At 61.7% G+C, this 57,671-nt stretch carries 51 protein-coding genes and 1 pseudogene (1 of these 52 running past the window's edge); 43 read left to right on the top strand and 9 right to left on the bottom strand.

Going from position 1 to position 57,671, the window contains the following annotated elements; genetic code table 11:
* The 27 genes from ACQ4WL_RS20665 to tatC all read left to right on the top strand — a co-directional run.
* Positions 1-8 carry the 3' portion of a transposase gene (locus tag ACQ4WL_RS20665; RefSeq protein WP_436511406.1) on the top strand. The gene continues 700 nt to the left of window position 1, outside the view, so the window shows 8 of its 708 coding nt (coding positions 701-708); the start codon falls outside the window, past its left edge; its stop codon occupies positions 6-8.
* Between the two features lie 194 nt (positions 9-202).
* A complete protein-coding gene (locus ACQ4WL_RS20660; protein ID WP_436511405.1) occupies positions 203-4,903 on the top strand; it encodes a glutamate synthase-related protein in 4,701 nt (1,566 codons plus the stop codon).
* A 79-nt stretch (positions 4,904-4,982) separates the two neighbouring features.
* A complete protein-coding gene (locus ACQ4WL_RS20655; RefSeq protein ID WP_436511404.1) occupies positions 4,983-6,446 on the top strand; it encodes a glutamate synthase subunit beta in 1,464 nt (487 codons plus the stop codon).
* Between the two features lie 259 nt (positions 6,447-6,705).
* Positions 6,706-7,515 carry an ABC transporter ATP-binding protein gene (locus tag ACQ4WL_RS20650; RefSeq protein WP_436511403.1) on the top strand — a complete coding sequence of 270 codons (810 nt, stop codon included), beginning with the start codon at positions 6,706-6,708 and terminating at the stop codon, positions 7,513-7,515.
* On the top strand, positions 7,512-8,297 hold the full coding sequence (gene mlaE, locus ACQ4WL_RS20645) for a lipid asymmetry maintenance ABC transporter permease subunit MlaE (protein WP_141171113.1): 786 nt from the start codon (positions 7,512-7,514) through the stop codon (positions 8,295-8,297). Before ACQ4WL_RS20650 ends, mlaE begins: the two co-directional genes overlap by 4 nt.
* A 79-nt stretch (positions 8,298-8,376) precedes the next feature.
* Positions 8,377-8,847: an outer membrane lipid asymmetry maintenance protein MlaD gene (gene mlaD / locus ACQ4WL_RS20640; RefSeq protein ID WP_436511402.1), complete on the top strand. Its 471-nt coding sequence runs from the start codon at positions 8,377-8,379 to the stop codon at positions 8,845-8,847.
* Positions 8,844-9,728, top strand: coding sequence for an MlaA family lipoprotein (locus ACQ4WL_RS20635; protein WP_436511401.1), 885 nt, complete (start codon positions 8,844-8,846; stop codon positions 9,726-9,728). The genes mlaD and ACQ4WL_RS20635 overlap by 4 nt, the downstream gene beginning before the upstream one ends.
* Positions 9,729-9,800: 72 nt before the next feature.
* Positions 9,801-10,436, top strand: coding sequence for an MlaC/ttg2D family ABC transporter substrate-binding protein (locus tag ACQ4WL_RS20630; RefSeq protein WP_436511400.1), 636 nt, complete (start codon positions 9,801-9,803; stop codon positions 10,434-10,436).
* Positions 10,437-10,488: 52 nt separating this feature from the next.
* Positions 10,489-10,845 carry an STAS domain-containing protein gene (locus ACQ4WL_RS20625; protein WP_436511399.1) on the top strand — a complete coding sequence of 119 codons (357 nt, stop codon included), beginning with the start codon at positions 10,489-10,491 and terminating at the stop codon, positions 10,843-10,845.
* Positions 10,846-11,056: 211 nt separating this feature from the next.
* Positions 11,057-11,974 carry an ABC transporter ATP-binding protein gene (locus ACQ4WL_RS20620; protein ID WP_436511398.1) on the top strand — a complete coding sequence of 306 codons (918 nt, stop codon included), beginning with the start codon at positions 11,057-11,059 and terminating at the stop codon, positions 11,972-11,974.
* A complete protein-coding gene (locus ACQ4WL_RS20615) occupies positions 11,971-12,732 on the top strand; it encodes an ABC transporter permease (RefSeq protein ID WP_099379209.1) in 762 nt (253 codons plus the stop codon). The genes ACQ4WL_RS20620 and ACQ4WL_RS20615 overlap by 4 nt, the downstream gene beginning before the upstream one ends.
* A gap of 46 nt (positions 12,733-12,778) precedes the next feature.
* Positions 12,779-13,015, top strand: coding sequence for a BolA family protein (locus tag ACQ4WL_RS20610; RefSeq protein WP_010402134.1), 237 nt, complete (start codon positions 12,779-12,781; stop codon positions 13,013-13,015).
* A 4-nt stretch (positions 13,016-13,019) separates the two neighbouring features.
* Positions 13,020-14,270, top strand: a complete 1,251-nt coding sequence (murA, locus tag ACQ4WL_RS20605) for a UDP-N-acetylglucosamine 1-carboxyvinyltransferase (protein ID WP_436511397.1) — start codon at positions 13,020-13,022, stop codon at positions 14,268-14,270.
* Positions 14,271-14,282: 12 nt separating this feature from the next.
* Complete coding sequence (hisG, locus tag ACQ4WL_RS20600; protein ID WP_436511396.1) at positions 14,283-14,951, top strand: ATP phosphoribosyltransferase; 669 nt, start codon at positions 14,283-14,285, stop codon at positions 14,949-14,951.
* A 24-nt stretch (positions 14,952-14,975) separates the two neighbouring features.
* Complete coding sequence (gene hisD, locus ACQ4WL_RS20595) at positions 14,976-16,301, top strand: histidinol dehydrogenase (RefSeq protein ID WP_436511395.1); 1,326 nt, start codon at positions 14,976-14,978, stop codon at positions 16,299-16,301.
* Complete coding sequence (locus ACQ4WL_RS20590) at positions 16,298-17,230, top strand: DNA-methyltransferase (RefSeq protein ID WP_436511394.1); 933 nt, start codon at positions 16,298-16,300, stop codon at positions 17,228-17,230. Before hisD ends, ACQ4WL_RS20590 begins: the two co-directional genes overlap by 4 nt.
* 33 nt (positions 17,231-17,263) lie before the next feature.
* Positions 17,264-18,358, top strand: coding sequence for a histidinol-phosphate transaminase (gene hisC / locus ACQ4WL_RS20585; protein ID WP_436511393.1), 1,095 nt, complete (start codon positions 17,264-17,266; stop codon positions 18,356-18,358).
* Between the two features lie 19 nt (positions 18,359-18,377).
* Positions 18,378-18,968, top strand: coding sequence for an imidazoleglycerol-phosphate dehydratase HisB (gene hisB, locus ACQ4WL_RS20580; protein ID WP_010402123.1), 591 nt, complete (start codon positions 18,378-18,380; stop codon positions 18,966-18,968).
* Between the two features lie 35 nt (positions 18,969-19,003).
* The gene (gene hisH / locus ACQ4WL_RS20575) at positions 19,004-19,642 is read left to right on the top strand and encodes an imidazole glycerol phosphate synthase subunit HisH (RefSeq protein WP_141171105.1); all 639 of its coding nucleotides are present in this window, start codon (positions 19,004-19,006) and stop codon (positions 19,640-19,642) included.
* 82 nt (positions 19,643-19,724) lie between these two features.
* Positions 19,725-20,498 (top strand): 1-(5-phosphoribosyl)-5-[(5-phosphoribosylamino)methylideneamino]imidazole-4-carboxamide isomerase, encoded by a 774-nt coding sequence (hisA, locus tag ACQ4WL_RS20570; RefSeq protein WP_070219639.1) that lies wholly within the window; start codon positions 19,725-19,727, stop codon positions 20,496-20,498.
* 58 nt (positions 20,499-20,556) lie between these two features.
* On the top strand, positions 20,557-21,318 hold the full coding sequence (hisF, locus tag ACQ4WL_RS20565) for an imidazole glycerol phosphate synthase subunit HisF (protein WP_070219637.1): 762 nt from the start codon (positions 20,557-20,559) through the stop codon (positions 21,316-21,318).
* A gap of 26 nt (positions 21,319-21,344) precedes the next feature.
* Positions 21,345-21,782 carry a phosphoribosyl-AMP cyclohydrolase gene (hisI, locus tag ACQ4WL_RS20560; protein ID WP_070219635.1) on the top strand — a complete coding sequence of 146 codons (438 nt, stop codon included), beginning with the start codon at positions 21,345-21,347 and terminating at the stop codon, positions 21,780-21,782.
* A complete protein-coding gene (locus ACQ4WL_RS20555) occupies positions 21,779-22,150 on the top strand; it encodes a phosphoribosyl-ATP diphosphatase (RefSeq protein WP_070257793.1) in 372 nt (123 codons plus the stop codon). Before hisI ends, ACQ4WL_RS20555 begins: the two co-directional genes overlap by 4 nt.
* A gap of 16 nt (positions 22,151-22,166) precedes the next feature.
* The gene (locus ACQ4WL_RS20550) at positions 22,167-22,538 is read left to right on the top strand and encodes a histidine triad nucleotide-binding protein (protein ID WP_436511392.1); all 372 of its coding nucleotides are present in this window, start codon (positions 22,167-22,169) and stop codon (positions 22,536-22,538) included.
* 80 nt (positions 22,539-22,618) lie between these two features.
* Positions 22,619-22,855: a Sec-independent protein translocase subunit TatA gene (gene tatA, locus ACQ4WL_RS20545; protein WP_071075001.1), complete on the top strand. Its 237-nt coding sequence runs from the start codon at positions 22,619-22,621 to the stop codon at positions 22,853-22,855.
* A gap of 48 nt (positions 22,856-22,903) precedes the next feature.
* A complete protein-coding gene (tatB, locus tag ACQ4WL_RS20540; protein WP_436511391.1) occupies positions 22,904-23,437 on the top strand; it encodes a Sec-independent protein translocase protein TatB in 534 nt (177 codons plus the stop codon).
* Entirely contained in the window at positions 23,434-24,189 is a 756-nt protein-coding gene (tatC, locus tag ACQ4WL_RS20535; protein ID WP_436511390.1) for a twin-arginine translocase subunit TatC, read from the top strand. Before tatB ends, tatC begins: the two co-directional genes overlap by 4 nt.
* An 84-nt stretch (positions 24,190-24,273) precedes the next feature.
* On the opposite strand, the gene ACQ4WL_RS20530 is transcribed toward tatC, so the two are convergent.
* The 5 genes from ACQ4WL_RS20530 to ACQ4WL_RS20510 form a co-directional block, all read right to left on the bottom strand.
* The gene (locus tag ACQ4WL_RS20530) at positions 24,274-24,741 is read right to left on the bottom strand and encodes a hypothetical protein (RefSeq protein ID WP_436511389.1); all 468 of its coding nucleotides are present in this window, start codon (positions 24,739-24,741) and stop codon (positions 24,274-24,276) included.
* A 172-nt stretch (positions 24,742-24,913) separates the two neighbouring features.
* Entirely contained in the window at positions 24,914-26,773 is a 1,860-nt protein-coding gene (locus ACQ4WL_RS20525; protein ID WP_436511440.1) for a DUF885 domain-containing protein, read from the bottom strand.
* A 167-nt stretch (positions 26,774-26,940) separates the two neighbouring features.
* On the bottom strand, positions 26,941-27,429 hold the full coding sequence (locus tag ACQ4WL_RS20520) for a hypothetical protein (protein WP_436511388.1): 489 nt from the start codon (positions 27,427-27,429) through the stop codon (positions 26,941-26,943).
* A gap of 54 nt (positions 27,430-27,483) precedes the next feature.
* Positions 27,484-31,665: a DEAD/DEAH box helicase gene (locus ACQ4WL_RS20515; protein ID WP_436511387.1), complete on the bottom strand. Its 4,182-nt coding sequence runs from the start codon at positions 31,663-31,665 to the stop codon at positions 27,484-27,486.
* Complete coding sequence (locus tag ACQ4WL_RS20510; RefSeq protein WP_436511386.1) at positions 31,662-33,605, bottom strand: dipeptidyl-peptidase 5; 1,944 nt, start codon at positions 33,603-33,605, stop codon at positions 31,662-31,664. Before ACQ4WL_RS20510 ends, ACQ4WL_RS20515 begins: the two co-directional genes overlap by 4 nt.
* A 198-nt stretch (positions 33,606-33,803) precedes the next feature.
* Here ACQ4WL_RS20510 and hemE point away from each other — a divergent pair, with 198 nt between their 5' ends.
* Positions 33,804-34,889 (top strand): uroporphyrinogen decarboxylase, encoded by a 1,086-nt coding sequence (gene hemE, locus ACQ4WL_RS20505; protein WP_436511385.1) that lies wholly within the window; start codon positions 33,804-33,806, stop codon positions 34,887-34,889.
* An 843-nt stretch (positions 34,890-35,732) separates the two neighbouring features.
* The gene (locus ACQ4WL_RS20500) at positions 35,733-37,802 is read left to right on the top strand and encodes a primosomal protein N' (RefSeq protein ID WP_436511384.1); all 2,070 of its coding nucleotides are present in this window, start codon (positions 35,733-35,735) and stop codon (positions 37,800-37,802) included.
* On the opposite strand, the gene ACQ4WL_RS20495 is transcribed toward ACQ4WL_RS20500, so the two are convergent.
* Entirely contained in the window at positions 37,803-38,693 is an 891-nt protein-coding gene (locus ACQ4WL_RS20495; protein WP_436511383.1) for an ArgP/LysG family DNA-binding transcriptional regulator, read from the bottom strand.
* 128 nt (positions 38,694-38,821) lie between these two features.
* Between ACQ4WL_RS20495 and ACQ4WL_RS20490 the strand changes: the two genes are divergently transcribed.
* Together ACQ4WL_RS20490 and ACQ4WL_RS20485 are read left to right on the top strand one after the other, a co-directional pair.
* Positions 38,822-40,270, top strand: a complete 1,449-nt coding sequence (locus ACQ4WL_RS20490; RefSeq protein ID WP_436511382.1) for a dihydrolipoyl dehydrogenase — start codon at positions 38,822-38,824, stop codon at positions 40,268-40,270.
* A gap of 163 nt (positions 40,271-40,433) precedes the next feature.
* Positions 40,434-41,555, top strand: coding sequence for an HD-GYP domain-containing protein (locus tag ACQ4WL_RS20485; protein WP_436511381.1), 1,122 nt, complete (start codon positions 40,434-40,436; stop codon positions 41,553-41,555).
* 9 nt (positions 41,556-41,564) lie between these two features.
* Here ACQ4WL_RS20485 and ACQ4WL_RS20480 read toward each other — a convergent pair whose 3' ends face one another.
* Positions 41,565-42,050 (bottom strand): SRPBCC family protein, encoded by a 486-nt coding sequence (locus ACQ4WL_RS20480; protein WP_436511380.1) that lies wholly within the window; start codon positions 42,048-42,050, stop codon positions 41,565-41,567.
* A gap of 210 nt (positions 42,051-42,260) precedes the next feature.
* Here ACQ4WL_RS20480 and ACQ4WL_RS20475 point away from each other — a divergent pair, with 210 nt between their 5' ends.
* Positions 42,261-44,321 carry a UvrD-helicase domain-containing protein gene (locus tag ACQ4WL_RS20475; RefSeq protein WP_436511379.1) on the top strand — a complete coding sequence of 687 codons (2,061 nt, stop codon included), beginning with the start codon at positions 42,261-42,263 and terminating at the stop codon, positions 44,319-44,321.
* Positions 44,322-44,328: 7 nt separating this feature from the next.
* Here the strand turns inward: ACQ4WL_RS20475 and ACQ4WL_RS20470 are convergent, their stop codons facing one another.
* A complete protein-coding gene (locus ACQ4WL_RS20470) occupies positions 44,329-44,685 on the bottom strand; it encodes an addiction module antidote protein (protein ID WP_436511378.1) in 357 nt (118 codons plus the stop codon).
* Positions 44,682-45,065 carry a type II toxin-antitoxin system RelE/ParE family toxin gene (locus ACQ4WL_RS20465; protein ID WP_436511377.1) on the bottom strand — a complete coding sequence of 128 codons (384 nt, stop codon included), beginning with the start codon at positions 45,063-45,065 and terminating at the stop codon, positions 44,682-44,684. Before ACQ4WL_RS20465 ends, ACQ4WL_RS20470 begins: the two co-directional genes overlap by 4 nt.
* Positions 45,066-45,224: 159 nt before the next feature.
* Between ACQ4WL_RS20465 and ACQ4WL_RS20460 the strand changes: the two genes are divergently transcribed.
* The 11 genes and pseudogenes from ACQ4WL_RS20460 to ACQ4WL_RS20410 all read left to right on the top strand — a co-directional run bounded on the left by ACQ4WL_RS20460 (position 45,225) and on the right by ACQ4WL_RS20410 (position 57,629).
* The gene (locus ACQ4WL_RS20460; RefSeq protein ID WP_070290273.1) at positions 45,225-45,443 is read left to right on the top strand and encodes a SlyX family protein; all 219 of its coding nucleotides are present in this window, start codon (positions 45,225-45,227) and stop codon (positions 45,441-45,443) included.
* A gap of 154 nt (positions 45,444-45,597) precedes the next feature.
* Entirely contained in the window at positions 45,598-47,733 is a 2,136-nt protein-coding gene (locus ACQ4WL_RS20455; protein WP_436511376.1) for a M3 family metallopeptidase, read from the top strand.
* 226 nt (positions 47,734-47,959) lie between these two features.
* On the top strand, positions 47,960-50,113 hold the full coding sequence (locus tag ACQ4WL_RS20450) for a M3 family metallopeptidase (RefSeq protein ID WP_436511375.1): 2,154 nt from the start codon (positions 47,960-47,962) through the stop codon (positions 50,111-50,113).
* A 109-nt stretch (positions 50,114-50,222) separates the two neighbouring features.
* Positions 50,223-50,435 carry a VF530 family protein gene (locus ACQ4WL_RS20445; RefSeq protein WP_436511374.1) on the top strand — a complete coding sequence of 71 codons (213 nt, stop codon included), beginning with the start codon at positions 50,223-50,225 and terminating at the stop codon, positions 50,433-50,435.
* A gap of 11 nt (positions 50,436-50,446) precedes the next feature.
* Positions 50,447-50,725, top strand: a complete 279-nt coding sequence (locus ACQ4WL_RS20440) for a DUF4404 family protein (protein ID WP_436511373.1) — start codon at positions 50,447-50,449, stop codon at positions 50,723-50,725.
* Between the two features lie 237 nt (positions 50,726-50,962).
* A complete protein-coding gene (locus ACQ4WL_RS20435) occupies positions 50,963-53,224 on the top strand; it encodes a YgiQ family radical SAM protein (RefSeq protein WP_436511439.1) in 2,262 nt (753 codons plus the stop codon).
* Between the two features lie 280 nt (positions 53,225-53,504).
* A pseudogene (locus ACQ4WL_RS20430) lies at positions 53,505-53,612 on the top strand (zinc-ribbon domain-containing protein); the annotation flags it as partial.
* Positions 53,613-53,738: 126 nt separating this feature from the next.
* Positions 53,739-54,557, top strand: a complete 819-nt coding sequence (locus ACQ4WL_RS20425) for a hypothetical protein (protein ID WP_436511443.1) — start codon at positions 53,739-53,741, stop codon at positions 54,555-54,557.
* Positions 54,558-54,604: 47 nt separating this feature from the next.
* A complete protein-coding gene (locus ACQ4WL_RS20420) occupies positions 54,605-55,327 on the top strand; it encodes a hypothetical protein (RefSeq protein ID WP_436511372.1) in 723 nt (240 codons plus the stop codon).
* A gap of 65 nt (positions 55,328-55,392) precedes the next feature.
* A complete protein-coding gene (locus ACQ4WL_RS20415; RefSeq protein WP_436511371.1) occupies positions 55,393-56,523 on the top strand; it encodes a hypothetical protein in 1,131 nt (376 codons plus the stop codon).
* A gap of 8 nt (positions 56,524-56,531) precedes the next feature.
* Entirely contained in the window at positions 56,532-57,629 is a 1,098-nt protein-coding gene (locus ACQ4WL_RS20410) for a zinc-ribbon domain-containing protein (protein ID WP_436511370.1), read from the top strand.
* Positions 57,630-57,671: the final 42 nt, after the last annotated feature.

The following is a 57,671-nucleotide window of genomic DNA, read 5'->3' as shown; positions in this document are numbered from 1 at the left end:
CCAGTTGAAACACATTCCCATTTAAAACAAAAAATGGTTCCTTTCTGACGTTTTATTGAAATTGCCATGACTATGTCCCTATTAAATTTTTGGGGCGACGGAATGGAATTTAATTCGACTCCGACCCTAATTGTTGTGGTTGAGTTTTTTGTTGCGTTGCACTACTCTAGTTTTTCGATAGTCATATGCAGCGGAGAAGCCCATGAAAGCGCAAGGCCTGTACGACCCAGCCAATGAACACGATGCCTGCGGCGTCGGTTTCGTCGCCCATATCAAGGGCAACAAGACCCATTCGATCGTCGAACAGGGTTTGCTGATTCTGAAAAACCTCGATCACCGGGGCGCCGTGGGCGCCGATGCGCTGATGGGCGATGGCGCCGGCATCCTGATCCAGATTCCCGACCAGTACTACCGCGAAGAAATGGCCAAGCAGGGCGTGGAATTGCCGCCGCCTGGCGAATACGGCGTGGGCATGGTCTTCCTGCCGAAGGAACACGCGTCGCGCATCGCCTGCGAGCAGGAAATCGAACGCGCCGTGCGCATCGAAGGCCAGGTCGTGCTGGGCTGGCGCAACGTGCCCATCGATACGGACATGCCGATGTCGCCCACCGTGCGTGCCAAGGAACCGGTCATCCGCCAGATTTTCATCGGCCGCGGCCCGGACATCATGGTCACCGATGCGCTCGAGCGCAAACTGTATGTGATCCGCAAATCGTCGGGCCACGCCATCCAGGCCTTGAAACTGCTGCATGGCAAGGAATTCTTCGTGCCATCGATGTCGGCCCGTACCATTGTGTACAAAGGCTTGCTGCTGGCCGACCAGGTGGGCGTGTACTACAAGGACTTGCAGGACGCGCGCTGCATCTCGGCCCTGGCCCTGGTGCACCAGCGTTTCTCGACGAATACTTTCCCCGAATGGCCGCTGGCCCACCCCTACCGCTTGATCGCGCACAATGGCGAGATCAATACCGTCAAAGGCAACTTCAACTGGATGCGCGCGCGCGAAGGCGTGATGAAATCGGCCGTGCTGGGCGACGACCTGCAAAAGCTGTTCCCCCTGATCTATGAAGGCCAGTCCGACACGGCGTGCTTCGACAATGCGCTCGAGCTGCTGTTGATGGCCGGCTACCCGATCGCCCAGGCGATGATGATGATGATTCCGGAAGCGTGGGAAAATCACACGACGATGGATGACAACCGCCGCGCCTTCTATGAATACCACGCGGCCATGATGGAACCGTGGGACGGCCCCGCCGCCATGGCGTTTACGGATGGTCGCCATATCGGCGGCACGCTGGACCGTAACGGCTTGCGTCCGGCCCGTTACATCGTCACGGACGATGATCTGGTGGTGATGGCGTCGGAATCGGGCGTGCTGCCGATTCCCGAGTCGAAAATCATCCAGAAATGGCGCTTGCAGCCTGGCAAAATGTTCCTGATCGACCTGGAAGCGGGCCGCATCATCGACGACCAGGAACTGAAAAACACTTACGCCAACGCCAAGCCGTATAAAGCGTGGATCAACTCCGTGCGCATCAAGCTCGACGAGATCAAGCTGGCCGACGGTCAAGCGAAACAGGACCGCGCGCAGGGCGAAAAAGCCCAGCCATCGTTGCTGGACCGCCAGCAGGCGTTCGGTTACACGCAGGAAGATTTGAAATTCCTCATGGCGCCGATGGCCGTGGCCGGCGAAGAGGCAACGGGTTCGATGGGCAATGACTCGCCGCTGGCCGTCATGTCGAACAAACTGAAGCCTTTGTATAACTACTTCAAACAGCTGTTCGCGCAAGTGACCAACCCGCCGATCGACCCGATCCGCGAAGCCATGGTGATGTCGCTGGTGTCGTTCATCGGCCCGAAACCGAACTTGCTCGATACCAACAACGTGAACCCGCCGATGCGCCTGGAAGTGGCGCAGCCCGTGCTGGGCTTTGACGACATGGCGCGTCTGCGCAACATCAGCGCCCACACGGGCGGCAAGTTCAAGTCGTATGAACTCGATATCTGCTACCCGCTGGCCTGGGGCAAGGAAGGCGTGGAAGCGTGCCTGGCCTCGCTGTGCGCGGAAGCCGTCGATGCCGTCAAATCGGGCCACAACATTTTGATCGTCTCGGACCGCGCCATCTGCGCCGACCAGGTGGCGATCCCCGCGCTGCTGGCCACCTCTACCGTGCACCAGCATCTGGTGAGCAAGGGCTTGCGCGCTTCCACCGGCCTCGTCGTGGAAACAGGCTCGGCTCGCGAAACGCACCACTTCGCCTTGCTGGCGGGCTATGGCGCGGAAGCCGTCCACCCGTATCTGGCCATGGAAACCCTGGCCGAGATGGCGCATGGCTTGCCCGGCGATTTGTCGGCCGACACAGCCATCTACAATTACACCAAGGCGGTCGGTAAAGGCTTGATGAAAGTCATGTCGAAGATGGGCATTTCGACGTATATGTCATACTGCGGCGCGCAAATCTTCGAAGCCATCGGCCTGAACAAGTCGCTGGTGGACAAATACTTCAAGGGTACGGCTTCGAACGTGGAAGGCATCGGCGTGTTTGAAGTGGCGGAAGAAGCGCTGCGCCTGCACGCGCTGGCCTTCGGCAACGATCCCGTGCTGGCCGATAAGCTCGACGCGGGCGGCGAATATGCGTTCCGCGTGCGCGGCGAAGACCACATGTGGACGCCGGACGCGATTGCAAAACTGCAGCACTCCACGCGCAGCAACAATTTCTCCAGTTACAAGGAGTACGCGCAAATCATCAACGACCAGAGCCGTCGCCACCTGACCCTGCGCGGCCTGTTCGAATTCAAGCTCGACCCGACCAAGGCGATACCGCTCGACGAAGTGGAACCGGCCAAGGAAATCGTCAAGCGGTTTGCTACCGGCGCCATGTCGCTCGGCTCGATCAGCACGGAAGCGCACGCGACCCTGGCCGTGGCCATGAACCGCATCGGCGGCAAGTCGAACACGGGCGAGGGCGGCGAAGATCCGAACCGCTACACGCAGGAATTGAAGGGCATCCCGATCCGCCAGGGCGACACCATGGCGTCCATCGTGGGCGCCGAGCAGATCGTCGTCGATATCCCGCTGCAGGAAGGCGATTCCATGCGCTCGCGCATCAAGCAGGTGGCATCGGGACGTTTCGGCGTCACGGCCGCCTACCTCAATTCGGCCGACCAGATCCAGATCAAGATGGCGCAGGGCGCGAAACCGGGCGAAGGCGGCCAGTTGCCAGGCCATAAAGTGTCCGAATACATCGCCAGCCTGCGCTTCTCCGTACCGGGCGTGGGCCTGATTTCGCCGCCGCCGCACCACGATATCTATTCGATCGAAGACCTGGCGCAGCTGATCCATGATTTGAAGAACGCCAATCCGCGCGCCTCGATTTCCGTGAAACTGGTGTCGGAAGTGGGCATCGGCACGGTCGCTGCCGGCGTCACCAAGGCGAAAGCCGACCACGTGGTCGTCGCCGGCCACGACGGCGGCACGGGCGCCTCGCCTCTGTCGTCCGTGAAGCATGCGGGCACGCCGTGGGAGTTGGGTCTGGCAGAGACGCAACAAACATTAGTCTTGAATGGCTTGCGCAGCCGCATCCGCGTGCAGGCCGATGGCCAGATGAAGACGGGCCGCGACGTGGTCATCGCCGCCCTGCTGGGTGCCGACGAAATCGGCTTCGCCACGGCGCCGCTGGTGGTCGAAGGCTGCATCATGATGCGCAAATGCCATCTGAACACCTGCCCGGTGGGCGTGGCCACGCAAGACCCGGTGCTGCGCGCCAAGTTCTCCGGCAAACCGGAATACGTTGTCAATTACTTCTTCTTCGTTGCCGAGGAAGCCCGTCAGTTGATGGCGCAGCTGGGTATCCGTACGTATGACGAACTGATCGGCCGCGTCGACTTGCTGGACAAATCCAAGGCGATTTCGCACTGGAAGGCGCAAGGCCTGGACTTCTCGGCCATTTTCTACAAGCCGGAAACATTGGATGGCCAAGCTTGCCGCCACGTGGAATTCCAGGACCATGCGCTGGAGAAAGCACTGGACCACAAGCTGATCGCGCAAGCGCGCGCGGCGCTGGAAAAGGGCGAGCGCGTCTCCTTCATTTCGCCCGTGCGCAACCTGAACCGCACGGTGGGCACCATGTTGTCTGGCGAAGTGGCGAAGAAATATGGCCACGCCGGCTTGCCGGACGACACCATCCACATCCAATTGCAGGGCACGGCGGGCCAGTCGGCCTGCGCCTTCCTGGCGCACGGCATCACGATCGACCTGGTGGGCGAGGGCAACGATTACGTCGGTAAGGGCTTGTCGGGCGGGCGCATCATCGTGCGGCCCAATACCGAGTTCCGCGGCTGGGCGGTGGACAACATCATCATCGGCAACACGGTGCTGTACGGCGCGATCGCTGGCGAAGCCTTCTTCAATGGCGTGGCCGGTGAACGCTTTGCCGTGCGCAACTCGGGCGCCACCACGGTGGTCGAGGGCCTGGGCGACCATGGCTGCGAATACATGACGGGCGGCACGGTGGTGGTGTTGGGCGCCACGGGACGCAACTTCGCGGCCGGCATGTCGGGCGGTATCGCCTATGTGTATGACCCGGCCGGCGACTTTGCCAGCAAGTGCAACACGACCATGGTCAGCCTGGACAAGGTCGTGTCGGCGGCGGAACAGCATCTCGACCGCGACGCTTGGCATACCCAGCACCGCGATGGCGTGCCGGAAGCCGACGAAGTCATTCTCAAGCGCCTGATCGAGCGTCACTTCAAGCACACGGGCAGCACGCGCGCCCGCGTCTTGCTGGACGACTGGGCTGCGGCGCGCGGCAAGTTCGTGAAGGTCTTCCCGAACGAATACAAGCGCGCGCTGATTGAAATGGCAGCTGACGCCGCCATGGAAGTCCAAGCCGTCGCCGCCTGAGCCAGCCAAGCTCATTGCCAAATGAATGACCAGGGAGCGGCCCGGCCGCTCCCCGCCAGCCAAATACAAAGGAAACATCGTGGGTAAAATTACCGGCTTCATGGAATTCAAGCGCCAGGACGAACATTATCTGGAGCCTGCCGCGCGCTTGAAGAACTACAAGGAATTCGTGCTGCACCTGTCGGACGCGCAAGCGACCGTGCAAGGCGCGCGCTGCATGGATTGCGGCATTCCCTTCTGCACCACGGGTTGCCCCGTGAATAACATCATTCCCGACTGGAATGACCTGGTGTACCGCGGCGCCTACCGCGAAGCGCTCGACATCTTGCATTCGACGAATAACTTCCCGGAATTTACGGGCCGCATCTGCCCGGCGCCGTGCGAATCGGCCTGCACCCTGGGCATCCACGAAGATCCGGTCGGCATCAAGTCGATCGAACATAAAATCATCGACATGGGCTGGGAGCACGGCTGGGTCACGCCGCAGCCGGCCCCTTTCAGTACCGGCAAGAAAGTGGCCATCGTCGGTTCCGGCCCTGCCGGCCTGGCGGCGGCGCAGCAACTGGCGCGCGCCGGCCATGCCGTCACCGTGTTTGAAAAGAGCGACCGGGTCGGTGGTTTGTTGCGTTATGGCATCCCTGACTTCAAGATGGAAAAGTCGCATATCGACTTGCGCGTGAAACAGATGGAAGCCGAAGGCGTGGTCTTCCGCACCAGCGTGCTGGTCGGCAAGGATTTCCCTGCCCACGTCAACAACTGGGCCAAGGAAACCATTTTCCCGGAAGATCTGGAAAAAGAATTTGACGCCGTCATCATGGCCGGCGGCGCCGAGCAGCCGCGCGACTTGCCCGTGGCGGGCCGCGACTTGAAAGGCGTGCATTTCGCCATGGATTTCCTGCCGTTGCAAAACAAGGTCAACGCGGGCGACAAGCTCAAGGACCAGATCAAGGCCACGGGCAAGCACGTGGTGGTGATCGGCGGCGGCGACACGGGGTCCGACTGCGTGGGCACCTCGAACCGCCATGGCGCCGCCTCGGTGGCCCAGTTCGAACTGATGCCGCAGCCGCCGGAACAGGAAAACAAGCCGCTGGTCTGGCCCTACTGGCCGACCAAGCTGCGCACCTCGTCCTCGCACGAGGAAGGCTGTGAGCGCGACTGGGCCGTGGCGACCAAGCGTTTCGAAGGCAAGGGCGGCAAGGTGGAAAAGCTGATCGCCTGCCGCGTGGAATGGAAAGACGGCAAGATGAGCGAAGTGCCGAACTCGGAATTCGAGATGAAGGCCGACCTGGTCTTCCTGGCCATGGGTTTTGTTTCCCCTGTACAACAAGTGCTGGAAGCGTTCGGTGTCGATACGGATGCACGCGGCAATGTCAAGGCGACAACGGAGGGCGCAGGCTGCTACCAGACCTCGGTGGCGAAGGTGTTTGCGGCCGGCGACATGCGCCGTGGCCAGTCGCTGGTGGTGTGGGCCATCCGCGAAGGGCGCCAGTGCGCGCGCGCCGTCGATGAGTTCCTGATGGGGACATCCCTGCTGCCACGCTAGTTAACGAGCAATTGTTCGTTTTTTTGACAGGGCCACGGCGCGGATTGCGACGTGGCTTTTGTTATTTTACTTATCAAGTCGATAGCTGTGAACGCCATCGGATGGGAACGCGATGCGCAGGTCAAATTTCCACTACAATATCTGACTTTCGATTCATTAGTGTTGTATTCTTCCCCTTTACGGGGCTGTCCCAAGGGGTGTCTCAGCAGAGGTTGGCGTTTCTGCACTACAATACGCCATTAAAATAGTGAGCTTCGTCGTGCCAAATCTTGTTGAGATCCGTGATTTACACTTTGCCTATGGAGAACGTTCGATTTTATCGGGCCTTCAAATGGATTTCCCACGTGGAAAAGTTGTGGCCGTCATGGGTGGCTCCGGCAGTGGCAAGACGACCGTATTGCGCCTGATCGGCGGACAGCTGCGCCCCAATTCCGGCTCCGTGAATATCGACGGCCAGATCGTGCATACGCTCAAGACCGACGAGTTGTATCAAATGCGCCGCAAGATGGGCATGCTGTTCCAGCATGGCGCCTTGTTTACGGACTTGACGGCGTTCGAAAACGTGGCGTTTCCCCTGCGCGAACACACGGACCTGAATGAAGAGCTGATCCGCACCCTGGTGCTGATGAAGCTGCACGCCGTGGGCTTGCGCAATGCGGCGCAATTGAAGCCAGCCGAGATCTCGGGCGGCATGGGCCGCCGCGTCGCACTGGCGCGCGCCATTGCGCTCGACCCTGAACTGATCATGTATGACGAGCCGTTCGCCGGCCTGGACCCGATTTCCATGGGCGTGACGGCCAATTTGATCCGCAATTTGAACGATGCGCTGGGTTCCACGTCTATCCTGGTATCGCACGACGTGAAGGAGTGTTTCGCCATCGCTGATTATGTCTATTTTCTGTCATCGGGCAAGATCGTGGCGCACGGCACGCCGGCCCAGATGGCCGTGTCTACGCATCCGTACGTCAAGCAGTTCGTCAATGCCGAGGCCGATGGCCCCGTGCCCTTCCACTATCCGGGCAAGTCGCTGGCCGATGACCTGGGCCTGCACGCGGGAGCGAGCCGATGATCGCGCGTTTCCTGGCGGCGATCGGTGCATGGTTGCGGCGGTCAGTACAAGATCTCGGCTTTGCCGTACGTTCGTTCTTTCTCATCATCGCCTCCTCGGGCGGGCTGTGGCGCCGTCCACACTTGCTCATCGAGCAATTGTTTTACATCGGCAGCCGGTCGGTGCTGATCATCGCCGTGTCCGGCCTGTTCGTCGGCATGGTGTTGGGTTTGCAAGGCTATTACACACTGAGCACCTTTGGCGCGACGCAGTCGCTGGGGCAGTTGGTGGCGCTGTCCTTGATGCGTGAACTGGGTCCGGTCGTCACTGCGCTGCTGTTCGCCGGTCGCGCCGGTACCTCGCTGACGGCGGAAATCGGCCTGATGAAGGCGGGCGAGCAATTGTCAGCCATGGAAATGATGGCCGTCAATCCTATCCAGCGCGTGCTGGCGCCCCGTTTCTGGGCCGGCGTGATCGCCATGCCTATCCTGGGCGGCATCTTCACGGCCGTCGGCGTCATCGGCAGTTACCTGGTGGGCGTCGTGCTGATCGGCGTCGATGAAGGCTCGTTCTGGTCGCAGATGCAGGGCGGTGTGAATGTCTGGAAAGATATCGGCAATGGTACCTATGTCAAAAGCATGGTCTTCGGTATCGCGGTGACATTCATCGCGCTGTTCCAGGGGTATCAGGCACAGCCGACACCGGAAGACGTCTCCGGCGCCACCACGCGCACGGTGGTGATTTCGTCGTTGATGGTGTGGTGGCTCGATTTCATGATGACGGCGTTGATGTTTAGCAAGTAATTGCGGATCAGCCAACAACAGCTGGCCTGGGCAGGATGTTGCGCAGGCGGCAGCAAGTAAAAATTATTTAGGATTGTTTATGCAACGTAAATCTATAGATGTCTGGGTCGGCTTGTTCGTCTTGCTGGGTGTGGCGGCATTGATGTTTCTGGCGCTCAAGGCCGGCAATATGAGCTCGCTGTCTTTCAGCAAGACGTATACCATTACGGCCAAGTTCGACAATATTGGCGGCCTCAAGCCGCAGGCGCCTGTCAAGGGCGCTGGCGTGGTGGTGGGGCGCGTGGCAGAGATCCGGTTTGACGACAAGACTTACCAGGCGCTGGTGAAACTCGACATCGAAGATGGCTACAAATTTCCGAAAGACAGCTCGGCCAAGATTTTGACGGCCGGTTTGCTGGGTGAGCAGTATATCGGCCTGGAAGCAGGCGGCGATCTGGCAAACCTGGCAGAGGGCGACAAGATTGCCCGTACTCAATCGGCCACAGTGCTGGAAGACCTGATCAATCAGTTCATCTACAGCAAGGCAGCGGAAGGAAAGGACAGCAAATGAGCGAGTCGACCAAACAATCCCAAGGCAGCCTGGCGCGTATCGGCCTGGCCCTGGCCATCGCCGCCAGCGTGAGCGCTTGCGCCACCGGCACCAACCCGCGCGACCCGCTGGAAGGGTATAACCGCGCCATGTTCAAGTTCAACGACACCGTCGACCAGGCGGCCCTGAAACCGGTCGCCACGGCCTACAAGAAAGTCACGCCGTCGTTCGTGCAAACGGGCGTGGGCAACTTCTTCGGCAACTTGTCCGATGTGTGGAGCGCCGTAAACAACTTACTGCAAGGCAAGGGAGAAGCGGGCTTGCAAGACGTCGTGCGCGTCAGCATGAACTCAACTTTCGGCATCTTCGGCCTGATCGACATCGCCTCGCAGGCGGGCATTCCGAAGCACAACGAAGACTTTGGCCAGACCCTGGGCTGGTATGGCATCCAGCCTGGTCCGTACGTGATGCTGCCGCTGCTGGGCCCATCGACCGTGCGCGACACGGTGGCCCTGCCGCTCGATATGACGGGCGACCCATGGCGCTACAAGGACCCGGTCAATGTGCGCACTATCGGTACGGTGACGCGCGTCATCGACAAGCGCGCCGCGCTGCTCGACGCCACCAACCTGATGGAAGCGGCCGCGCTGGACCGTTATGAATTCATCCGCGACGGCTTCCTGCAGGCGCGCGAAAGCAAGGTGTTCGATGGCGATACGGACCGCCGCGACCGCAAAGTGCCAAAAAACGACACCAGCGATTATGAGCCGGCCTATGAGGCGCAACCGCAGCCTGTCCCAGCGGAAACGCCGCCTGCGACGGCAGCGGCCGATGTGGCGCCCGCGGACCTCGTAACATCTGGTAGCAATACCGTGGCTTCCGAGGCCAGGCCCCAGGAGTAAACTCCGGTACAGAAACACCACGGCTGCGATCAACGCCAGCCGGTGCATAGCAACACCACGAAAGGTAGAACGATGAAATTGATGAAACAACTGCTGGCGATGGCGACCATCGCCTTAGCCACCGCCACCCAGGCTGCCCCCGCTGCAGAAGCACCGGACGTATTGGTCAAGCGCATCAGCCAGGACGTGATCGAGACGGCCAAGGCCGACAAGGCGATCCAGGCTGGCGATATCAAGCGCGTCACCGAATTGGTGGAAAGCAAGATCTTGCCATACGTGGATTTCCAGCGCATGACGGCCCTGGCCGCCGGCCGCTTCTGGCGCGATGCCACGCCGGACCAGCAAAAGCAGCTGTCCGCGGAATTTCGCACCTTGCTGATCTACACGTATTCGGGCGCCCTGTCGCAGATCAAGAATGAAACCGTGGAATTCAAGCCGATGCGCGCCGATCCTGGCGATACGGAAGTGGAAGTGCGCTCGCAGGTGAACGTGGCGCGCGGCGAACCCATGCTCCTGAACTACCGCGTGGCGAAAACCCCAGCCGGCTGGAAGATCTATGACATCAACGTGCTGGGCGCGTGGCTGGTGGAAACGTATAAAAGCAGCTTCGCCAGCGAGATCAGCAAGGGCGGCATCGATGGCCTGATCAAGACCTTGCAGGCAAAAAACAAAGCCCTGGCCAGCCGTCCCGCTGCCAAAGCCAAATAATCGGCTATCATATAGCTCCTGAACCAGCTCCAGACCAGCGCAGCCCGACGCCATGCCCGACTCTCTTGACACCTTGCAGTCCCTGACTTCCCTGACCGTGCACAATGCCACTGTGGCATTGGAGCAGGGTCTGGACGCCATCCGCTCGGGTCAGACCAAGTTCGACTTGCGCAACGTCAAGGCTGTCGATTCGGCCGCCGTTTCCGTCATGCTGACGTGGCAGCGCGCCGCGCAGGATGCGGGCGCCGTGCTGGAGCTGAAAAACCTGCCGAACAACCTGAAAAACCTCACCAAGCTGTATGGCGTCTGCTCGCTCGTCTCGAGCACGTTGAGTGCCGACAGCGCCGACGACTGCGCCAGCGCCGGCGGCCACGCCGAACGCAGCCCGTCCGACCTGCATCATCATTGATCCTGTCCCACTCCCCGCATCAGCAGTAGCTTTCAAGCCGGCAGGCCAGCAGCGTCGCCGGATTGATCTCCAAGTGTTCCACGAATTTTCCAACTATAATTGACTGTTGCGCCATCCTCGTCTGAAGGAGGCACCCTGCACCGGCCTGCCGGCCTGGATGTCCCCGGCAACTGGCGCATCACACCAGACGCATTACACTTGAAACAAGCACATGACCGCAATTCAAATAACGAATGTAGAAAAGAGCTATAAATCGCTCAAGGCGCTGGGCGGCGTGTCGCTGGCCATCGAGGAAGGCGAATTTTTCGGCCTGCTCGGCCCCAATGGCGCCGGCAAGACCACCCTTATCTCCATCATCGCCGGCCTGATACGCCCCGACGCGGGCACCGTCAAGATCCACGGACACGATGTGGTCAAGGATTTCCGCAACGCGCGCCGCAACCTTGGCGTGGTGCCGCAGGAACTGGTGTTCGACCCGTTTTTCACCGTGCGCGAAACCCTGCGCCTGCAGTCCGGCTATTTCGGCCTGCCGAACAACGACAAGTGGATCGACGAGGTCATGGAAAACCTCGACCTGACCGGCAAGGCCGACACGAATATGCGCGCCCTGTCCGGTGGCATGAAGCGCCGCGTGCTCGTGGCGCAAGCGCTGGTGCACAAGCCGCCCGTCATCGTGCTCGATGAGCCGACGGCCGGCGTTGACGTGGAACTGCGCCAGACACTGTGGAAGTTCATCTCGCGCCTGAACCGCGAAGGTGGCCACACGGTCGTGCTGACCACCCACTACCTGGAAGAGGCGCAAGCCATGTGCCAGCGCGTGGCCATGCTCAAGGCGGGCAAGGTGGTGGCGCTCGATACCATGTCGGCCCTGATCCGCCGCATCGCCGGTTCGCAGCTGCAAGTGCACCTCAAATACGGCAGCCTGCCGGCCGACCTGCAGCACCTGGTGCTGCACCCGGAAGAACAGCAGGCGCCGAACAAGTTCAGCCTGCGCGTCAACGAATACAGCGAAGTCGAGAAAATCCTCGCCCGCCTGCGCGAAGCGGGCGTCGAGATCGACGAAATGCAATTGCAACAAGCCGACCTGGAAGATATCTTCTTGCAGATCATGGATAAAGGTACCGTATGATTTCGACAGGATTTCGCACCCTGGTCTACAAAGAGACGCTGCGCTTCTGGAAAGTGGCGACGCAAACCGTGGCCGCGCCCGTGCTCACGTCGATGCTATACCTGCTGGTGTTCGGCCATGTGCTCGACGGCCGCGTGGAACCGAGCCCCGGCGTCAGCTACACGGCCTTCCTGATTCCCGGCCTGGTGATGATGAGCGTGCTGCAAAACGCGTTTGCCAATTCCTCGTCCTCGCTGATCCAGTCCAAGATCACGGGCAACCTGGTGTTCGTATTGCTGACGCCCTTGTCGCACTGGGAAATCTTCTCGGCGTATGTACTCGCTTCCGTCGCGCGCGGCCTGGCCGTGGGTTTTGGCGTGTTCGCCATCACTTGCTGGTTCGCCGACCTGTCGTTTGTCGCGCCCCTGTGGATCGTCGTCTTCGCGTTTCTCGGCGCCGCCATGCTGGGCACCATGGGCCTGATCGCCGGCATCTGGGCCGAGAAATTCGACCAGCTGGCCGCCTTCCAGAACTTCCTGATCATGCCAGCCACCTTTTTGTCGGGCGTGTTCTATTCGATCCACTCGCTGCCCCCGTTCTGGCAGACGGTATCGCACCTGAACCCCTTCTTTTACATGATCGACGGCTTCCGCTACGGCTTCTTCGGCGTGTCCGACGTCAGCCCCTGGCTCAGTCTTTCCATCGTTGCCGGCTTCCTCGTGATCCTGGCGCTGGCGTCGATTCGCCTGCTGAAAAGCGGTTATCGTTTGCGTCACTAATTACGCCACATCACATCACTACATTATTCAATATCAAGGACTTATCGTGACCACCACTCCAGAACTGATCCACGGCTATCTGTCGGCCGGCCTCGAATGCACGCACCTCGAAGTGGAGGGCGATGGCCAGCACTTCCAGGCCGTGATCGTCTCGCCCGCGTTTGCCGGCAAGCGTTTGATCGCCCGCCACCAGATCGTCTACGCGGCGCTGGGCGACCGCATGCGCGAGGAAATCCATGCGCTGTCGATGAAAACCCTGACACCTGAAGAATTCCAAGGATAAGCACATGGACAAGCTCCTCATCAACGGCGGCAACCGCCTGAACGGCGACATCGCCATCTCCGGCGCGAAAAACGCCGCCCTGCCGATCCTGTGCGCGGGTCTCTTGACCGCAGACGACCTGGACCTGACGAACGTGCCGCACCTGCATGACGTGGCCACCATGTTGAAACTGCTGGGCCAGACGGGCTTGAAAGTGCAGCAGGACGGCGACCGAGTGGTCCTCAACGGCAGCGCCATCGATACCCTGGAAGCGCCGTATGAACTGGTCAAAACCATGCGCGCCTCGATCCTCGTGCTGGGCCCCATGCTGGCGCGCTTCGGCGAAGCCAAGGTCTCGCTGCCGGGCGGCTGCGCCATCGGTTCGCGCCCCGTCGACCAGCACATCAAGGGCCTGGAAGCGCTGGGCGCCGAGATCCGCATCGAAGCGGGCTACATCTACGCCAAGTGCGCCAAGCTGAAAGGCGCGCGCATCGTCACCGACATGATCACCGTCACCGGCACCGAGAACCTCTTGATGGCCGCGACCCTGGCCGAAGGCGAGACCATCCTGGAAAACGCCGCCTGCGAACCGGAAGTGACCGATTTGGCCCACCTGCTGGTGGCCATGGGCGCGAAGATCGACGGCATCGGCACCAGCCGCCTGGTGATCCAGGGCGTGGACGCGCTGCACGGCGCCTCGCATGCGGTCATCGCTGACCGTATCGAGACGGGCACTTTCCTGTGCGCTGTGGCGGCCACCGGCGGCGATATCACCCTGCGCAACGTGCGCACCGATATCCTCGACGCGGCGCTCGACAAGCTGCGCGCCATGGGTCTGACGATGACTTTTGGTGCCGACTGGATCCGCGCCGAGATGTCGGCCCGTCCGAACCCAGTCAGCTTCCGCACCACGGAATACCCGGGCTTCCCGACCGACATGCAGGCGCAGTTCATGGCCGTCAACACCATCGCCAATGGCGCCAGCCGCGTCACCGAGACGATTTTTGAAAACCGCTTCATGCACGTGCAGGAAATGAACCGCCTGGGCGCCGACATCACCATCGAGGGCAATACGGCCATCATCGCCGGCGTCAAGCAGCTGCGCGGCGCGCCCGTGATGGCGACCGACCTGCGCGCCTCGGCCTCGCTGGTGATCGCCGCGCTGGCGGCCGATGGCGAAACCCTGATCGACCGCATCTATCACCTCGACCGTGGCTACGACCGCATGGAAGTGAAGCTCTCCGCCGTCGGCGCGAACATCGTACGCATCAAATAACAAGGAACGAGCATGAACGGATCGAACACGGGCGACAATTCGCAGCTGATACTGGCGCTCTCGAAAGGCCGCATTTTTGAGGACACCATGCCGCTGCTGGAGGCGGCCGGCATCCGGGTGCTGGAAAACCCGGAGACTTCGCGCAAGCTGATTTTGGCCACCAACGATCCGAATGTGCGCGTCATCATCGTGCGCGCCAGCGACGTGCCGACCTATGTGCAGTACGGTGCGGCCGATTTCGGCGTGGCGGGCAAGGATGTCTTGCTGGAACACGGCGGCGAAGGTTTGTACCAGCCGATCGACCTGAATATCGCCGCCTGCCGCATGTCGGTGGCGGTGCAGGCCGGCTTCGACTACGAAAAGGCCGTGCAGCAGGGTGCGCGCCTGCGCGTGGCCACCAAGTTCGTACACACGGCGCGCGAGCATTTCGCCGCCAAGGGCGTGCACGTCGACCTGATCAAGCTGTATGGCTCGATGGAGCTGGCGCCCCTGGTCGGCCTGTCCGACGCCATCGTCGACCTGGTCAGTACGGGCAGCACCTTGCGCGCGAACAACCTCGTCGAGGTTGAGCACATCATGGAAATTTCGTCGCGCCTGGTGGTCAACCAGGCAGCGCTCAAGCTTAAGCGCGAGCGCTTGCAGCCGATTATCGAGGCGTTTGAACGCGCCTCGCAAGCCTAGACACTCAGTAGCAGAAAGCCGATTATGCCGATACAGATACGCAAGCTCGATTCAAGCCAGGATGGTTTCCAACAATCGCTCGACACCTTGCTGGCGTTCGAGGCGGGTACCGATGCAGCGATTGAAACGTCGGTCGCGAAAATCCTGGCCGACGTGAAAACGCGCGGCGACGCCGCCGTACTGGAATACACCAACCGCTTCGACCGCATCCCGCATGGCGGCGCGGCGGAAATGGCGGCCTTCGATGTTTCACAAGCCGAATTGCAAGCAGCCCTGAACGGCTTGCCGTCGGCCCAGCGCGAAGCGCTGCAGATCGCCGCCCAGCGCATCCGCGCCTTCCACGAACGCCAGCGCGAGGAATTGCGCGGTTTTAGCTACACCGAGCCCGATGGCACGGTGCTGGGCCAGAAGATCACGCCGCTGGACCGGGTCGGCATCTACGTCCCAGGCGGCAAGGCAGCCTATCCGTCGTCCGTGCTGATGAACGCCATTCCCGCGCATGTGGCGGGCGTGGGTGAAATCATCATGGTGGTGCCGACGCCCGATGGCGTGAAAAACCAGATGGTGCTGGCCGCCGCCGCAATTGCCGGCGTGACGCGCGTGATCACCATCGGCGGTGCGCAAGCGGTCGGTGCGCTCGCTTACGGCACGCAGACGATTGCCGCCGTCGATAAAATCGTCGGCCCCGGCAATGCCTATGTAGCCGCCGCCAAGCGTCGTGTATTCGGCATCGTCGGCATCGACATGATCGCCGGACCGTCTGAAATCCTGGTGCTGTGCGACGGCACGACGGACCCGGACTGGGTCGCGATGGACCTGTTTTCGCAGGCCGAGCACGACGAGCTGGCGCAAGCGATTCTGCTGTGCCCCGACGCAGATTACATCGCGCAAGTCGAAGAGAGCATCGCCAGGCTGCTGCCGACGATGCCGCGCCAGGCCACCATCAGCACCTCGCTGCAGGACAGGGGCGCGCTGATCAAGGTGCGCAGCATGCAGGAAGCGTGTGAAATCGCCAATGCCATCGCCGCGGAACATTTGGAAATTTCGGCGGAAAACCCGCAGCAGTGGGCCGAGCAGATTCGCCACGCGGGCGCCATGTTCCTGGGCCGCTACTCGTCCGAATCGCTGGGCGACTATTGCTGCGGCCCCAATCACGTGTTGCCGACCTCGCGCACGGCGCGCTTTTCGTCGCCGCTGGGCGTGTATGACTTTCAGAAGCGCTCGTCCATCATTCACGTCAGTGAAGCGGGCGCGCAAACCCTGGGCCGTGTCGCCGCCACCCTGGCGTATGGCGAAGGCTTGCAAGCGCACGCGCGCAGCGCCGAACTGCGTCTGAAGCCGCAGCCATGACGAAGTTGGCGGAGCAGCCGGACTGGGTCAACCGGGTCTATTGCGAAGATGCGCTGGCGGGGCTGGCGCGCATTCCCGATGGCTCCGTGGACCTGATCCTGACCGATCCGCCGTACAACCTGGGCAAGGATTACGGCAACGCCTCGGACCAGCAGTCGGTGGCCGACTACCTGCGCTGGACGGAGCAGTGGATCGATGCGGCGCTGCCCAAGCTGAAAGCCAACGGCAGCCTGTATATCTTTCTCACCTGGCGCTACTCGCCGGAGATCTTCGTCATGCTGAAACAGCGCATGGCGATGATGAATGAAATCATCTGGGACCGCCGCGTGCCGTCCATGGGCGGCAGCGTGCGCAGCTTTTCATCGGTGCACGACACTATCGGCTTCTTCGTCAAGCGCAAGGATTACTACTTCGACCTTGACGCGGTGCGCATCGCCTATGACGCGGCCACCAAGAAAGCCCGTTCGCGCTCGATCTTCATCGGCGCCAAATGGCTGGAAGTGGGCTACAACCCGAAAGACTTGTGGAGCGTTTCGCGCCTGCACAAGGAACACCCGGAACGGGCCGACCACCCGACGCAAAAGCCGCTCGAAATCATCGAGCGCATGCTCAAGGCTTCGTGCCCGCCCGGCGGCGTGGTGCTCGACCTGTTCATGGGCAGCGGCACCACGGCCCTGGCGGCGAAACGCTGCGGGCGCGATTTCGTCGGCTTTGAATTGAACCCCGATTACTGCGCCATCATCGAACAGCGCCTGGCGGCACTGGCGCAGGAGCTGGCCGCACCAGCCGTGCCGAAGGCCGCCAGGGCGGCCGTGAAGAAACCGGCGGCTGCCAAGAAGCCGGCAACGGCGAAAAAGCCGCCCGCCGTGAAAAAAGCACCGGCCCGCAAGGCGCGCAGCGCCGCCGTGCCGGAAGACGTCGTCATTTAGTCTCCATTTAATTTCATCAGGAGTGTTTGCAGCATGTCTTTCCTCGATCAGTTAATCAGCAACGCCGTGCGCTCCGATGTGCGGGCCGTCAAGAGCTACCAGGTAGCCGATGCCAGCGGTTACATCAAACTCGATGCGATGGAAAACCCGTATCTGCTGCCGCCGCATTTGCGCGAGGAGCTGGGCGCGCGCCTGGCCGGCGTGGCGCTGAACCGCTATCCACCGTCCTACGCCAGCCTGCAGGCGGCCATCTGCGCCAAGCTGGGCGTGCCAGGCGGTTACGACGTCATGCTGGGTAACGGTTCCGATGAACTGATTTCCATCCTGGCCATGGCTTGCGCCCACCAGGAGCCGGGCAAGCGCGCCGTGCTGCTGGCACCCGTGCCGGCCTTCGTCATGTATGCCCGTTCGGCGCAGTTTGCCGGCATGGATTTCGTTGGTGTCCCCTTGCAGGCCGACTTCAGCCTGGATATGCACGCCATGCTGGCGGCCATTGAACAGCACCGCCCGGCGCTGGTGTTCCTCGCCTATCCGAATAACCCGACGGGCAACCTGTTTGCCAGCGCCGATATCGAGCGCATCCTGGCGGCCCTCGGCGACACGGGCATCGCCGTCGTCGACGAAGCCTACGAGCCATTCGCGCAGCGCAGCTTCATGGGCCGCCTGCCCGAATTCGAAAACCTGGTAGTGATGCGTACCGTGTCGAAACTGGGCCTGGCCGGCATTCGTCTCGGCTACATGTCGGCCGCGCCGGCCCTGCTGGCGCAATTTGAAAAAGTGCGTCCGCCGTACAATGTGAATGTGCTGACGCAGGCGGCGGCCGAATTCGCGCTCGAACACCTCGACGTGTTGAATGCCCAGGCGGCCTTGCTCAATAGCGCGCGCGACGACCTGGCGCTGCGCCTGGCGGCGCTGCCAGGCGTGACGGTATTTCCCTCGAAGGCAAATTTTCTTCTGATTCGTGTGGCTGATGCCGACGATGTTTGCGCAAAACTGCTTGCCCGCAGGGTTTTAATTAAAAATATGAGTAAAATGCATGCTGCGCTGGTCAATTGCCTGCGCATCAGCGTCAGCACCCCGGAAGAAAATTCCCTTTTTTACGATGCCTTCAAGGCATCCCTCGTTTAGCCTATCGCCAGAGCCTCCCATGAACCGCACCGCAGAAATCACGCGCAACACCAATGAGACGCAAGTTCGCGTCGCCCTCAACCTGGACGGCACGGGCCAGCAAAAGCTCAATACCGGCGTGCCCTTCCTCGACCATATGCTGGATCAGATCGCCCGCCACGGCTTGATCGACCTCGATATCGAAGCGACGGGCGACGTGCATATCGACAACCACCATACGGTGGAAGACGTGGGCATCACGCTCGGCATGGCCGTGGCCAAGGCCATCGGCGACAAGAAGGGCATCCGCCGTTATGGCCACGCGTATGTGCCGCTGGACGAGGCGCTGTCGCGCGTGGTGCTCGATTTCTCGGGCCGTCCGGGCATCGAATACCACATCCCGTTTACGCGCGCCATGATCGCCGGCTTCGACGTCGATCTGACGCTGGAATTTTTCCGCGGCTTCGTCAACCATGCGGGCGTGACATTGCATATCGACAACTTGCGCGGCACGAATGCCCACCATCAGTGCGAAACCGTGTTCAAGGCCTTTGGCCGCGCGCTGCGCATGGCTGCCGAGCTCGACGAGCGCGCGGCCGGCATCATTCCATCGACCAAGGGCAGCCTGTAAGCGCCCGCGAACCACTGTAGATTCCGAGATCAAACATGAATAAAATTGTGGTGGTGGATTACGGCATGGGCAACTTGCGCTCGGTGGCGCAGGCGCTGCGCGCCGTGGCGCCAGAAGCCGATGTGCGCATTTCCGGTGTAGCTGCCGATATCGACAGCGCCGACCGCATCGTCTTGCCGGGCCAGGGTGCCATGCCCGACTGCATGCGCAGCCTGCGCGAATCGGGTGTGCTCGAAGCACTGCTGCGCGCCGCCGACAGCAAGCCCGTGCTGGGCGTGTGCATCGGCGAGCAAATGCTGTTCGACGGCAGCGAAGAGGGCGACGCGGCCGGTTTGGGCTTGCTACCAGGCAAAGTCGTGCGCTTCCAGCTCGACGGCCAGGTGCAGGAAGACGGCTCGCGCTTCAAGGTGCCGCAAATGGGCTGGAACCAAGTGCGCCAAACGGCGTCCCATGCGATGTGGGATGGCATTGCCGACAACGCGTATTTTTACTTTGTGCACAGCTATTTTGCTCAACCTCAAGAGGCGGCGCACACGGTGGGCGAGACTGTGTATGGCGCGCCGTTCGCGTGCGCCGTTGCGCGTGATAATATTTTCGCGACACAGTTTCACCCTGAAAAAAGTGCTGCCGCTGGCTTGCAGCTGTACAAGAACTTCGTTCACTGGCAACCCTGACGTATCGTATTGATGTACCTTTTGACGTACCTTCGTGGCCTTTCCGGCTTCGCTTCTCACTCACTCTGATACTACACTGACCATGCTGCTTATTCCCGCCATCGACCTGAAAGACGGTCACTGCGTACGCCTGAAACAAGGCGATATGGAACTTGCCACCGTATTTTCCGAAGACCCTGCCGAGATGGCCCGCCATTGGCTGATGCAAGGCGCGCGCCGGCTGCACCTGGTCGACCTGAACGGCGCTTTTGCCGGCAAGCCGAAGAACGAAGGTGCGGTCAAGGCCATCCTGAAGGCGGTGCAAGATTTTGCCGTGGAAAACGACATCGAGGAAATCCCCGTGCAGCTGGGCGGCGGCATCCGCGACCTCGACACCATCGAGCGTTACCTCGACGCCGGTATCACCTACATCATCATCGGCACTGCGGCCGTGAAAAGCCCCGGCTTCCTGCACGATGCCTGCGGCGCTTTCCCGGGCCACATCATCGTCGGCCTCGATGCCAAGGATGGCAAAGTGGCAACGGATGGCTGGAGCAAGATGTCGGGCCACGAAGTGATCGACCTGGCGAAAAAATTCGAAGCCTACGGCGTCGAATCGATTATCTACACGGACATCGGCCGCGACGGCATGATGGGCGGCATCAATATCGAAGCCACCGTCAAGCTGGCGCAAGCCGTCAAGATCCCCGTCATCGCCTCGGGCGGCTTGCACAATATCGGCGACGTGGAAGCGCTGTGCGCGGTCCAGGCCGAAGGCATCGAAGGCGTGATCTGCGGCCGTTCCATCTATGAAGGCACGATCGACCTGGCGCAGGCGCAAGAGCGCGCTGACGAATTGACCGACGCCGCCGTTTAAGCCTGCCCGGCCGGGTGTGCGCGTGCATGCCCGCCCTGGCGACAATCTGGATACCATCATGCTTGCAAAACGTATCATCCCCTGCCTCGACGTGACCAATGGCCGCGTCGTCAAAGGCGTCAATTTCACGGAATTGCGCGACGCCGGCGACCCGGTGGAAATCGCCCGCCGTTATGACGAGCAGGGCGCCGACGAAATCACTTTCCTCGACATTACCGCGTCCAGCGACAACCGCGGCCTGATCTTCGACATCATCGAAGCCGTGGCGTCGCAAGTGTTCATTCCGCTGACCGTGGGCGGCGGCGTGCGCGTGGTGGAAGACGTGCGCCGGCTACTCAACGCGGGCGCCGACAAGGTCAGCATCAACACCTCGGCCGTGACGAATCCGCAACTGGTGTTTGAGGCATCGCAAAAGCACGGCTCGCAATGCATCGTCGTGGCCATCGACGCCAAGCAGGTGTCGCCCGGCAAGTGGGAAGTGTTTACCCATGGCGGGCGCACCGCCACGGGCCTGGACGCCTTTGAATGGGCGCGTAAAATGGAAAGTCTGGGCGCCGGCGAAATCTTGCTCACCAGCATGGACCGCGATGGCACCAAGGTGGGCTTTGACCTGGGCTTGACGCGCGGCGTATCCGACGCCGTCAGCATTCCCGTCATCGCCTCGGGCGGCGTGGGCGGCTTGCAAGACCTGGTCGACGGCATCAAGGTAGGCCGCGCGGACGCCGTGCTGGCCGCCAGCATCTTTCACTATGGCCAGCACACGGTACAGGAAGCCAAGCGTTTCATGGCGCAGCAGGGTATTCCCATGCGTCTGGCGTAAACAAAATAGTACCCAGGATAGAGAACATGCAAAACGGAACCATCGTAGCAAGCAATGCCAAGTGGCTGAAAAAGGTCAAATGGGACGAGCACGGCCTGGTGCCCGTGATCGCGCAGGAGGCGGGCAGCAATGACGTGCTGATGTTCGCCTGGATGAACCGTGACGCGCTGGCGCGCACGGTGGAGCTGGGTGAAGCCGTGTACTGGAGCCGTTCGCGCAAGAAACTCTGGCACAAGGGCGAAGAGTCCGGTCATACGCAAAAGGTGCTGGAAATCCGCCTCGATTGCGATGAAGACGTGGTCTTGCTGAAAATCGAGCAAGCTGGCGGCATCGCCTGCCATACGGGCCGCCATTCGTGTTTCTTCCAGAAATTCGAAGGTGACGAAAAAACGGGCGAATGGCAGATCACCGACCCCGTCCTGAAAGACCCTGAGACGATTTACGCGGAAAGCAAGAGCAAATGAGTGAAACTTTAAAGCGCCTGGCCGCCGTGATCGAGTCGCGCAAGCTGGCCAACGGCGGCGACCCCGCCACTTCCTATGTCGCGCGCCTGTTTGCCAAGGGCGATGATGCCATCTTGAAAAAAATCGGCGAAGAAGCGACGGAAACGGTGATGGCGGCCAAGGATGCGCGCCGCGACAACGACTCGTCCAAAGTCCTGTACGAATGCGCCGACCTGTGGTTTCACTCGCTGGTGATGCTGGCGCAGTTCGACCTGACGCCGCAGCAGGTGCTCGACGAGCTGGCGCGCCGCGAAGGCCTGTCTGGCCTGGAAGAAAAGGCGGCGCGCAAGGACGAGTTGCGCGACGCCGGTGAAACAGACAAACATTGACCTGATTGGAGCGTGCGTGGATAACTGTATTTTTTGCAAGATTGCTGCAAAGAAAATTCCCTCGACCATCGTGTATGAAGACGAGGACTTGCTGGCCTTCAAGGACATCAACCCTGCTGCCCCCGTGCATTTGCTGTTGATCCCGAAGCGCCACGTGGCCAGTCTGTCCGATTGCGACGATAGCCATACGGAGATGCTGGGCAAGCTGCTGCGTCTGGCGCCGAAACTCGCTGCCGAGTTCGGCTGCGCCGTCAGCTATGATGCCGATGGCACGCCCGCCGGCGGCTTCAAGACCATGATCAACAGCGGCCCGAACGGCGGGCAAGAGGTGTATCACCTGCACATGCATGTGTATGGCGGTCCCCGTCCCTGGCGCGGCCAGCACTGATTTCGCCGCGCGTCGGGTTCACGTGTATACTACCGGCATTGGTTGACGCTATTCGGGCACCGTCCCGCAAGGAGAATGTGATGGGTTCATTGAGTATTTGGCACTGGGTGATCGTTCTGGTCATTGTGATGCTGGTCTTCGGCACCAAGAAACTGGGCAATATCGGCGGTGATATCGGCAAGGCCGTCAAAGGCTTCAAGGATGGTGTCAAGGGTGACGATGACGCCCCGGCAGCCAACACGCCTCCTGCTGCGCCATCGCAAGTGGCCGACAAAAGCACCATCGACGTCGAGACGAAAGAGAAAAGCAAGTTCTGATAGCGTGGCGGGGCGTTTGCCTCGTCCGGTAACAGCCCTTGTCCGCTTATGATCGATCTCGGTCTCTCTAAAATCGCCATCATCGGCGTGGTTGCGTTGATAGTCATCGGCCCTGAAAAGTTGCCGAGAGTAGCACGCATGGCCGGCACTCTGTATGGCCGCGCGCAGCGCTACCTGAACCAGGTGAAATCCGAAGTCTCGCGCGAAATTGAACTGGAAGAGCTGAAAAACCTGCAGAAAGACGTGCAGGATGCGGCTCATTCCGTCAAGCAAAGCGTGGAGAAATCCATGCATGGCGTGGAAAACTCGATCTCCGGCAACCTGGCCGAAGTGGAAAATGCCTGGCGCGGCGATTCCGGTTCGTATGATGGGCATCACGATGCGCATGAAGCCATGCTGCGCGCCACCAACGAAGACCTGGCCCGCAAGGCGCGCGAATTTCGCCGCAAGAAACTGGTGCGCAATTCCGCCATCCCTGGCTGGTACAAGCAGCGCCATGGCGGCAAGCAGCACGTGCAGTCGGCAGCCGCCCGCGTGGCGCGCTTCCGTCCGCGCGCCAGTTCCTCCTCCTTTTACTCATGAGTAGCAAATCTCCGGTGGAAGAAACTTTTATCTCGCATCTGGTCGAGTTGCGCAACCGCCTGGTCAAGGCCTCGATCGGCATCGCCGTCGTCTGCGCCGTGCTGTTTTACTGGCCCGGCCCCTCGCATATCTACGATTTTATTGCCGCGCCGATGATCGCTTCGCTGCCGGCCGGCTCCAAAATGATCGCCACCGGCGTGATTTCACCGTTCCTGGTGCCGATGAAAGTGACGTTGGTGATCGCCTTCATCGTCGCCTTGCCCTGGGTGCTGTACCAGATGTGGGCCTTCATCGCGCCCGGCCTGTACACGCATGAAAAACGCCTGATCGCGCCGCTGGTCATCTCCTCGTCCCTGCTGTTCATCGCCGGCGTGGCCTTCTGCTATTTCTTCGTGTTTGGCCGCGTCTTCCACTTCATCAGCGATTTTTCGCCATCGTCGATCGCGGTGACGCCCGATATCGAAAACTACCTTGATTTCGTCATGTCGATGTGCCTGGCCTTTGGCGCCACGTTCGAGGTGCCCGTAGTGGTGGTGATCCTCGTTCGCATGGGTTTGGTTACTATCGCGAAACTCAAGGAAGTGCGTCCCTACATCATCGTCGGCGCCTTCGTGATTGCCGCCATCGTCACGCCGCCGGACGTGGTCAGTCAGTTCTCGCTGGCCATCCCCATGTGCCTGCTGTTCGAGCTGGGTCTGCTGGTGGCGCCCATCTTCGTCAAGGCCACCCAAGCGCCGGAAGAAGCATCCTAGACACTCTACAATACTTGCAAGCAAAAGCCGCTGACCTCTCTCGGGAGCAGCGGCTTTTTTATTGCCAGAGGGGAGGGTGAGTGCTTACTGCAGCATCAATTTGCTGAGGATGCCCAAGTTGAGCAGGATCAGGGTGCTCATCATCCAGTAGACGTGTTTCATGTCCGCGCCATGGCGCAAGTCCATGCGTTCCAGGCGCGCATCGAATTTTTGCTCGGAATTGTCGAATCTGGCATCGAACTTCTGTTCAAGTGCATCTATTCTGCTATCGAGTTTCAGTTCCAGTGTATCTATTTTGCTGTCGAGTTTCAGTTCCAGCGCATCTATTTTCACATCAATGGCCCCCATCCTGGTGTCGACTTTTTGCGCCACCAGCTTGATTTCTCCCAGCAGATTGCGCTCCAGCGCCGCCAGTTCGCCATGCACGACGACTGCCGACCCCAGCACATCACCCAAGGCTGCCGCATGGGCTTCCGCTTGCTGCGTGGGCACGCCGGCCGAGGCGAGGCGTTTGGCGTAATCGAGGGTGTCGAACTGGATGGGCATATGCATGGACGCTCCTGACTATCACCCTAGCAGAAAAATCGGCAATTGCCAGTGAGGAGTGCGGTGGCGCCTGCCTTCCCGTCAGCTTAATGGGCAGGGGCGCTGGCGGTTTGCGCCGGCGCAAACGGATACAAAAAGGGCGCCGCAGCGCCCTTTGCCAGCGGATGGCGAGCGCCAGTTAATTCATCAACTCCTTGATGACTTTTACGGGTGCGCTGCCGTAGCTGAGGAATTGCTCATGGAAATCCTTCAGCACGAATTTGCTGCCCAGCGCTTGCTTGCGCTGTTCGCGCAAGTCCATGATTTCGCTGTAGCCGCTGAAATAGCTGGTCAGCTGCACCGAGCTCAACTGCACGCGGCGCCATTTTTCCGTCGCTTCACGCTTGGTCTGGAAGGCCTGGCGCGTCAGCAGGTCGAGCGCCTGCTCTTGCGGCATGCCCAGCACATGCACGCTGTAGTCGAGGATGGTGTTGGTGACGCTGCGCAAGTTCCACTTCGAGTACATCAGCCACATTTCCGGCGCATTGTTGCCATAGCCCGATTCAAGCATCATGCGCTCGCCATACACGGCCCAGCCTTCGATCATGGCGCCGTTGCCGAAGATGGACTTGACCAGCGACGGCGACTTGTTGGCGTACACCAACTGCGTGTAGTGGCCGGGGATGGCTTCGTGGATATTCAGGATCTGCAAGATCCAGTGGTTGTATTCGCGCAAGCTGCTTTCCGCCTGTTCCGGCGTTTCGCCGTCGAGCGGCGTCACGTTGTAATAGGTACGGTCCTGCGGACGGTAGGGGCCGGGCGCTTCGATGCTGGCGCCGGCCACGCCGCGCTGGTAGGCGGGCGTTTCACGCACGACCAGCGGCTTTTTCGGGTCCATCGTCAGCAGGTTGTGGCTGGTCACCCAGTCCTGCAATTCCGGGATCTGGCGGCGAATTTCCGGCACGAAATCGGCAGCGGCCACATGCTTGCTGGACAGCTTGTCGATTACCATGCCGATCTTCGCCGTGCGGTCCGCCGGCTTGGCCGTGGCACCCATGGTTTTCACCCACAGCTCGTCGGACAGGCTATCCATGTGTTCGAGCAACTTTTCGCGCGCGGCCAGGGCTTTCTGGTACATCTGCTCGGCGCTCACGCTGGCCTGGATATCGTAGGCAAATTTCTGCTCATATAAATCCTTGCCGATGCGGAAGGAGCGCGCGTTGCCATTCTGCGCCAGCGCGGCATCCTGTTCCGTCAGCCAGGCGGCATAGCCTTGCACGGCCGTGCGTGCCGCGGCGATGCGCGCGTTGTACAGCTGTTTCTCGAGCGGCGTCAGGATGGAGGCCTGTGCCGTCTTGTTCAGGTCGTCAAGCACGCTGAGCACGCCAGCGCTCTGGGCGATGGCCAGTTGCGTGTGTTCGCGCGTGGGGTTGACGATGCTGGCGCGCGCGGCCGCATAGTATTGCGGCACGCTGGCGATGCGCTTGAGCAAGGTGCGCAGGCGCTGCGGCTGCGCCGCGTATTCCGTGTTCAGGATGAAGTCGATCGAACCGGCCACGTTGTACTGGGCGGGATTCCATTCGAATTCGCGGAAGGTGGTCAGATACCAGCGGTCCGATTGCAGTTTATTCGTCAGCAAGGCCAGGTCGGTGCGTTGCTTGTCCGACATTTTGCTGGCATTCAGCTTGCCGAACTTGCCCAGCCATTCTTCGATGAAGGCCAGTTGCTTCTGGCGGCTGGCCGCGTCGGGGATGCTCAGGTTGGCGGCACCATCGTACTTGCCGACCGAAATCGCGCTTTCCGGGTCTAGGCGCCACAGGGCCGTGAGGAATTGGCCGCTCAGATTATTCATGGAACGGTCGCTGCTGTTCTCGCTGGCGACGGCGGCGACCGTGGCTGCCGTGGCGGCGCTGACGACGGCCGCTTTCTTGGCGACGGTTTTTTTCTTGCTGCTGCTGGTACTGGCCTTGCCGTTCTTCTGCGGCTTCTTGGCGGCGCTGGCCGGTGTCAGGGTAAAGGCCAGCATCAATGTGGCGAGCGCAACTTTATTTTTTATCAGCATAGTTTATCTCTTGAATATTTTGCTGTTTGTTATGATCAGAAAATAATAAACTGATAATATAAGTAACAAACAACTATTGAAAGGTTGGCTTTGCTTGCCAGGGCGGCCAAAGATTAGCATTAATTGCCGCGCTTGCGCAGTTTTTTGCCAGCAAGCCGGCCACGCTAGACGACGATGGCGCTGCCTTGCAGCATCTCTTGATGGCGTGCATTCAGGGTCGCCACGGCATCCTTGCCGCGCGCCATGCCGGTGGCGTGGATTTCGATGTCTTGCGTGTAGCGCTGCCTGACGCGCACCGTGTAGGACTGGAACAGCCAGCTCCAGAAGTTCGTTTCGTAGACGGCTTCATCCATGTCGCGCCATTTGACGCCCATGAGTTTCTTTTTCCACGGCAAGATGCCGGAGGCCAGCCACACGCCCGCCTCGTCGTAGTACAGCTGATAGCTGCGGATGGTCAGCAGGCGGTAGCCGACGATCAGGGCCGAGCCGATCAGCACCACGAAAGCGGCGCGCGCGTTGTACTTGAAGGCCAGCGGCAGGGCGGCAAAGAATAGCAGCACGGCAATGACGAAAGTGCTGACGTAGGCGGTCCAGGATTTGCCGCACAAAAAGGTGGCGCGCTGGCCGGCGCTGGTGGCGATGTAGTCGGTCATGGGGCAAGAAAGAAGGACGGAAAAACGATCATCGCATGGAACGCGGCTTCCCGTTTATTTTTTCAACCCCTCCTGCAGCATGCCCAGCATGTCGCTGGCCGACATGCGCGCGGCCGCGTCGCTGCCTTCCAATAAACTGTCGGCCAGGTCGCGCTTGTGCTGGTGCAATTCGACGATGCCTTCCTCGATCGTGTGTTTCGCCACCAGCCGGTAAATGGTGACGGGACGCAATTGCCCCATGCGGTGGGCGCGGTCCGAGGCCTGGTCTTCCACGGCCGGGTTCCACCACGGGTCCATGTGGATCACGTAGTCGGCCGCCGTCAGGTTGATGCCCATGCCGCCCGCTTTCAGGCTGATCAGGAAAACATCGCCCTCGCCCGCCTGGAAGGCGTCGACCCGGCGCTTGCGCTCCTGCATGGGCGTGCTGCCGTCGAGATACTGATAGCTGACGCCATGCTGTTCCAGATGCTGGCGTATCAAGGTCAGATGGTCGACGAACTGGCTGAAGACGAGCACCTTGTGGCGGTTTTCCAGCAAGCCCGACAGCAGCTCGGCGAAGGCCGCCAGCTTGCTGCTGGCCAGGCCCAGTTCCGGCGCCACCAGTTGCGGATTGCAGCATGCGCGGCGCAGTTTCATGATTTCGGCCAGGATCTGGATGGCTTTCTTGGACGCCGGCCCTTCCACCATGGCCAGCTTTTCCAGCGCTTCGCGGCGCAAGGATTCGTACAGCGCCGTTTCCTGCGGCGACAGTTCCACTTCCAGCACGATTTCCGTGCGCGACGGCAATTCCGACAGCACTTGCGTCTTGGTACGGCGCAGGATGAATGGCGCGATCAGGCGGCGCAGCCGCAGGCGCGCGCCGGCCGCCGCGCGCTTGTCCTGATCTTTCTCAATCGGCCCGGCGAAGCGCAGGTTGAACTGGTCGAGGGTGCCCAGCAAACCGGGATTGATGAAGCGGAACAGATTCCACAATTCGCCCAGGTGGTTTTCCAGCGGCGTGCCGCTGGCCACCATGCGGAAATCCCCTTGCAGGGCCATCACGGCTTGCGAGCGCTTGGTGGCGCCATTCTTGATCGCTTGCGCTTCGTCGAGCACGATCGTATGCCAGCGTACGCCGGCAAACATCGTGGCTTCCTGCTGCAGCAAGCCATAGCTGGCCACTACCAGGTCGAAGGGCTGCAAGGTATCGAGCATGTCGGCCCGGTCGCCGCTGCCGAACAGTTTGATGTTCAAGGTCGGTGCGAAGCGTTGCGCTTCGCTGATCCAGTTCATGCACACGGACGTGGGCGCGACGACCAGAGTGGGGCCGTTGGGCGCGCGCGCCAGGATCAGGGCCAGCGCCTGTAACGTCTTGCCGAGTCCCATGTCGTCGGCCAGGCAGGCGCCCACGCCCCAGTGCGCCAGACGCGCCAGCCATGCGTAACCGGCCAGCTGGTACTCGCGCAAGTCCGCCTGCAGGGTGCTGGGCAGCTGCGGCTGATAGTCGTCGAGGGCGCGCAGGCGCAGCAAGTGTTCGCGCCAGAGTTTGTCGGCTTTCACGCCACCCGCGTCGTTGGCCAGCTCTTCCAGCGCGAAGGCGGCCAGCGGGTGGATGTGCACGCCATCGGCATGCGCTTCGCCGTACGCGGCCAGTTCCGACAGGCGGCGGTGCAATTCGTCGCTCAGCGCCAGGAACTGGTTGTCGCCCAGGGCCACGAAGCGGCTTTTGTTGTTCTGCATCAAGTCGAGCAGGGCGCGCAAGTCCATCACCTTGTCTTCGTCGATCTGCACTTCGCCGCTGGCGGCAAACCAGTCTTTTTCGCTCTTGATATTCAAGCGCATCTGGCCGCTGTCGATGCGTTTCGACACGCGCATGGTTTCGCCTTCGGGCCACGCCAATACCATGCCGGCGGGATCGAGCGCCTGCAGTTCCACCAACAGCTGCAGGCCCAGCGCAGGCTGGCCCAGCAGCCACTCGCCATGCTCCTCTTCCGCCTCTTCCAGCACCAGGCATTTTCCGATGAGCTGACGCTGCGCTTCGCGCTCCCCGTTCAGGTCGCGCCGCGCTTGCACGGCGCGGCCCGCCACGTCGGCAAACACGCTTTCGGCACCGCTGCCGGGCGCGTAATAGGCGCCGTTGTCGAGCAGTGGGCGCACTAAAATCTGCATTTTCAAACCTTGCTGATACGGCAGCAGGTGCACGTGCAGGCGGTGGTCGGCCGTGATGACTTCCGCGTCGCCAGCGCCACCGCCGATATCCGATTGCACGGTGACCATCGATGAAATGGCGCCGATCGCCTGCATCACCTGTTTTTCCGCATGCAGCGGTACGGACAGTCCCAGGCCCACGATGGCGCCGATGCGCCGGTGCTCGTCGAGGATGTGCACCACGCGCAAGCGCGTCGGCGTTTCGCGCTGCACCACGACGTTGCCGCCGTTGTCGGGCAATGGCGGTTGCATGCCCAGCCACAGCTGCCCCTCGTGCGACTTGATCAGCAGCTCGGGCGCGCCGGCGATCAGTTCCACGCGCGTGTCGGGATGATCGAGCCAGAAGACGAGCGGGTGGCCCACCAGCAAGATGGCGGCCTTGTCCAGCTCGATTTCATAGCGCGGTGCCGACGAATAATATTGTTTGAACGGTGCGATGCTGCCGGCCGCGCGGGCATCCTGCGGCGTGAGGAAATCGATGTCGCCCGCCTCTTCGGCCAGGCGTTTGAGACCCATGGCGCGGCCCTTGCTCCAGCCGCCGCGCGCGTCGCGTTTCTGCTCGCGCACTTCCACGGCCGTCAGGCCGAAACGCGGGTCGAACGCCACCAGCCACACCAGGCGCGAGACGCTGCCGATGGTTTCGGCGGGTGCGTTTTGCTGCAGGTTGATCAGCGCGCTCAGCTGGCGCTGCCACGCTTCCTGGCGCTCGAACCACGGCGCCATGTCCGTCAAGCCATGCTGCGCCCGCTTTGAGGTGGCATAGCGCTCCTGCTGCGGCTCGCCCATCAAGCCCAGCAAGCCGGCCGCCTGCGCGGCGATCAAGTCGTAGCCGGCCGCGTCGGCTTGTTGCACCAGCGATCGCAGCTGATCCTTGCGTTCGCTCAATTGCGGTAGCGCAAGCCAGTAGTACAGCAAGGCCTGGAACAGCTGCGCCTGCAGTCCCGTTTCCCAGCTGCGCGTGGGGATGCTTTCCGCCAGCTGCACGCCGGCGCGCACCAGGCGCAAGGTATTGAGTTGCTGGTAGACGATGCTGTCGTGGTTCGGCTGCGCGTGCAGGGCGATATCGAGGTAGGTTTCCGCGCTTTTCAGCAGCTTGGCGTCGTTGCCGCGCAGCAGGGCCAGCACGTACAGGTGGCCGCCGATGCCCGTAAAGCACAGCTTGCGCTTGCCCGCTTCCTTGCGCAGCCCTTTCAAGGCCATGTCAAAGCCCGCCACGGCGTGGGCGTGTTCGCCGCGCAACAGGGCGATGCTGCTGTCGACAAACAGCGCCTGTGGCCCCTGCTGGCCCGCCAGGTAGCGCGCGGCCGCGTCGAGTTCGCCGCACAGCAGGGCGTCTTCGGCCAGTGCCAGCGGCAGGGCGGCGCCAATATGGTCGCCTGCCGCCGTCTGGCGCGCGTGGTGGGCGCGCGCGTAGGTGCGGATGGCGTGCGCCGTGGCCGGCTCGCGTGGGGCATTGCCCAGCAGCACGGCGAGGATGTCATCTTGCAGTTGCGGCATGACGAAAGACAGCATTTCCGGCTCGAACGGGCGGCCGAAAATCTCGATCAGCGGATGCAGCTGCTGGGCTTCATAGCACGCCATGCAGGCGGCCAGGATGGCGGCCACGTGGCGTACCTCGTCATTGCGCAAGAGGGCGATGCGCAGGCGCGCCACGCCCTGGCGATAGCTGCGCAATTCCACATAGCCATCCCAGTTGCGGCGCACGGGGTTGATCAGCTCGATGGCCTGGCACAGGTCGCGAAACACCAGGTGTTCGATGGCGGCGCGCATGGCGGGCCAGCGCAATTTTGCTTCGCAGGCAAAGCCGCGTCCCACCACTTCGGACGCCAGCGCGTGCCGCGTCAAATGCTGCAGCATGCCCGTGACGGTGAGCAGGGCGAACGGCGTGCCGTCCGGCTCGACGACATTGGCGCGCTGCAAGTGTTCATACACGGCATGCTTGCCCACCGGTTCGCCCGCAACGGCCAGCAGGGCCAGGATCATCTGCTCATGCTGCTCCAGGGCGGCGAACTCGTCCAGCAGATGTTGGTCACCATTCTGCTCGCTCATGCGGGCAAATTGGCGATATGCACGGGCGGCTCACCGGCCGCCACGGGCAGGCCGAACACGCGCTGGTAGAAATACAGTTCCGCGTCCAAGGTGCGCACGATGTTTTCCGCCTTGCGGAAGCCGTGTCCCTCGCCTTCGAGCGGGACATACGCGACGGGCACGCCGCGCGCCTGCAGGGCGTCGACCATCAGCTGCGACTGCTGTGGCGGCACGACCTTGTCATCGAGGCCCTGGAAGAAGATCATCGGACGCGACAACTTATCCGTGTGGTGGATGGGCGAGCGCCCGCGGTACAGCGCTTCGGCTTGCGGCTGCGGGGCGATCAGGTAGTCGTTGTAGCGTGATTCGAACTTGTGCGAATCGTCGTCCAGGCCCTTCAGGTCGGACACGCCATAGTAGCTGGCGCCTGCCTTGAACACATCGTGGAAGGTCAGGGCGCACAGGGTCGTCAGGCCACCGGCGCTGCCGCCGCGGATGATCAGGCGTTCCGGGTCGGCCAGGCCGTTGGTCGCCAGGTAGCGCGCGCCGGCGATGCAGTCTTCCACGTCGACGATGCCCCACTGCCCGCGCAGCGCGTCGCGGTATTCGCGGCCGAAGCCGCTGCTGCCGCCATAGTTGACGTCGAGCACACCGATGCCGCGGCTGGTCCAGTACTGCGTCGCCAGTTTCAAGGTATTGCTGGCCATGCTGGTGGGGCCGCCGTGGCTGATGACGATGACGGGCGGCAAGGTTCCTGCCGGCGCCTGTACGTCGCCGTTGGTGGGCGGATAAAAGAAGGCGTAGGCCGTGCGGCCATTGCTGCTAGGGAAACTCAAGCTGCGCGGCACGGACAAATACTCGAGCGCGGGCAGGTGTGCGATCGACTGCGCCAGCACTTCCAGCTCATGGTTCGACAGGTCGATGCGCGCCAGTTCCAGCGCGATGGTCGGGCTGCCGCCCAGCAGCGCGACGAAGCCGGGGCCCACGCGCAGTTCGCGGATTTCCTGATACGGGTGCGGTATCGGCTCGAGCTTGGCCGCCGCCACGTTCAATTGCGCCAGGTAGCTGATGCCGGCCTGGATATACGTGCAGACGATCTCGTCGTCGGACAGAAAACCGTACATGCTGCCGCCGAAAGTCCAATGCGGCGTGGCAAATTCCGCTTCCATCGGGCACAGCGCCTCGATGTCGGCGCCATGCAGGCGGTACAGATTCCACCAGCCGCTGCTGTCGGAAACGAAGTGCAGCAAGCCGTTCGGCGACCATTCCGGCTGGCAAATCGACTCGCGCGCGCCGCCGGCGATCAGGCGTGGCGAACCGAGGCTGCCGTCTGCCTGCACGTCGGCCAGCCACAGTTCCGTGCCTTGCCACGGCAGGCGCGGGTGGTCCCAGCTGATCCAGGCCAGCTGGCTGCCGTCCGGCGACAAACGCGGCGCCGCATAAAAGTCGTGACCGCGCGCCAGCACCGTGTCGCGCCCGTCGAAGCCGACGGCGGCCAGGCAGTTTTCCGGATGCGCGTGACCTTCTGCCGGATGCTGCTCGCGCACGGCGATCAGGCGGGAACGGGCCGCATCAACGACGAAGTCCGCGTGGCGCGTGTTGCCGCCCGTGGTGAATGCTTCGGGCGCGCCGTCGCCGGCCACGCGGTACAGGCAGTTGTCGGCGAAATGCGAAAAATACACGGTATCGCCGGCGACGGCATACGCGCCGCCGCCGTATTCATGCACGCGGGTGCGCACATTGAATGGCGCTGGCGTGAGTTCATCGACCCGCGCGCCGCGCTGGCGCAGCAGGGTGTTGCGGCCCGCCTCGCTGGCGCGCCCGGCCAGCCAGAACACGTCGGTGCCATCCGCCCCACCCAGGGCCAGCTGCGTCAGCGGCGAGGCGCCAGCGGCGACGATGGCCGCGCTGATCGGCGATGGCCAGAGGCCATAAGGGGTGCTGGATGCGGTCGAGGTCATGCGGGCTCCGTGTAGTGAGGGGATCAAGGGCCGCCAGGCAGGGTCAGGGCGCGCGGCTGCGTGCATCATCATAATGGAAGGGCAGGCACAACGAAAGTCATCGCTGTGCGTGGCAAATGCTGCAAAGCGGCACCGGAATCAATGAAATGGCGGCGATTGGATGCGATAATACCGCTTCCCCAAGCTCGATTGCCTTCCATGCCACAATTTGCTCCGCTCCAGAATGATACTTTCCTGCGCGCCCTGCTGCGCCAGCCGACCGAGCACACCCCTGTCTGGCTGATGCGCCAGGCGGGCCGCTACCTGCCCGAATACCGCGCCACGCGCGAGCGGGCCGGTTCCTTCCTGGGTCTAGCAAAGAACCCCGATTACGCCACGGAAGTGACCTTGCAGCCCCTGGAGCGCTTCCCGCTCGACGCAGCGATCCTGTTTTCCGACATCCTGACGGTGCCTGACGCGATGGGCCTGGGCCTGTATTTCGCCGATGGCGAAGGGCCGAAGTTCGAGCGTCCGCTGCGCACGGAGCAGGATGTGAAGGCGTTGCAAGTGCCGGACCTGGAGTCGCTTGACTACGTTTTCAAGGCCGTCACGCAAATCCGCACGGAACTCAATGGCCGCGTGCCGCTGATCGGTTTTTCCGGCAGCCCGTGGACCCTGGCGTGCTACATGGTGGAAGGCGGCGGCTCGAAAGAGTTCCACACCATCAAGAAGATGCTGTACAACCGCCCGGACCTGATGCACCACATCCTGGCCATCAACGCCACCTCCGTGGCGCAGTACCTGAATGCGCAAATCGATGCCGGCGCGCAAGCCGTGATGATTTTCGATTCCTGGGGCGGTGCGCTGGCCGATGGCGCCTACCAGGAATTCTCGCTGACCTACATGCAGCAAGTGGTGGCGCAGCTGAAACGCGACAAGGATGGCGTCAAAATCCCCGCCATCGTGTTTACCAAGGGCGGCGGCCAGTGGATCGAACAGATCGCCGATATCGGCGCCGATGCCGTGGGCCTGGACTGGACCGTCAACCTGACGCGCGCGCGCCAGCTGGTGGGACATAAAGTGGGCTTGCAGGGCAATCTCGACCCCGCCATCCTGTTCGCCAGCCCCGAGCAGATCCGCGCCGAAGTGGCGAAAGTGCTCAACGCCTTTGGCGCGCCGTCGGCAGGCACGGGCCACGTGTTCAACCTGGGCCATGGCATTTCCCAGTTCACGCCGCCGGAATCGGTGGCAGCCATGGTGGAAGCCGTGCACAGCATGAGCCGTGCCATGCGCAGCGGCCAGTAAGCAAGTACCGCTTCCCCTGGCGCAGGGGCGCACGAGGCAGGCTTTCCAGCGGAAGCCTGCCTTTTTCTTTGCTGCGCCTTAGCAAGAAATACCGACTTATGCACAATTTTTTTTGCTGCGGAAATAAGAGGCAGTCGAAAAGCCATGCCCGGGGAGTAGATGCAAGTGCTTGATTATTAAGAAATAAAAAATGCATTGTCCGACGGACTTTATTGCAATTGACAAGGTTATTCTTCCGTTTGCCAGCCTTATTCCTTCATTGTCCACAAAGTTATCAACAGATTCTGTGGATAAAATTGAAAAGTATTTTGTTAACCGATACTTAGCGCAGATGTTCAGGTTTCACCTGAAGTGCATGTTGCAGCGCATGATCATTGCACAATGTTTCGCCGCCCGGCTGGCAAAAACGAACGCTTGCCCGGTAATTGTCAACTTTACCTCATGCGGCAGGCGTTTTCCCGGATGGAGTGCGTCAAAACGGTGCTTATTTTTGTACAAAAAAATGAGAAATGGTTCAGTTATGCACAGCGGAGGAAATGCCCCACGGATTTATCACCTTCCTGGGATCAATTTTTAAGTCATTGATTTTAAATAGTTAATTTTTCTTGCGTGCCCCTCTTGACGGCGATCAAAATCTTCTATCCACATTTTTTTGAAAGTTAATTTTGCTTTGTCCACAAAGTTATCCACAGAATTTTCTTCTGGCGCGAGAACACGCTGTCCTGTCCGCCGTTAGGCGTTTGACGGACGAAACAAGTATCATGGCCCGCTGGCTTGATGCCTGACATCCCGCGCGCCATCCACTCTGCGGCGCGCTTTTTTATTGAGATAGGCCAACTTCCCATGTCGCAGTGCATTTTGACGTCGTGCATCCTGAAAATCGCGCTCGACACGCCCTTGAACGCCCTGTTCGACTACCGCTGGAACGCGGCGGTAGACCCCGGTGCGGACGCCGGCGCGGACGTGGCCGTATTACTGCCGCAAGTGGGACAGCTGGCGCTGGTGCCGTTCGGCCGGCGCGAAGTGATGGGGCTGATCGTCGGCGTGTCCGACAGCACCGACGTGCCCGCCGCGAAATTGAAGGACGTGCTGGCCGTGCGCAGCCAGCTGGCGCCCTTGTCGGAAGAGTGGCTGGCGCTGGCCGCCTTTGCCGCCGATTACTACCAGCGCCCGCTGGGCGAGGTGGCCCTGCCGGGTTTACCGAAGAATTTGCGCGTGCTCACCACCGTGGCGCTGGACCGCGCCATCAAGAAGCTGGCCAAGCTGGCCGACGCGCACGACGGCACGCCGCTGAACATGCCGGCCCTGAATGCCGCCCAGCAAGAGGCGGCCGACGCCATCGGCGGCGCCCGGGGTTTCAAGCCGACTCTGCTGTACGGCGTGACGGGCAGCGGCAAGACGGAAGTGTATCTGCAAGCCTGCGCCCAGGTGCTGGCGCGCGACGAGGCGGCGCAAATTCTGATCCTGGTGCCGGAAATCAACCTCACGCCCCAGCTGGAAGGTAATATCCGCGCGCGCTTTCCGGGCGTCATGCTGGCCACCTTGCACAGCAGCCTGTCCGAAGGCGAGCGCATGCTGCACTGGCTGGCGGCCCACCAGGGCCAGGCGCGCATCGTGCTCGGCACGCGGCTGGCCATCCTGGCGTCCTTGCCGCAGCTCAAGTTGATCGTCATCGACGAGGAGCACGATCCTTCCTACAAGCAGCAGGAAGGCTTGCGCTATTCGGCGCGCGACCTGGCCGTGTGGCGCGCCTGGCAATTGCAGATTCCCATCGTATTGGGCTCGGCCACGCCCTCGCTGGAAAGCTGGCACCACGCGCAGACGGGGCGCTATCGCAAGCTGGAGTTACGCGAACGGGCCGTCAAGAATGCGGTGTTGCCGCGCGTTAAGATACTCGACATGGAGCGCGACAAGCCGAAAGATGGCTTGACGTCGCATCTGGTCGCCGCCTTGAAACTGCGCATGGAGCGAGGTGAGCAGTCGCTGCTGTTTTTGAACCGGCGCGGCTATTCGCCCGTGATTTGCTGCGAATCGTGCGGCTGGATCAGTAATTGCACGCGCTGCACCTCGTTCATGGTGCTGCACAAGCCCGAACACCGGCTGCGCTGCCACCATTGCAGCCTGGAATTGCGCATTCCCCGCCATTGCCCCACTTGCGGCAACGTCGATCTGCAGCCGCTGGGACGGGGCACGCAGCGGGTGGAAGAGGGTTTGCAGCAATTGTTTCCAGAGGCGCGCATTTTGCGCATCGATGCCGATTCCACGCGCAAGAAGGGCAGCGCGCAAGAAGCGTTCGACACCGTGCACCGGGGCGAAGTGGATATTTTGATCGGCACGCAGATGGTGGCCAAGGGCCACGATTTCAAAAAGCTGACGTTGGTGGGCATCTTGAATCCGGACACGGCCCTGTTTTCCCAGGATTACCGCGCCAGCGAACGGCTGTTCGCCCAGCTGATGCAGGTGGCAGGCCGGGCCGGACGTGCTGCGCAGACGGAAGGGGGCAGCGTCAGTGAGGTGCTGATCCAGACGCGCTATGCGCGCCATCCGCTGTACGACGCCGTCGTCAACCACGATTACGACCATTTCGCCACGACCTTGCTGGAAGAGCGGGCGCAGGCGGCGCTGCCGCCGTATCTGTTCCAGGCCCTGCTGCGCGCCGAGGCACCCGAGCTGGCCACGGCCATCGAATTCCTGCAGGCGGCGAAAGAGTGCATGGCGCACCCGCAGGTGACCATCAACGACCCGATTCCCATGAGCATGACGCGCGTGTACAACGTGGACCGCGCCCAGTTGCTGCTCGAATCCCCCTCGCGGCCCGCGCTGCAGGCGTTTTTAAAAGAATGGCTGGCGGAACTGCGCGCCATGAAGTCGCGCGTGAAATGGTCGCTGGAAGTGGACCCGCTGGATATCTGATTAGTTCAGATAGTCGCGCGCCGACTTGACGATCTGTTCGGACAGCAGCTTGGTAAACGGCGTGTCCAGTGTCCACGCATGCCAGCTCAGCGGTACGTCCAGGGTGCTGCCCGGCATCAGGTCGACCAGTCTGTCCGTCGCCAGCGCCTGCGCGGCCAGGCGCTGCGGCATCAGGCCGTAGGCCAGGCCATCCTGGACGCAACTGCGGCGCGCCGTTTCCACCGGTAAGGTGTGGTGCGGAAAAGGTTCACGCATGCTTAATTGTTCCGCGAGGAAACGCGCCAGCAAGCCGTGCTGGCCCACCACGGCGGGCGCCAGTTGCACCGCCTCGTCACTGAAACCATCGCCGAACCAGTGGCCCGCAAACACGGGCGTGGCCACGCAGACATAGCGCAAGGTGCCCAGCGGCGTGACGCTGGTGGCCGCCCCCGCGTCCAGCGCTGTGCCGGACTCGGCCGCCACGCAGCCAAACACCGTGCCGTCGCGCACCATTTGCAAGGCGCTGTCGCTGTCGGCCAGGCGCACGTCGAGCTGGCAGCGCGGCGGCGCCAGCAGGGCCGATAAGGTATCGGGGAACCAGGTGGCCAGACTGTCGGCATCGATGGCGATGGCGATTTCCGGCATGCTGACGCTGTTGCCCAGGTCGATGTCGAGCGACGCTTCCATCAGCTTGACGTTGCGGTGGTGCACGATCAGGCGCTGGCCCAGTCCCGTCGGCACGGCTGGCTGGCCACGGATGATCAGCAAGCGCCCGCTGGCGTCTTCCAGCGCCTTGATGCGCTGCGAGACGGCCGACTGGGTGATGCCCAGCGCCAGGGCGGCCTTGTCGAAACTGCCATGGCTGGCCACGGCGTCCAGCACGGCCAGCGCGCGATAATCGATTGATCCCATTAGCTCAGCTTATAAATTTTGAAAATGATTAGTTATACTAATGCATATATTGCTGCAATGTAAAACCTTATTTTCGCCAAACGGGTAGTATCGAACGCTGTGAGCAACCTCAGTGGATGGATAGCACGATGAAGACGATACAGGTGGATGTGGCCGTAATTGGCAGTGGTACGGCCGGCATGACGGCGCACAAGGCGGCGCGCATGCAGGGCAAGCGCGTGCTGATGATCGAAAGCGGACCCTACGGCACCACGTGCGCGCGCGTGGGCTGCATGCCCAGCAAACTCTTGATCGCGGCCGCCGAGGCGGCCCATGCCGTGGCTGCCGCGCCGGCTTTTGGCGTGCATCCGGGCCCCGTGCGCATCGACGGTCGGCAAGTAATGGCCAGGGTGCGCAGCGAGCGCGACCGCTTTGTCGGCTTCGTGCTCGACGGCGTCAATGCCATCCCCGACGAGGAAAAACTGCGCGGCCATGCGCGCTTCATCGCGCCCGGCAAGCTGCAGGTGGATGAACATACGATCATCGAGGCCACCAGCGTGGTGATCGCCACCGGTTCCACGCCCATCGTGCCGCCCGAGTGGCAGGCGGGCGGCGACAGGGTCATCACCAGCGACGCCGTGTTCGAATGGACTGACTTGCCAAGCTCAGTGGCCGTGGTCGGTAGCGGCGTGATCGGCCTGGAACTGGGCCAGGCGCTGGCCCGCCTGGGCGTGCGCGTGACCCTGTTTGCGCGCGGCAATAAAGTCGCGCAACTGACGGACCCGCTGGTGCTGCGCGAGGCGGATGCCGTGCTGGCGCGCGAACTCGATATCCGTTTCATGACCGGCGTCGCGCACGTGGCAAAAACGCCCGATGGCAGCGGCATTCTGCTGACCAGCCGCGATGCCGCCGGCGTGGAAAAAACCGAGCAGTTCGAGTATGTGTTGGCCGCCATCGGCCGCGCGCCGAACGTGGACAAGATCGGCCTGGAGACGGCGCAAATCGAGCTCGACCGCCATGGCATTCCCTTGCATGACCCGCATACCATGCAGTGCGGCAAGAGCGCGATTTTCATCGCCGGCGATGCCGACAATGCCTTGCCACTGCTGCCCGAGGCAGCCGACGAGGGCCGCATTGCGGGCGACAACGCGGCGCACTTTCCCAATGTGAAGCCGGGCTTGCGCCGCACGCCGTTGACGATCGCCTTCACGGAGCCGCAGATCGCCACCCTGGGCGCCACCTACCAGCAATTGTGCGTGAGCTACGCGGGCCGTTTCGCCGTCGGTGCCGTGTCGTTCGGCAACCAGGGCCGCAGCCGCGTGATGCTGCAAAACCAGGGCTTGCTGCGCGTGTATGCGGAGTTCGGCAGCAAGCGTTTTCTCGGCGCCGAGCTGATCGGCCCACGGGCGGAACACCTGAGCCATTTGCTGGCCTGGGCATGCCAGGCCCAACTGACGGTGCCGGCCATGCTCGACATGCCGTTCTACCACCCCGTCATCGAGGAAGGCGTGCGCACGGCCTTGCGCGAACTGGCGCTGCACCTGGAAAAAGACCCGGAACACGCGCCCGGCTGCGCCGATTGCTCGCCTGGCGTCTGATGCAATTTTTGTATTTACACAATTTTGTAGACAAGCGCACATGATTGCGCGATCATCGCTGCCACATTGAAATATTGATTAAAAGCAAAAAGCATTTCAATTGGCACATGCCGCCCATGCCGCAATGGTAAAAAGGGTAGCGGCTAGCGATGACGGAGACGATGTGAAAATTCGGCGCATTTACGCGGGAGAACTCGCGCTGGGCGTAGCCCTGCCCTGGGACGTGCACGGCGAGACGGGCAGCTTGCTGGCCAGGCTGGGCCATGTCATCAGTAGCGAGAATCAGATCGAATTGCTGCTGGCGCACGGCGTCATCGCCGATACCAGTGCGGACGTGCCGCGCACGGCCACGGAAGCGCCGTCGGCCCTGCGCATGCTGAACCTCGTCACGGCAGGGCTGGCCCTCGTCTTGCCGGCCATTGCCGCCGGGCAAGCGGGCAGCCACGCGTCCCTGGCGGCGCTGGCGCAACTGGTGGAAGAGGCCGTTGTTCTGGATGCCGATGTGGCGCTGGCCTGTATCCTGCACAACCAGGGCGCGGGCGACTTTGCCGTGCGCCACAGCGTCGACACGGCCGTCATCGCGGCCCTGCTGGCGCGCGCGCTGAAACTCGATGACGAGGTCGTGCGCAGCGTGCTGCTGGCCGCGCTGAGCATGAATGTGGGCATGCTGGAACGCCATGCGGATTTCCAGCACAAGGCGGGGCCGCTGGACGCGCAGGAGCGCGCCTATTTGCGCGCCCATCCGCAAGCCGGTGTCGACTTGCTGCGCGCGGTGGGCGTCACGGACGCCGTCTGGCTGCAGGCCGTGCTGCAGCACCATGAAAATATCGATGGCAGCGGCTATCCGCTGGGCACGCAAGGCGAGGCGATCGGCATAGGCGCGCGCCTGATCATGCTGGCCGACCGCTATTGCGCACGCGTGTCGAAGCGCAGCTACCGCCAGCCCTTGCTGCCGAATGTGGCCCTGCGCGAGATGCTGATGGCCGACAAGGCCACCCTGGATGCGCCGCTGGCCTCCCTGCTGGTGCGCGAACTGGGCATCTACCCGGTCGGCACCTTCGTCAAATTGCTCAATGGGGAAATCGGCGTCGTCACGCGCAAGGGCTTGAACGCCACCACGCCCCATGTGCAGTCGCTGATCGGCCCCCGTGGCGCGCGCCTGGACGTGCCGCTGCGGCGCGATACGCGCGTGGACTTGCACGCCATCCGCGAAGTGCTCAGCGCGGAGCAGGCGGGCTTGCAGTTCAGGCCCGACCAGTTGTGGGGCCGCAGCGCACGAATTTAGCGCGGGAGCTTAGTTCAGCAGACCCGCATCGAGCCGTCCCTCGAGCGCCAGTTCGCGCATGATGCGCACCGTGTCGATGTCGGATTCCTTGTAGGCGGAGCGGCGGAAGTCGTCGTACAGGGCGTTGGCCGCATCGGTGGCCGCGTCGTGGCCGTCATCGTACTGGAAGCGCACCCACAGGCTCGCTTCGTCGGGCATCTCGATGGTCATCACCAGCGAGGAGGCGCTGATATCCTGTTGCGCCGGCACTTCGTAGCGCACCTGCAGTTGCGGTATCAGCACCACCTTGTCGTTGATGACCAGCTCGCCATAGCGCAGGCTGCGCGCGAAACCGGCATCGCTGCGCTGGCTGATCTGGCACTCGTCCAGGTGCGGCACGAACAGCCTGGGCGACTCGGCGCGCAAGACCAGGCCGCGCCAGACCTGTTCCAGGCTCAGGGTGTCGATCAGCGGGTTGAGCGGATCGTTGATTTCAATCAGGTGTTCAAATTTCATGGGACTGCCATTCGGTAAGTGGGCGCGCACGGGCGATATAGGCGGAATGGTACTCCAGCGCTGACATCGCCGCACGCATTGCATGGGCCGAGATGGCGGCACAGGGCGAGATATCAATGCCATTGCCTGTTTTTCAGGCATGGCCCTCCATGCAATTGGCCCACGCGACGCTGTTACAATGGGCTGCTGTTCCCTGCGGAAATACCCCTGATGTCCAAAGCACCACAGTTCGGTCTGAATGCGCCCCAAAGCGAAGCGGTTACCTACCTCGACGGCCCCTGCCTGGTGCTGGCGGGCGCCGGTTCGGGCAAGACGCGCGTGATCACGCAAAAGATCGCCCACTTGATCGAAGACCGGGGCTATGACCCGCGCACCATCGCCGCGCTGACCTTCACCAACAAGGCGGCGCTGGAAATGCAGGAGCGCATCGCCAAACTGTTGAAACAGCCGCGCCAGGCCAAGCAGTTGACGGTGTCGACCTTCCACTCGCTGGGCGTGAAAATCCTGCGCCAGGAAGCCAACGGCGTGGGCTTGAAGGACCGTTTTTCCATCATGGACAGCGACGACTGTTTTTCCCTCGTGCAAGATCTTGCCATTACCACCGATAAACAGGTGATACGCGGCATCCAGAGCGCCATGTCGCTTTGGAAAAACGGCTTGATCGATCCGGACACGGCGCTGGCGCAAGCGAAGGACGAGGACGAGGCGAACGCGGCGCGCATCTACCGCAGCTATGTGGCTACCTTGTCGGCCTACCAGGCCGTCGATTTCGACGATCTGATCCGCCTGCCCGTGGAACTGTTCCGCAACAACGGCCCCGTGCGCGACAAGTGGCAGCGCCGCCTGCGCTACCTGCTGGTCGACGAATACCAGGATACGAACACTTGCCAGTACGAACTGGTGAAACTGATGGTGACGGGCATCGGCAAGAAGCCGATGTTTACGGCCGTGGGCGACGATGATCAGGCCATTTATGCCTGGCGCGGCGCCACGGTAGAAAATCTGAAGACGCTGGAAACGGATTTCCCCGATTTGCGCGTGATCAAGCTCGAGCAGAATTACCGCTCCACCATGCGCGTGCTCAATGCCGCCAATGCCGTCATCGGCAACAATCCTAAATTGTTTGAAAAGTCGCTGTGGTCGGAACACGGCCTGGGCGAGCCGATCAAGGTGCTGGGCATGCAGACTGACGAGCAGGAGGCGGAGCAGGTCGCCATCATGATCTCGGCTGACCATTTCGAGCGCAAGAATAAATTTTCCGATTACGCCATTTTGTACCGTGGTAACCACCAGGCACGGATCATCGAGCAATGCTTGCGCAAGGAACGCATTCCGTACACGATTTCGGGCGGCCAGAGCTTCTTCGACAAGGCCGAGATCAAGGACATCATCAGCTACCTGCGTCTGCTGGCGAACGAAGACGACGACCCGGCCTTCATTCGCGCCGTGACGACGCCGCGCCGCGGCGTGGGGCAGTCGACTCTGGAAGTGCTGGGGGCGTTTTCGGGGCAGTGGCAGTGCTCGCTGTTCCAGGCCGTGTTCAAGGGCGGCATCGAGGCCAAGCTGACGGACCGCCAGTTGGGGCCGCTGCGCGACTTCTGCAACTTCATCAATGACCTTGAATCGCGTGCCAGCCGTCCGGGTGCGGCCGGCAGCGGCGACAACGCGGCCGAAGTGCTGGACGACATGATGAAGGAAATCCACTACGAATCGTATTTGTACGATGCTTTCGAGGAACGCCAAGCGCAAAGCAAGTGGCAGAACGTGCTGGAATTCGTCAACTGGCTCAAGGAACGGGGCCGGGGCGGCAAGGACCGCGACGGCGAAGAAAAGAACGTGCTGGAGCTGACGCAAATGGTGGCCCTGATGACCATGCTCGAGGGCAAGGACGAGGAGCAGGACGCCGTGCGCATGTCCACCCTGCACGCCTCGAAAGGGCTGGAATTCCCGCACGTGTTTCTGGTCGGTGTGGAAGAGGGGATTTTGCCGCACAAGGGCGACCCTGACGCGCCGGCCGAAACCATCGCCGCGCGCATCCAGGAAGAGCGCAGGCTGATGTATGTGGGCATCACGCGCGCCCAGCGCACCTTGCACGTGACCTGGTGCAAGAAGCGCAAGCGGGCCGGTGAGCAAGTCCATTGCGACCCGTCGCGCTTCATCAAGGAAATGCAACTCGACGTGGGCGACGCCGTGCCGACGGAGTCGGAAATCATTTCGCCCAAGGAACGGCTGGCGCGCATGAAGGCGCTCTTGGCCGCGCCGAAAGTTTAAGCGGCGTTCAGGCTTCCACGGCGCTGTCGGGCGTGGTTTTTGGCACGATGGCCAGCTGCATGCCCAGCGCATCGAGCATCTTTAAAATGGTTTCGAAGCGCGGCTTGCTGCCTTCGCGCAAGGCTTTATAGGCGCCTTCACGCGTGATGTCGGCCCTGGCCGCCACCTTGCCCATGCCATAGGCGCGCACCACGTCATTCATGGCTGACTGGAACAGTTCGGCATTGCCGGTGGCGACGATTTCGCTCATGTAGGCGGCCACGGCAGCCTTGCTGGTCAGGTGTTGCGTTGGGTCAAATTTGCTCAGGCCTAAGGCTTCCAGGTCGTCGAGATCGAAGGTGTCGCTATGGATGTCTTGGTTCATTTCTTTCGTGCTCCTGTGGATGCCGCCGCCGCTTTCTTCAGGGCCGCCTGCCGGGCTTTCAAGTCCTTGAGTATCGCTTGCGCCTGCTTGATGTCGCGTTGCTGGCTCGATTTATTGCCACCCAGCAGCAGCAAGATCAGGGTGCCCCGATTCGTTTCGTGAAAATACACGCGCCAGCCTGGCCCCGTCTGCAAAAAGCGCAGCTCGCACACGCCTTCGCCCACTGGCCGCCAGTCGCCCTTTTTTCCATGCTGCAAATGCTTGATGCGCGCATCGATAGCGGCGGCCGCCACGTCATGCAGGGAGTCTTCCCAGCGCCGGTATTGAGCCGTCTTGCGCGTATCGATCAGGAATGGCTCGGATGGCGTTGGTGTGTTCATTGTAATCGTTTGTTCTCATTCGTCAAGCGGCTTGAGCTCCTATGTGCACAATAAACAGAAATCCGGACCCGCCTGGAGGCGAATGGAAGGAGTTTGTCCTGGCTCACGCCACTGCGGCGGTAAAATGCCCCCTTTCAGTCAGGAATCACCGAGAGCACCATGGACAATGCAGAACAGATGGAAACACGTTTCGTCGATATCGAAATCAAGCTGGCGCAGCAGGAAGACCTGGTTGAGTCGCTGAACCAGATGGTGTACCAGCAGGGTAAGCGCATCGACCAACTCGAGGCGATGCTGCACAAGCTGGGCGAGCACGTGCGCGACGGGGCGCAGCAGGCGAATGGCGGGCTGGTCAACGAACGCCCGCCACATTACTAAATCGGCATGGTGACGCGGGGTGCATGAAAACCATTCATTACCCGCCAACCCGCTAAGGTCAGTAGTTGCTGGTGACGCAAGTGTGTCAGGCTGTTATTATTTCAGGCTGGCCCGCGACACAATCGCGGCTCTCTTGCGTTTCTTGAAAGAAGACATGACCCGTCCAACAATGCTCGTCATCGCCGCCAGCCTGATGCTGGCGCCAGCCGCCGCCGCTTTTGCCGCCACCGCGGCCGCAGCGCTGCCTGCTTCGAACCCGTTTGCGCAGGCCAGCAGCCTGCCGTTCCACTATCCACCGTTCGACAAGGTGCAGGACGCCGACTACGCACCCGCCTTTACGGCAGGCATGGCCGCCAACCTGGCGGAAATCAACGCGATTGCGAATAACCCGAAAGCGGCCACGTTCGACAACACCATCGTCGCCATGGAACGCTCGGGCCAGCTGCTGAGCCGCGTGCGCACCGTGTTTTCCGTGATGTCCGGCTCGAACACGAATGAGACGATCCAGGGCCTGGAACGCGAACTGGCGCCGAAAATGGCGGCTCACAGCGACGCGATCATGCTCAACGACAAATTGTTTAAGCGCATCGATAGCCTGTACGCCAAGCGCGACAAGCTGGGCCTAGATGCCGAATCGAAACGCCTGTTGGAACGCTATCACACGGACTTCGTGCGCGCTGGCGCCAAGCTGTCGGCGGCCGACAAGCAAAAGCTGCGCGCCTACAACGGCCAGTTGGCGGCCTTGTCGACCAAGTTCGCGCAGAACGTCTTGAAGGAATTGAACGCCTCGGCCGTCGTCGTCGATACGCGCGAAGAACTCGACGGCCTGTCGCCGGCCGCCATCGAAGTGGCCGCGGGCCTGGCCAAGAAGCGCGGCCTGGATGGAAAATATGTGATCGCCCTCGTCAACACGACGGGCCAGGCGCCGCTGTCGCAGCTGACCAACCGCGCCTTGCGCGAACGCATCATGGCTGCGTCGCAAGCGCGCGGCAGCCGTGGCGGCGAGTTTGACAATACCGCCGAAGTGCTGGAACTGGCAAAACTGCGCGCTGAACGTGCCGCGCTGATGGGCTACCCGAACTATGCGGCCTATTCGCTGGAAGACCAGACGGCGCACGACACCACCGCCGTGAACGCCCTGCTGGGCGAGCTGGCGAAGCCGGCCGTCGTCAATGCGCGGCGTGAAGCGGACGATATCCAGAATGTCATCGATGCAGGCAAAGGCGGCTTCAAGGTGGGTGCTGCCGACTGGGCCTTCTATAGCGACAAGGTACGCGCCGAACGCTACAACTTTGATGAAACGCAACTCAAACCGTACTTTGAAATGCACAGCGTATTGACCCGTGGCGTGTTCTTTGCCGCAGGCAAGTTGTACGGCCTCACATTCAAGCAGCGCACCGACTTGCCCGTCTACACGGCCGACATGCTGGTGTACGACGTCTTCAATGAAGACGGCACGCAGCTGGCCATTTTTACGCTGGACCCTTACGCGCGCAGCAACAAGCGCGGCGGCGCGTGGGCGAATGCCTACGTGGGCCAGTCGACCTTGCTAAACCGCAAGCCGGTGATTGCGAATAACCTCAACATTCCGAAGCCGGAAGCGGGCCAGCCGACCCTGATGACGTTTGACGAAGTCAACACCATGTTCCACGAATTCGGCCATGCGCTGCACGGCATGTTCTCGAACGTGAAATACCCGCGTTTCGCCGGCACCAGCGTGCCGCGCGACTTCGTCGAATACCCGTCGCAAGTCAATGAAATGTGGGCGCTGTGGCCGGAAGTGCTGCAAAACTATGCCAAGCACTACCAGACGGGCGCGGCCATCCCGGCCGAGCTGCTGGCGAAAGTGACGGCGGCCGACAATTTCAACCAGGGCTATAAAACCACGGAATACCTGGCATCGGCCCTGCTGGACCAGCGCTGGCATCAGCTGACCCCGGCACAGATCCCCACCGACGTGCTGGCGTTTGAAAAAACCGCCTTGACGGAAGCCGGCGTCGATTTCGCCCCGGCGCCGCCGCGCTACCGCACCACGTATTTTTCGCACGCGTTCGCGGGCGGCTATTCGGCCGGCTACTACGCGTATCTGTGGTCGGAAAAGCTCGATGCCGATACGGTCGAGTGGTTCAAGGAAAACGGCGGCCTGACGCGCAAGAACGGAGACTGGTTCCGCAATAAACTGCTGTCGCGCGGCGGCAGCGCCGATGCACTCGACATCTACCGCAACTTCCGCGGCCGCGATGCGAAGATCGAACCGCTGCTGCAACGCCGTGGCTTGAACGGCAAGTAATCCGCGTCATTCCGGCCTCAAGGCCAGGTCAATGAAAAAGGCTGCCAAGCGATTGGCAGCCTTTTTTATTTGGCGATGTTGATTGCAAACCGTGGTAAACCGCGCATTTGGCGTGCTGCACCACAGGATCGCCCATGTTGGATGACGCCTGTGTGACAGGCTGCTATGATCTGCCACTGGCCCGCGACGCGATCGCGGTTCTTCCCCGCGCTTCCTGAAAGATGTCATGATCCGTCCACAACTGCTCGTCATCGCTGCCAGCGTCATGCTGGCCCACGCCGCTCCATCCGCCCTGGCTGCCACCACCGCAAAATCCGCGCCTGCCGCCGCCGTCAGCGCCCAGAACCCCCTGCTCAAAGCCAGTCCGCTGCCGTTCCAGATGCCGCAGTTCGGTCTGATCAAGGATGGTCACTACGCGCCGGCGTTTGCCGAAGGCATGAAACGCCAGCTGGCCGAAGTCAATGCGATTGCCAGCAACCGCCAGGCGCCCACGTTTGAGAACACCATCGTGGCCCTCGAGCGCACGGGACAGCTGCTGCACCGCGTGCAGAGCATCTTCAGCAACATGACGTCGACCAACACCAATGCCGTGCTGGAAGCGGTGGAAGTGGATGTGTCGCCCAAGCTGGCCGCGCATGGCGACGCCATCACCCTGAACCCGAAACTGTTTGCCCGCATCGACACCCTGTACGCCAAGCGCGACAAGCTGGGCCTCGATGCCGAATCCTTGCGCCTCTTGGCCCGCTATCACACGGATTTCGTGCGCGCCGGCGCCAAGCTGTCCGATGCGGACAAGGAAAAATTGAAAGCCTACAACGCCGAGCAAGCGGGCCTGGAAACGGCTTTCGCGCAAAACGTGCTGAAGGAAACCAATGCCCAGGGCCTAGTCGTCGACACGCGCGCCGAACTGGCCGGCATGACGGACAGCGATATCGATACGGCCGCTGCCGCCGCCAAGGAGCGCGGCTTGACGGGCAAGTTCCTCATCGCCCTGGTCAACACCAGCGGCCAGCCGCCACTGGCGGTATTGACGGATCGCAAGACACGTCAGCGCCTGATGGATGCGTCGCTGAACCGGGGCAGCCACGGCGGCGAGTTCGACAACCGTGCCATCGTGCTGAAGCTGGCCAAACTGCGCGCCGAACGGGCCACCTTGCTCGGTTATGCGAACTACGCCGCGTATTCGCTGGAAGACCAGACGGCCAAGACCACCACGGCCGTCAACACCTTGCTGTCGGAACTGGCGAAACCGGCCGTCGCGAATGCGCGACGCGAAGCGGCCGACCTGCAGCAAGTGGTCGATGCGGAAAAGGGCGGTTTCCAGGTAGCGGCGGCCGACTGGGCCATCTACACGGACAAGCTGCGCAAGCAGCGTTTCAATTTTGATGAAAACGAGCTGAAGCCGTACCTGGAACTCAACAGCGTGCTGAACAACGGCGTCTTCTTTGCCGCCAATAAACTGTATGGCATCAGCTTCAAACAGCGTACTGATCTACCGGTGTATAACCCGGACGTGCGCGTCTACGACGTGCTGGACGCCAACGGCAAGCCACTGGCCCTGTTCATCGCCGACTTCTATGCGCGCGGCAACAAGCATGGCGGCGCGTGGATGAATGAATACGTGTCGCAGTCAATGTTGATGGGCACGCATCCCGTCGTCGCCAACCAGTTGAACATTCCGAAGCCACCGGCCGGTCAGCCGACCTTGCTGACGTTCGATGAAGTGACGACCATGTTCCACGAATTCGGCCATGCGTTGCACGGCATGTTTTCGAACGTGAAATACCCGCGCTTTGCCGGCACCAGCGTGCCAAGCGACTTCGTCGAGTACCCGTCGCAAGTCAATGAAATGTGGGCCGTCTGGCCGGAAGTGCTGCAAAATTACGCCAAGCACTACCAGAGCGGCGCGGCCATGCCGCAGGAGTTGCTCGACAAGGTGATGGCGGCGAAGAAATTCAACCAGGGCTTCATGACTACGGAATACCTGGCGGCGGCCTTGCTGGACCAGCGCTGGCACCAGCTGACCCCGGCGCAAGTGCCGAGCGACGTGCTGGCCTTCGAAGCGGCGGCCCTGAAAGACGCCGGCGTCGACTACGCGCCCGTGCCACCGCGCTACCGCACCAGCTACTTCTCGCACAGCTTCGCGGGCGGCTATTCGGCCGCCTATTACGCCTATCTGTGGTCGGAAAAGCTGGACGCGGAATCGGTCAACTGGTTCAAGGAAAACGGCGGCCTGACGCGCAAGAATGGCGACTGGTTCCGCAGCAAATTGCTGTCGCGTGGCGGTAGCGTCGATGCGCTGCAACTGTTCCGCGACTTCCGCGGCCGCGACGCCACCGTGGAACCGCTGCTGGAACGCCGTGGCTTGAACGCCAAGTAATCCGTCCTCATCTGAAGCTTGCGTTGCGTTGACATGGCGCACGCAAGCTTTCCGTGCCGGCGGCGTAGAATTGAGTAAGATGTAAACAAGAAGGCAGTTGAAAGAGTATATGAGTCAGCAAGATTTGAATGGCATTACCCTGGAAGGTATCGTGACGCGCCTGCACGCCCACTACGGTTGGGACGGCCTGGCCAAGCACATCGATATCAATTGCTTCATCAGCGATCCCAGCATCAAGTCGAGCCTGAAGTTTTTGCGCAAGACCCCGTGGGCCAGGAGCAAGGTGGAACAATTGTTCATGGACACGCAATTTACTGACTGACAGGAAAAAACATGGATAGCAAACTCAAGGAATCGCTGCAACAACTGCATTCGGCATTGGAAACCAGCGGCCCCGTCGATGAAGAACTGCATGGTTTGCTGCAAAAACTCGATGTCGACATCAAGTTGTTGATGGAAAAGCGCGCCGCGCAGGAACAGGAAGAAGAATCGACCACTTATGGATTGGCCGAGCGCAGCCAGGAATTGTCGGCGAAGTTCGCCGTCAAGCATCCGAAACTGGAGCCGGCGCTGCGGGAGTTGGGTGAGATTTTAGCTAATATGGGTATTTAATTTAACCCTAAAGCAACATTCGGGGTCAGACCCGGCGGGTCTGACGCCAAGGGCCTCTTTCTCTCAAGTAATTGAAAAATAAACGTTTTTTATACGAAAATCCAACAGTAAAAAGCAGGCCGTCAGGTTGGAAATGGCCAATTCCGGTACAATCCGTACCCTATGAGCTCCCCTACCAATTTATTTGCGACCGTTCCCAAGCGGTCTGCCCGCGCTGCCGTGGCGCCTTTCCTGCCGATGTCGCGTGCCGAGATGGACGCGCTGGGCTGGGACCAGTGCGACGTCATCCTCGTCACGGGCGACGCCTACATCGACCATCCGAGTTTCGGCATGGCCCTGGTGGGCCGCCTGCTCGAAGCGCAAGGCTACCGCGTCGGCATCATCAGCCAGCCGGACTGGCTGTCGGCCGAAGCGTTCCGCATCCTCGGCAAGCCGCGTTTGTACTACGGCATTACGGCCGGCAACATGGATTCCATGGTCAACCAGTACACGGCCGACCGCAAGATCCGCTCCGACGACGCCTACACGGCGAATGCCGAACCAAACAAGCGCCCGGACCGCGCCGTCACCGTGTACGCCCAGCGCGCGCGCGAAGCGTATCCCGATGTGCCGGTGGTCATCGGCAGCATCGAAGCGTCCTTGCGCCGCATCGCCCATTACGATTACTGGTCGGACAAGGTCCGCCGTTCCGTCTTGCCCGATTCCAAGGCTGATTTGTTGATCTTCGGTAATGCCGAGCGGGCGCTGGTCGACCTGACCCACCGCCTGGCCGCTGGCGAAGCCATCAAGGATATCCGCGACTTGCGTGGCACGGCCTTCATGGTGCCGGCTGGCTGGTTGCCCGGCGACGACTGGGGCGTGCACAATTCCACCCGCGTCGACGTGCCCGGCAAGGTCGATCCGCACTACAGCCCGTATGAGATGGTGCAGGAAGACAAGACCGCCTGCGCCACGGAAAATGCCTCGAAATCGGCCGAAGTCATCAAGCCGATCCGCATCATGAGCCGCGAAGAGCGCCTGGCCATGGCCAAGGAAAAGCACGACAAGACGGTCGTGCGCCTGCCCGCCTACGACGTCGTTAAGGATGACCCGGTGATGTATGCGCACGCTTCGCGCGTGTTCCACCTGGAATCGAATCCCGGCAATGCGCGCGCCATGGTGCAGGCGCACGGCGAACGCGACGTGTGGCTCAACCCGCCGCCGCTGCCGCTGGCCATGGACGAGATGGATGGCGTGTACGACATGAATTACGCGCGCGCGCCGCACCCGAGCTATGGCAAGGCGCATATCCCTGCCTGGGAAATGATCCGCTTTTCCGTCAACATCATGCGCGGCTGCTTCGGCGGCTGCACCTTCTGCTCGATCACCGAGCATGAAGGGCGCATCATCCAGAGCCGTTCGGAACCGTCGATCTTGCGCGAAATCGAGCATATCCGCGATAAAACCAAAGGCTTTACGGGCACCATTTCCGATATGGGTGGCCCCACGGCGAATATGTACCGCCTGGCCTGCAAGGAAAAAGAGATCGAAGTGTCGTGCCGCCGCCTGTCGTGCGTGTACCCGTCCATCTGCGTCAACCTGGGCACGGACCACAGCAAGCTCATTTCGCTGTATCGCAAGGCGCGCGCCATTCCCGGTATCAAGAAAGTGCTGATCAGCTCGGGCTTGCGCTATGACCTGGCCGTGCGTTCGCCCGAATACGTCAAGGAACTGGTCACGCATCACGTCGGTGGCCTCTTGAAAATCGCGCCTGAGCACACGGAAGAGGGCACTTTGTCGAAGATGATGAAGCCCGGCATTGGCGCGTATGACGAGTTCAAGGAAATGTTCGACCGTTTCTCGCTGGAAGCGGGCAAGAAGCAGTATCTGATCCCGTATTTCATCGCCGCCCATCCGGGCACGACGGACCTGGATATGCTGAACCTGGCCCTGTGGCTGAAGAAAAACAATTTCAAGCTGGACCAAGTACAAACCTTCATGCCCACGCCGATGGCCATGGCCACGACCATGTACCACACGCGCAAGAATCCCTTGCGCAAGGTCACGGCAGATTCGGAAGTGGTGGAAACAGCCCGCAGCGGCAAGATCCGCCGCACGCATAAAGCCTTCCTGCGCTACCAGGACCCGGCCAACTGGCCTATCCTGCGCGAAGCGCTGGTCAACATGGGCCGTGGCGACTTGATCGGCAATGGCGACAAGCATTTGATACCGGCCTGGACCTCGTCGGAATCGGGCGGCCTGGCCGCAGGCGAACGCAGCCGCCAGACGCATGGCGCCGGCACGCCGGACAAGTTCAAGGTGGCGCCAGGCAAGAGCCGTATCGCCCTGGGCGGCACGGCAGCGGCGCCGAAAGTCACGGCCGTCGAATCGAAAGTGCGGCCCTCAATCCTGTCGACCATCAAAACGAAGGCCAAGCCGGCCGCCGTGCCGATGGGCCGTGGCAGCAAGCCACCGGCCAAGGGCGGCCATGCCGCACCGGCACGGGGCGGACGCAAGTAAGCGGCCCTCGGCCCCAGGCATAGCCTGAAAACCCGGCAACGCGTACTGCGTTGCCGGGTTTTTTGCTTTCTGCGCACCAAGATGGGGCGCGGCACCCCCTTGGCGGCAGGATTTTTACCAATATTTAAAAATTGAATAGAGCAAAAGGCAATTTTCCCTTGTGGCAACTTGGTGTTTGAAAATATACTCGTTGAATATTTAGCCGTACGGCAACAATGCTGCCATTCTGGCAAGCGATACAGGCGTACGGCGTCAGCGTTGATATGAAAAGAGATGCCAATTGAAATGCCTTTCCTGCCAGGCCGAGAATAAACCGGGCGCAAAATTCTGTTCTTCCTGCGGCACGACGTTTGCCGTTGCCACGACCGTTGCCGCCCCGATGCCAGGCAAATCCTGTGGCCAGTGCGGCCATGATTGCAAGGCCGATGCCAAATTCTGCCCCAAGTGCGCGTTCAGCTTTGCCGTGGCGCCCGTCGCCGCAGCGGTGCCGCCGCCTCTGCCGGAGCCGGTCATTGTGCCGGCTATTGCAGCGGCGAGTGAGCCGCTCATTGCACCCGTCATCACGCCCGTCATCGAGCCCGTGCCAGAACCAGCCCCGGCGCCAGTGGCGGAACCTGTCGCGGTACCGGCGCCGCCGCCCGTGCTGGAAAAGCGCCAGCCGGAAGCCGTGTCCGCTCCTGCACCAGAACCTGTCCACGCGCCTGCACCAGAACCTGCTGCTGCACCCGCCAGCGTACCCGAAGCGCCAAGCGACAGCCCATCGGGTGGCAGCCGCGTCAAGCTGATTGCCGCAGCCGTCGCAGCGGTAGTGCTGCTGGGCGGTGCAGGCGCGTATTATTTCCTGTCAAGCAAGCCGCCAGCGCCGCCGCCGGAACCCGTGCCAACCTTACAGCCGGAAGCTGCGCCTGCCGCCGAGAAGCCGCTGCTCATCAGCGACCCTGCGTTCGATGGCGCCACGGCGGCCGAGCCTGCCGTGACGCCAGCGGCGCCCGCCCCGGCGCCAGCACCGGTTGCCGCCCCTGCGCCCACGCCCGAGCCTGCACCAACGCCAGCACCAGCACCTGCACCTGCCCCGGTCGTGGAAAAGCCGGCCAAGCTCGTCAAGGCAGCACCGCCAGCCGCCCCCGCCAACAAGGCTGACGGCCTGGAAAGCGTGATCACGGAAAGCCTTTCGGAAGCGAGCCACTGCATGAGCCAGCGCAAATACGACTGTGCCATTGCCAACGCGAATGCCGTGTTGCGCATGGACAAGGGCAACCGCTATGCGCTCGATATCAAGCGCAAGGCGAAAGACGCGCAAGACAAGGCGCTGTCGCAAATCCAGATCGAGTAAGCCGCGCTGCTTGCCTTCCCCCTATTTTGTTCCTCCCGGAGAATAACGTGAAAAACTTGAAACAAATTGCCAAGCCCATGGTAGCGCTGCTGGTTGTGTCCTCGATGCTGGCCGGTTGCGCCGCGCCGGGTGGCCCTGGCGCCACCGGCACCACCACCGCAGGCACGGAAGCGGCCAGCGGTGAATGCAATACGGCCATGCTGGCCGGCATCGGCGCCGTCGTAGGCGGCTTGCTGGGCGGTGGCAACAATACCGTGCGCGGCGCGGCCCTGGGCGCCAGCCTGGGCGCACTCGCCTGCGTGGCTTTGAATTATCAAAGCCAGCAAGTCAAGACGGCGCAGCAAGTGCAAGCCGACTACAAGGTGGCCAACAAGGGCAAGCTGCCCGAGCAGTCGACGCTGGTGAAGTATGAGACGGCCTTTACGCCATCCTCCGTGCGTCCGGGCCAGAAGGCGCAGACCAATTCGTATATCGAAGTGGCCGCCGGCACGCGCGATCCGAATCCGTTGGTGGAAGAAGAATTGAGCCTGTACAAGCCAAATGGCGAGCTGATCAAAACTGTGCGCAAAGTGGTCAGCAGCAACAACGGCAGTGGCGCCTACAAGGGCGGCTTCTCGATTCCCATGCCCGAAGGCGTGCCGCAAGGCATTTATCCGGTGCGCACGGCCCTGTACCTGAATAGCAAGCGTGTCGGTGGCCAGGACGTCAAGCTGCAGATCGTCCAGCGCCAGGCGCCCGCGTCCGACCTGCAACTGGCGCTTGCCTACTAACACAGCAATACCACGGGGCGGCCAGGCAGGCCGTCCCATCCCGATTGATCCCTTCCAGGCTAGACATGACCATTTCCACAGAAGCACATAAACCTTTTCCCTTTTCCTCCGCCGTGGGATCGCTGATCGAAGCGACCGACGCCATCAAGAATTTCCGCGCGATAGCCCTGCTGGCCCTGACCTTCATCGGCGCCGTGCTCGTCGGTGGCGTGCTGACGATGCTCGCCGGCAGCATGAGCAGTGTCGTGCTGGCCTTCCTGGGCGGCCTGATGGCTTTCCTGGTGATGTTTTACGGTTCCAATGCCGTGGGCATCCTGCTGATGCGCGATGTGCAGGGCCAGCCTGGCATGAGCCTGGTGGATGCCGTGCTCGTCTCGCTGTACACCAGCCATCGCCTGATCGCGGTCGTCTTCCTGGAATTTTTGATCGTGCTGGCGGCCATGATCGCCATCGCCATCATCTTGTTCGTCTGCAAAATTCCCGTGCTGGGCCCCGTGCTGTACGCGGTGGTCTTCCCGCTGTCGGCCATCGTGCTGGGCGTGCTGGTGTTTGCGCTGTTCTACGTGATGCTGCCGCTGGCCGGCCCTGCCGCCTGGTCGGGCGCCACCGTGTTCCAGATCATTGCCCGCCTGAACCTGATCGTGCGCACCAAGCTGGTCTCGGTGATTCTGCTGGAAGTGCTGCTGTTCCTGATCACGTCGTTTACCGCGTTGCTGATCTTTGGCGTGCTGGGCACGGGCGTGTCGCTGACCACGGGCATGTCGGCCGGCATCCTGGGTCTGGGCGGCCAGATGAACATGTACGCGTTGGCCGCGGGCCTGGGTGGCGGCAGCGGTTCCGGCTATATCATCGCTGCCGGCCTGGGCGGCGGCTTGCTGATGGCGGCAGCGGCCGTGGTGCCGGGCCTGATCTTCACCAAGGGCGTGTGCATCATTTATCTGAACGCCACGCGCAATGTCGATTTCAGCGCCTCGGAAGCGAGCCTGAACGACGGCCTGGCCGTGGTCAAGAAAAAAGCCGAGGAAGCGCGTGAGCGTGCGCGTGCCCTGGCCGAGCAGGCGACGGCACCAGCCGCTCCTGCCGCCCCGGCAGCGCCAGCCGCTGCACCGGCTGACAGCTTGCAATGCCCGAGCTGCAAGGCGCCGGTCGCATCCGACGATGCGTTCTGCGGCGAATGCGCGCATAAACTCAAGTAAGGCACACCATGGCTCACTTTTGCACCAAATGCGGCACCGCTTATGTCCCCGGCGCGCGCTTTTGCGATGAATGCGGCAAGACCCTGGCTGCCGCGGCAGCACCAGCACCAGCATCAGCACCTGCGCCGGTCAGGTCGGCCGGGGCCGGCGTGCAACGGCGCCACCTCATCCTGGCCGGCGGCGCGCTGGCGGTGCTCATCGTGGCCGGTGGCGCCCTGGCGTGGTTGCTGGCGCCCGAAGCGGCCTCGGCCAGCAGTTTCAGCCGCGCCATCGATGCTCACCTGACGGCCGACGAGGCGGCGCGCGACAAGTTGCTCTGCTTGAGCAACTTGCCGTACCAGAAGGAAGAAATCCGCGTGGCCTCGTACGACAGCTCGACCCGGCAATGGCTCGATATCCTCGTGCGTGGCGGGTTGTACAGCGCTCCCGTCGAGCAAAGCAGCGGCGGCTGGCTTGCGCAATCGCAATTTGTCTACGCGCTGGCCGCACCGGGCAAGGCTGCCTTGCGCGGCGACAAGCTGTGCGTGGCCAAGGGCGTGAAAGTGGCCAAGGTCAGCGGCTACGAACAGGTACGCGAGATGGGCGGGCAGCAGGTGGCGATGGCCACGGCCACGCTGACGCTGACCGATGAGGCGGCGTGGCTCGCCAAATCGCCGGACCGCGCATTGATCCTGCAACGCTTGCCGCATGGCGACCTGGAAGTGGAATTGCCGCTGGCGCTGGTGGACAAGCAATGGCAAGTCACCGACCGCGCGCAATTGCAGCAGGCTGCCATGGCCATGGCCGGCACCATGCGCCATGCGTCCGGCGCGCAAGGAGCGGGCATGCTGGACAAGCTGAAAAGCGTGTTCCGCTTTGGCGCCCACCCGCTGGTGGGCAAGTGGAAGGGACCGATGGGTTCGGTGCTGGAATTCACGCGCGACAGCGTGATCGATAACGGCAAGGAATCCAAGGTGACGTTTACCACCGAGGGCGATGCCGTGACGGTCGTCTCGCAAGACGGGGGCGACGTCGCCATGCAGATCAACATGAGCGACAATAACAACACGGCCACGCTCACTCTCGGTGGCATGCCGTTTGCGGTGCTGCAGCGCGTGCGCGATTAAGCATCCGGCCCGGCGGCGCAGCGTGCCGCCTGGCGCAATTCC

Source organism: Janthinobacterium kochi (assembly GCF_051380715.1).
Taxonomy (GTDB): Bacteria; Pseudomonadota; Gammaproteobacteria; order Burkholderiales; family Burkholderiaceae_D; genus Janthinobacterium.
Note: the sequence above shows the minus strand (reverse complement) of the source record. Positions and strands in the feature narration are given on the sequence as shown.

Bases quoted from the DNA above. Each gene is read 5' to 3' on its own strand.
- ACQ4WL_RS20660 (WP_436511405.1), top strand. From the start codon at position 203: ATGAAAGCGCAAGGCCTGTACGACCCAGCCAATGAACACGATGCCTGC.
- mlaE (WP_141171113.1), top strand. From the start codon at position 7,512: ATGATCGCGCGTTTCCTGGCGGCGATCGGTGCATGGTTGCGGCGGTCA.
- mlaD (WP_436511402.1), top strand. From the start codon at position 8,377: ATGCAACGTAAATCTATAGATGTCTGGGTCGGCTTGTTCGTCTTGCTG.
- ACQ4WL_RS20635 (WP_436511401.1), top strand. From the start codon at position 8,844: ATGAGCGAGTCGACCAAACAATCCCAAGGCAGCCTGGCGCGTATCGGC.
- ACQ4WL_RS20630 (WP_436511400.1), top strand. From the start codon at position 9,801: ATGAAATTGATGAAACAACTGCTGGCGATGGCGACCATCGCCTTAGCC.
- ACQ4WL_RS20625 (WP_436511399.1), top strand. From the start codon at position 10,489: ATGCCCGACTCTCTTGACACCTTGCAGTCCCTGACTTCCCTGACCGTG.
- ACQ4WL_RS20620 (WP_436511398.1), top strand. From the start codon at position 11,057: ATGACCGCAATTCAAATAACGAATGTAGAAAAGAGCTATAAATCGCTC.
- ACQ4WL_RS20615 (WP_099379209.1), top strand. From the start codon at position 11,971: ATGATTTCGACAGGATTTCGCACCCTGGTCTACAAAGAGACGCTGCGC.
- murA (WP_436511397.1), top strand. From the start codon at position 13,020: ATGGACAAGCTCCTCATCAACGGCGGCAACCGCCTGAACGGCGACATC.
- hisG (WP_436511396.1), top strand. From the start codon at position 14,283: ATGAACGGATCGAACACGGGCGACAATTCGCAGCTGATACTGGCGCTC.
- hisD (WP_436511395.1), top strand. From the start codon at position 14,976: ATGCCGATACAGATACGCAAGCTCGATTCAAGCCAGGATGGTTTCCAA.
- ACQ4WL_RS20590 (WP_436511394.1), top strand. From the start codon at position 16,298: ATGACGAAGTTGGCGGAGCAGCCGGACTGGGTCAACCGGGTCTATTGC.
- hisC (WP_436511393.1), top strand. From the start codon at position 17,264: ATGTCTTTCCTCGATCAGTTAATCAGCAACGCCGTGCGCTCCGATGTG.
- hisB (WP_010402123.1), top strand. From the start codon at position 18,378: ATGAACCGCACCGCAGAAATCACGCGCAACACCAATGAGACGCAAGTT.
- hisH (WP_141171105.1), top strand. From the start codon at position 19,004: ATGAATAAAATTGTGGTGGTGGATTACGGCATGGGCAACTTGCGCTCG.
- hisA (WP_070219639.1), top strand. From the start codon at position 19,725: ATGCTGCTTATTCCCGCCATCGACCTGAAAGACGGTCACTGCGTACGC.
- hisF (WP_070219637.1), top strand. From the start codon at position 20,557: ATGCTTGCAAAACGTATCATCCCCTGCCTCGACGTGACCAATGGCCGC.
- hisI (WP_070219635.1), top strand. From the start codon at position 21,345: ATGCAAAACGGAACCATCGTAGCAAGCAATGCCAAGTGGCTGAAAAAG.
- ACQ4WL_RS20555 (WP_070257793.1), top strand. From the start codon at position 21,779: ATGAGTGAAACTTTAAAGCGCCTGGCCGCCGTGATCGAGTCGCGCAAG.
- tatA (WP_071075001.1), top strand. From the start codon at position 22,619: ATGGGTTCATTGAGTATTTGGCACTGGGTGATCGTTCTGGTCATTGTG.
- tatB (WP_436511391.1), top strand. From the start codon at position 22,904: ATGATCGATCTCGGTCTCTCTAAAATCGCCATCATCGGCGTGGTTGCG.
- tatC (WP_436511390.1), top strand. From the start codon at position 23,434: ATGAGTAGCAAATCTCCGGTGGAAGAAACTTTTATCTCGCATCTGGTC.
- ACQ4WL_RS20530 (WP_436511389.1), bottom strand. From the start codon at position 24,741: ATGCATATGCCCATCCAGTTCGACACCCTCGATTACGCCAAACGCCTC.
- ACQ4WL_RS20520 (WP_436511388.1), bottom strand. From the start codon at position 27,429: ATGACCGACTACATCGCCACCAGCGCCGGCCAGCGCGCCACCTTTTTG.
- ACQ4WL_RS20515 (WP_436511387.1), bottom strand. From the start codon at position 31,665: ATGAGCGAGCAGAATGGTGACCAACATCTGCTGGACGAGTTCGCCGCC.
- ACQ4WL_RS20510 (WP_436511386.1), bottom strand. From the start codon at position 33,605: ATGACCTCGACCGCATCCAGCACCCCTTATGGCCTCTGGCCATCGCCG.
- hemE (WP_436511385.1), top strand. From the start codon at position 33,804: ATGCCACAATTTGCTCCGCTCCAGAATGATACTTTCCTGCGCGCCCTG.
- ACQ4WL_RS20500 (WP_436511384.1), top strand. From the start codon at position 35,733: ATGTCGCAGTGCATTTTGACGTCGTGCATCCTGAAAATCGCGCTCGAC.
- ACQ4WL_RS20495 (WP_436511383.1), bottom strand. From the start codon at position 38,693: ATGGGATCAATCGATTATCGCGCGCTGGCCGTGCTGGACGCCGTGGCC.
- ACQ4WL_RS20490 (WP_436511382.1), top strand. From the start codon at position 38,822: ATGAAGACGATACAGGTGGATGTGGCCGTAATTGGCAGTGGTACGGCC.
- ACQ4WL_RS20480 (WP_436511380.1), bottom strand. From the start codon at position 42,050: ATGAAATTTGAACACCTGATTGAAATCAACGATCCGCTCAACCCGCTG.
- ACQ4WL_RS20475 (WP_436511379.1), top strand. From the start codon at position 42,261: ATGTCCAAAGCACCACAGTTCGGTCTGAATGCGCCCCAAAGCGAAGCG.
- ACQ4WL_RS20470 (WP_436511378.1), bottom strand. From the start codon at position 44,685: ATGAACCAAGACATCCATAGCGACACCTTCGATCTCGACGACCTGGAA.
- ACQ4WL_RS20465 (WP_436511377.1), bottom strand. From the start codon at position 45,065: ATGAACACACCAACGCCATCCGAGCCATTCCTGATCGATACGCGCAAG.
- ACQ4WL_RS20460 (WP_070290273.1), top strand. From the start codon at position 45,225: ATGGACAATGCAGAACAGATGGAAACACGTTTCGTCGATATCGAAATC.
- ACQ4WL_RS20455 (WP_436511376.1), top strand. From the start codon at position 45,598: ATGACCCGTCCAACAATGCTCGTCATCGCCGCCAGCCTGATGCTGGCG.
- ACQ4WL_RS20450 (WP_436511375.1), top strand. From the start codon at position 47,960: ATGATCCGTCCACAACTGCTCGTCATCGCTGCCAGCGTCATGCTGGCC.
- ACQ4WL_RS20445 (WP_436511374.1), top strand. From the start codon at position 50,223: ATGAGTCAGCAAGATTTGAATGGCATTACCCTGGAAGGTATCGTGACG.
- ACQ4WL_RS20440 (WP_436511373.1), top strand. From the start codon at position 50,447: ATGGATAGCAAACTCAAGGAATCGCTGCAACAACTGCATTCGGCATTG.
- ACQ4WL_RS20435 (WP_436511439.1), top strand. From the start codon at position 50,963: ATGTCGCGTGCCGAGATGGACGCGCTGGGCTGGGACCAGTGCGACGTC.
- ACQ4WL_RS20415 (WP_436511371.1), top strand. From the start codon at position 55,393: ATGACCATTTCCACAGAAGCACATAAACCTTTTCCCTTTTCCTCCGCC.
- ACQ4WL_RS20410 (WP_436511370.1), top strand. From the start codon at position 56,532: ATGGCTCACTTTTGCACCAAATGCGGCACCGCTTATGTCCCCGGCGCG.